The 57,671-nt window shown below is 60.0% G+C and carries 46 protein-coding genes and 1 pseudogene (2 of these 47 cut by a window edge); 31 read left to right on the top strand and 16 right to left on the bottom strand.

The genetic code is table 11. The features are described 5' to 3' along the window. Nucleotides 1–427, top strand: the 3' portion of a protein-coding gene (gene pgpB, locus ABTW55_RS24875) for a phosphatidylglycerophosphatase B (protein WP_049195440.1). It extends 335 nt beyond the left edge of the window; only the last 427 of its 762 coding nucleotides appear in the window; its start codon lies off the left edge, out of view; the stop codon is at nt 425–427. Nucleotides 428–449: 22 nt separating this feature from the next. Here pgpB and ABTW55_RS24870 read toward each other — a convergent pair whose 3' ends face one another. Further along, nucleotides 450–1,244: a DeoR/GlpR family DNA-binding transcription regulator gene (locus ABTW55_RS24870; protein ID WP_033647568.1), complete on the bottom strand. Its 795-nt coding sequence runs from the start codon at nt 1,242–1,244 to the stop codon at nt 450–452. Nucleotides 1,245–1,632: 388 nt separating this feature from the next. On the opposite strand from ABTW55_RS24870, the gene ABTW55_RS24865 reads away from it, so the two are divergent. The 11 genes from ABTW55_RS24865 (at nt 1,633) to lapB (ending at nt 12,500) form a co-directional block, all read left to right on the top strand. Continuing rightward, entirely contained in the window at nt 1,633–2,436 is an 804-nt protein-coding gene (locus ABTW55_RS24865) for a transketolase (protein WP_033634732.1), read from the top strand. A gap of 2 nt (nt 2,437–2,438) precedes the next feature. Beyond that, nucleotides 2,439–3,344: a transketolase family protein gene (locus tag ABTW55_RS24860; RefSeq protein ID WP_060418851.1), complete on the top strand. Its 906-nt coding sequence runs from the start codon at nt 2,439–2,441 to the stop codon at nt 3,342–3,344. Nucleotides 3,345–3,354: 10 nt separating this feature from the next. Beyond that, on the top strand, nt 3,355–4,155 hold the full coding sequence (locus tag ABTW55_RS24855; protein WP_043147552.1) for a GolD/DthD family dehydrogenase: 801 nt from the start codon (nt 3,355–3,357) through the stop codon (nt 4,153–4,155). 63 nt (nt 4,156–4,218) lie between these two features. After that, entirely contained in the window at nt 4,219–5,151 is a 933-nt protein-coding gene (locus ABTW55_RS24850; protein ID WP_060421308.1) for a D-ribose ABC transporter substrate-binding protein, read from the top strand. Nucleotides 5,152–5,215: 64 nt separating this feature from the next. Beyond that, entirely contained in the window at nt 5,216–5,833 is a 618-nt protein-coding gene (locus tag ABTW55_RS24845; RefSeq protein WP_043147550.1) for a DUF2291 family protein, read from the top strand. Between the two features lie 9 nt (nt 5,834–5,842). Beyond that, nucleotides 5,843–7,342, top strand: coding sequence for a sugar ABC transporter ATP-binding protein (locus tag ABTW55_RS24840; protein ID WP_060421305.1), 1,500 nt, complete (start codon nt 5,843–5,845; stop codon nt 7,340–7,342). Between the two features lie 10 nt (nt 7,343–7,352). After that, nucleotides 7,353–8,417, top strand: a complete 1,065-nt coding sequence (locus ABTW55_RS24835) for an ABC transporter permease (RefSeq protein ID WP_041035336.1) — start codon at nt 7,353–7,355, stop codon at nt 8,415–8,417. Next, nucleotides 8,410–9,933: an FGGY family carbohydrate kinase gene (locus ABTW55_RS24830; RefSeq protein ID WP_060387841.1), complete on the top strand. Its 1,524-nt coding sequence runs from the start codon at nt 8,410–8,412 to the stop codon at nt 9,931–9,933. Before ABTW55_RS24835 ends, ABTW55_RS24830 begins: the two co-directional genes overlap by 8 nt. Continuing rightward, the gene (locus ABTW55_RS24825; protein ID WP_060421303.1) at nt 9,930–10,727 is read left to right on the top strand and encodes an SDR family oxidoreductase; all 798 of its coding nucleotides are present in this window, start codon (nt 9,930–9,932) and stop codon (nt 10,725–10,727) included. Before ABTW55_RS24830 ends, ABTW55_RS24825 begins: the two co-directional genes overlap by 4 nt. A gap of 291 nt (nt 10,728–11,018) precedes the next feature. Continuing rightward, a complete protein-coding gene (locus ABTW55_RS24820) occupies nt 11,019–11,321 on the top strand; it encodes a LapA family protein (RefSeq protein WP_004930650.1) in 303 nt (100 codons plus the stop codon). A gap of 6 nt (nt 11,322–11,327) precedes the next feature. Beyond that, nucleotides 11,328–12,500, top strand: coding sequence for a lipopolysaccharide assembly protein LapB (gene lapB, locus ABTW55_RS24815; protein ID WP_033634721.1), 1,173 nt, complete (start codon nt 11,328–11,330; stop codon nt 12,498–12,500). 58 nt (nt 12,501–12,558) lie between these two features. Here the strand turns inward: lapB and ABTW55_RS24810 are convergent, their stop codons facing one another. Continuing rightward, nucleotides 12,559–12,858 (bottom strand): Arc family DNA-binding protein, encoded by a 300-nt coding sequence (locus ABTW55_RS24810; RefSeq protein WP_049232972.1) that lies wholly within the window; start codon nt 12,856–12,858, stop codon nt 12,559–12,561. A 172-nt stretch (nt 12,859–13,030) separates the two neighbouring features. Next, the gene (locus ABTW55_RS24805; protein WP_033634720.1) at nt 13,031–13,291 is read right to left on the bottom strand and encodes a YdgH/BhsA/McbA-like domain containing protein; all 261 of its coding nucleotides are present in this window, start codon (nt 13,289–13,291) and stop codon (nt 13,031–13,033) included. A gap of 329 nt (nt 13,292–13,620) precedes the next feature. On the opposite strand from ABTW55_RS24805, the gene pyrF reads away from it, so the two are divergent. Both pyrF and yciH read left to right on the top strand, forming a co-directional pair. Further along, a complete protein-coding gene (gene pyrF / locus ABTW55_RS24800) occupies nt 13,621–14,349 on the top strand; it encodes an orotidine-5'-phosphate decarboxylase (RefSeq protein ID WP_060422315.1) in 729 nt (242 codons plus the stop codon). Nucleotides 14,350–14,359: 10 nt separating this feature from the next. Continuing rightward, on the top strand, nt 14,360–14,686 hold the full coding sequence (gene yciH, locus ABTW55_RS24795) for a stress response translation initiation inhibitor YciH (RefSeq protein WP_033647552.1): 327 nt from the start codon (nt 14,360–14,362) through the stop codon (nt 14,684–14,686). 190 nt (nt 14,687–14,876) lie between these two features. Here the strand turns inward: yciH and osmB are convergent, their stop codons facing one another. The 4 genes from osmB to ABTW55_RS24775 form a co-directional block, all read right to left on the bottom strand. Beyond that, nucleotides 14,877–15,095, bottom strand: coding sequence for an osmotically-inducible lipoprotein OsmB (gene osmB, locus ABTW55_RS24790; RefSeq protein WP_004945176.1), 219 nt, complete (start codon nt 15,093–15,095; stop codon nt 14,877–14,879). 270 nt (nt 15,096–15,365) lie between these two features. Beyond that, entirely contained in the window at nt 15,366–16,112 is a 747-nt protein-coding gene (locus ABTW55_RS24785; protein ID WP_033647550.1) for a DNA-binding transcriptional regulator YciT, read from the bottom strand. 50 nt (nt 16,113–16,162) lie between these two features. Beyond that, complete coding sequence (locus tag ABTW55_RS24780; protein WP_060421300.1) at nt 16,163–18,595, bottom strand: formate C-acetyltransferase/glycerol dehydratase family glycyl radical enzyme; 2,433 nt, start codon at nt 18,593–18,595, stop codon at nt 16,163–16,165. Between the two features lie 4 nt (nt 18,596–18,599). Further along, nucleotides 18,600–19,499 (bottom strand): glycyl-radical enzyme activating protein, encoded by a 900-nt coding sequence (locus tag ABTW55_RS24775; protein WP_060421297.1) that lies wholly within the window; start codon nt 19,497–19,499, stop codon nt 18,600–18,602. A 149-nt stretch (nt 19,500–19,648) separates the two neighbouring features. On the opposite strand from ABTW55_RS24775, the gene fsa reads away from it, so the two are divergent. From fsa to ABTW55_RS24715, 12 genes and pseudogenes are all read left to right on the top strand, one after another. Next, on the top strand, nt 19,649–20,314 hold the full coding sequence (gene fsa / locus ABTW55_RS24770) for a fructose-6-phosphate aldolase (RefSeq protein WP_033647546.1): 666 nt from the start codon (nt 19,649–19,651) through the stop codon (nt 20,312–20,314). 268 nt (nt 20,315–20,582) lie between these two features. Continuing rightward, nucleotides 20,583–22,304, top strand: coding sequence for a ShlB/FhaC/HecB family hemolysin secretion/activation protein (locus ABTW55_RS24765; RefSeq protein WP_060421294.1), 1,722 nt, complete (start codon nt 20,583–20,585; stop codon nt 22,302–22,304). A gap of 67 nt (nt 22,305–22,371) precedes the next feature. Continuing rightward, a complete protein-coding gene (locus tag ABTW55_RS24760; protein WP_060421291.1) occupies nt 22,372–33,264 on the top strand; it encodes a hemagglutinin repeat-containing protein in 10,893 nt (3,630 codons plus the stop codon). Continuing rightward, nucleotides 33,251–33,553, top strand: a complete 303-nt coding sequence (locus tag ABTW55_RS24755) for a hypothetical protein (RefSeq protein WP_060427197.1) — start codon at nt 33,251–33,253, stop codon at nt 33,551–33,553. The genes ABTW55_RS24760 and ABTW55_RS24755 overlap by 14 nt, the downstream gene beginning before the upstream one ends. A 41-nt stretch (nt 33,554–33,594) precedes the next feature. Continuing rightward, a pseudogene (locus tag ABTW55_RS25195) lies at nt 33,595–33,675 on the top strand (recombinase XerC); the annotation flags it as partial. Further along, a complete protein-coding gene (locus ABTW55_RS24745) occupies nt 33,668–35,968 on the top strand; it encodes a glycohydrolase toxin TNT-related protein (RefSeq protein ID WP_319864464.1) in 2,301 nt (766 codons plus the stop codon). The pseudogene ABTW55_RS25195 and the gene ABTW55_RS24745, both read left to right, overlap by 8 nt. A 1-nt stretch (nt 35,969) precedes the next feature. Continuing rightward, on the top strand, nt 35,970–36,383 hold the full coding sequence (locus tag ABTW55_RS24740) for an Imm63 family immunity protein (protein WP_060421284.1): 414 nt from the start codon (nt 35,970–35,972) through the stop codon (nt 36,381–36,383). A gap of 175 nt (nt 36,384–36,558) precedes the next feature. Further along, on the top strand, nt 36,559–36,933 hold the full coding sequence (locus ABTW55_RS24735) for a hypothetical protein (protein WP_060421281.1): 375 nt from the start codon (nt 36,559–36,561) through the stop codon (nt 36,931–36,933). A gap of 87 nt (nt 36,934–37,020) precedes the next feature. Beyond that, entirely contained in the window at nt 37,021–37,266 is a 246-nt protein-coding gene (locus ABTW55_RS24730) for a hypothetical protein (RefSeq protein WP_060421278.1), read from the top strand. Beyond that, entirely contained in the window at nt 37,266–37,655 is a 390-nt protein-coding gene (locus tag ABTW55_RS24725) for a DUF6911 family protein (RefSeq protein ID WP_072265011.1), read from the top strand. Before ABTW55_RS24730 ends, ABTW55_RS24725 begins: the two co-directional genes overlap by 1 nt. Before the next feature lie 453 nt (nt 37,656–38,108). Continuing rightward, entirely contained in the window at nt 38,109–38,462 is a 354-nt protein-coding gene (locus ABTW55_RS24720) for an immunity 8 family protein (protein ID WP_072008382.1), read from the top strand. 174 nt (nt 38,463–38,636) lie between these two features. Further along, nucleotides 38,637–38,948, top strand: a complete 312-nt coding sequence (locus ABTW55_RS24715) for a hypothetical protein (protein WP_060421269.1) — start codon at nt 38,637–38,639, stop codon at nt 38,946–38,948. A gap of 62 nt (nt 38,949–39,010) precedes the next feature. Here ABTW55_RS24715 and ABTW55_RS24710 read toward each other — a convergent pair whose 3' ends face one another. Continuing rightward, nucleotides 39,011–41,077 carry a carbon starvation CstA family protein gene (locus ABTW55_RS24710; RefSeq protein WP_060421267.1) on the bottom strand — a complete coding sequence of 689 codons (2,067 nt, stop codon included), beginning with the start codon at nt 41,075–41,077 and terminating at the stop codon, nt 39,011–39,013. Nucleotides 41,078–41,462: 385 nt separating this feature from the next. On the opposite strand from ABTW55_RS24710, the gene ABTW55_RS24705 reads away from it, so the two are divergent. Together ABTW55_RS24705 and ABTW55_RS24700 are read left to right on the top strand one after the other, a co-directional pair. After that, a complete protein-coding gene (locus ABTW55_RS24705; protein WP_060421264.1) occupies nt 41,463–42,626 on the top strand; it encodes a M20 aminoacylase family protein in 1,164 nt (387 codons plus the stop codon). A gap of 30 nt (nt 42,627–42,656) precedes the next feature. Continuing rightward, on the top strand, nt 42,657–43,967 hold the full coding sequence (locus ABTW55_RS24700) for an MFS transporter (RefSeq protein ID WP_049212557.1): 1,311 nt from the start codon (nt 42,657–42,659) through the stop codon (nt 43,965–43,967). Between the two features lie 75 nt (nt 43,968–44,042). Here ABTW55_RS24700 and ABTW55_RS24695 read toward each other — a convergent pair whose 3' ends face one another. Further along, the gene (locus tag ABTW55_RS24695) at nt 44,043–45,977 is read right to left on the bottom strand and encodes an exoribonuclease II (protein WP_048321642.1); all 1,935 of its coding nucleotides are present in this window, start codon (nt 45,975–45,977) and stop codon (nt 44,043–44,045) included. 187 nt (nt 45,978–46,164) lie between these two features. Continuing rightward, entirely contained in the window at nt 46,165–46,692 is a 528-nt protein-coding gene (gloA, locus tag ABTW55_RS24690; protein WP_004930603.1) for a lactoylglutathione lyase, read from the bottom strand. 99 nt (nt 46,693–46,791) lie between these two features. On the opposite strand from gloA, the gene ABTW55_RS24685 reads away from it, so the two are divergent. Continuing rightward, nucleotides 46,792–47,646 (top strand): LysR family transcriptional regulator, encoded by an 855-nt coding sequence (locus tag ABTW55_RS24685; RefSeq protein ID WP_060421261.1) that lies wholly within the window; start codon nt 46,792–46,794, stop codon nt 47,644–47,646. Nucleotides 47,647–47,661: 15 nt separating this feature from the next. Here the strand turns inward: ABTW55_RS24685 and ABTW55_RS24680 are convergent, their stop codons facing one another. Next, the gene (locus tag ABTW55_RS24680; RefSeq protein ID WP_060421258.1) at nt 47,662–49,968 is read right to left on the bottom strand and encodes an FdhF/YdeP family oxidoreductase; all 2,307 of its coding nucleotides are present in this window, start codon (nt 49,966–49,968) and stop codon (nt 47,662–47,664) included. A gap of 282 nt (nt 49,969–50,250) precedes the next feature. Between ABTW55_RS24680 and dacD the strand changes: the two genes are divergently transcribed. After that, nucleotides 50,251–51,423: a serine-type D-Ala-D-Ala carboxypeptidase DacD gene (gene dacD, locus ABTW55_RS24675; protein WP_060421255.1), complete on the top strand. Its 1,173-nt coding sequence runs from the start codon at nt 50,251–50,253 to the stop codon at nt 51,421–51,423. 64 nt (nt 51,424–51,487) lie between these two features. After that, complete coding sequence (locus ABTW55_RS24670; protein ID WP_060421252.1) at nt 51,488–52,393, top strand: LysR family transcriptional regulator; 906 nt, start codon at nt 51,488–51,490, stop codon at nt 52,391–52,393. Between the two features lie 88 nt (nt 52,394–52,481). On the opposite strand, the gene ABTW55_RS24665 is transcribed toward ABTW55_RS24670, so the two are convergent. The 5 genes from ABTW55_RS24665 to sapC form a co-directional block, all read right to left on the bottom strand. After that, complete coding sequence (locus ABTW55_RS24665) at nt 52,482–53,030, bottom strand: inclusion body family protein (protein ID WP_033634697.1); 549 nt, start codon at nt 53,028–53,030, stop codon at nt 52,482–52,484. A 455-nt stretch (nt 53,031–53,485) separates the two neighbouring features. Then, complete coding sequence (locus ABTW55_RS24660) at nt 53,486–54,670, bottom strand: peroxidase (RefSeq protein ID WP_041035297.1); 1,185 nt, start codon at nt 54,668–54,670, stop codon at nt 53,486–53,488. Nucleotides 54,671–55,094: 424 nt separating this feature from the next. Next, complete coding sequence (gene sapF / locus ABTW55_RS24655) at nt 55,095–55,907, bottom strand: putrescine export ABC transporter ATP-binding protein SapF (RefSeq protein WP_033648455.1); 813 nt, start codon at nt 55,905–55,907, stop codon at nt 55,095–55,097. Between the two features lies 1 nt (nt 55,908). Beyond that, a complete protein-coding gene (gene sapD, locus ABTW55_RS24650) occupies nt 55,909–56,901 on the bottom strand; it encodes a putrescine export ABC transporter ATP-binding protein SapD (protein WP_004930587.1) in 993 nt (330 codons plus the stop codon). Beyond that, nucleotides 56,901–57,671, bottom strand: partial view of a putrescine export ABC transporter permease SapC gene (gene sapC / locus ABTW55_RS24645; RefSeq protein ID WP_004930580.1) — the 3' portion only. 120 nt of this gene lie beyond the right edge of the window; only the last 771 of its 891 coding nucleotides appear in the window; its start codon lies beyond the right edge, outside the window — the gene reads right to left on this strand; it ends in the stop codon at nt 56,901–56,903. The genes sapD and sapC overlap by 1 nt, the downstream gene beginning before the upstream one ends.

Raw genomic sequence — 57,671 nt, 5'->3', positions numbered from 1 at the left:
AAACCACGGCGTGGACGGCAAATACTTCTATTCGCTGCATCGCAAAGAGCGCAGCGCGCTGGTGCGCGAGCAATTGCAGGATCAGACCCTGGTGCCGAACTGGCTGCGCAAGCACTGGCAGTTTGAAACCGGCTTCGCTTTCCCGTCGGGGCATACGATGTTCGCCGCCACCTGGGCGCTGTTGGGCGTAGGGCTGCTGTGGCCGCGCCGCCATTATAAAACCGTCGCGCTGCTGATGGTGTGGGCAACGGGGGTGATGGGCAGCCGTTTGCTGCTGGGCATGCACTGGCCACGCGATCTGGCGATGGCCACGCTGATCAGTTGGCTGTTGGTGGTGGTCACCTGCTGGCTGGCGCAGCGCTGGTTTGGCCCGCTGACGCCGCCGCCGCAAGAGCAGCAGGAAATCGCGGCGCGCAAACCGGAATAAGCATTCTTCTCGCAGGCGCCCGTCAGGCGCCTGCCACCAACACCTTTACTCCCACCTTCTCAAAGGCCTGTATGGCGGTATTGCTGATACCGTCGTCGGTGATCAAATAGTCGATATGCTGCCAGTCACAGGGCAATGCGAACATCGACACCTTATCGATTTTGCTGGAGTCGGCAACCACATACACCGTGTTGGCTGCGTTGATCATCGCCGTTTTCAGTTTGATGTCGGTCTCGCTTGGGAAACTGAGGCCGTGGCGGGGTGAGATGCAGGCCGTTGCGAGGAACAGTTTCTGGGCCAGAACGTTCTCGAAGAAGCCGGCGGCTTTGTCCCCGGAAGTGGAAAGCGTCGGAAATTTGAACGAGCCGCCGGTCAGCAAAATGTTCACGCCCGGTTCGCCGCCCAGCTGCAGCGCGATATTGACGCCGGTGGTGATAACGGACAGTTTCTTGATGTGGCTCAGGTGATTGGCGATAGCCGTGGTGGTGGTGCCCGAATCAAGAATGATGGTGTCGCCCGGTTCGATAAAACCGGCGGCGAGCTTGCCGATGCGATCCTTGGCGGTCAGGTTGACCTGGCGTTCCAACAGCATGGCATGGGTGTTTTGCTTGCCATCGACCAGGGTTGCGCCGCCGTGGAAACGCTGCACATAACCTTGTTGCTGCAGGACCCGCAGGTCGGTGCGAATGGTCGCTTCGGTCAGCTTGAAGGTATCGGTCAGCATTTTGACCGTCGCCGAGCCGTCTTCGCGGATCATGTCGAGGATCTTTTCGCGCCGTTGCTGCATTTCCGCCAGCTGTTCGCTTTTGCTTTTCAATCGAAAGACTCCTGCACCTGTCAGTTCCCGCCGGGCGGTTTGCCACGGCAACTCCTTATTGATGCGCTGAATTTTAGCTCGCGATTATTGATAAAGCTATGGATAAACCCGGTCAACCCATATTGATTTTTATTCGAAAGTCTATGGTATCAGCGAAAGTCACCGGGTAAAACGAATTTTAAGTTATTTGAATGTTTGCATTTAATTGTTATTTATTGCTTTTTGTGAATTGTGATTCCGCCTGTTGCGTGCTTTTGCTTGAAATTTGATCTTGCCCACATTAATTATCGTTTTTGCTGCATATGATTTCCATTCGAAAATCAATGGCGGGTTAGCGGATCGTTTCAGAGGCGATAACGATAATCAACGTGCTCAAACAGAGGTGACGATGGACTTCCAGGCGATTAAAAACACGGCGCGCCAGGCGCGCCGATATGTGGTGACCATGAACCATAAGGCAGGCAAGGGCCATACCGGCGCCGATCTGTCGGAAATCGACATCATCTGCACCTTGTATATGGCGGTGATGGATCGCGGCAATGCCCGGCCCGATCAGGATCGGTTCATTTTGTCTAAAGGGCACGGCGCCGGCGGTTTTTACTGCAGCTGCGCGGCGATGGGCCTGCTCGATCCGGCGGTGCTCGATCAGTTCATGGGCGACGACACCTTGCTGGCCGGGCATCCGGTGCGGCAGAAGCTGCCGGAGCTGGTGGAGATCAACTCCGGCGGTTTGGGGCATGGCCTGCCTATCGCCGTGGGGCTGGCGCTGGGCAACAAACTGGCCGGGCGCGCACATCGCCGCGCTTTCGTGCTGCTGGGCGACGGCGAGCTGGCGGAGGGATCCAACTGGGAGGCGGCGATGGCGGCCAGCAAATTCAAGCTGGATAACCTGATTGCCATCGTCGATCGCAACCGGCTGCAGCTGGCGGGCAAGACAGAGGCCATCATGCCGCTGGAGCCGCTGGCGGAAAAATGGCGCGCTTTCGGTTTCGAAACCCTGGAGTGCGACGGGCACGATCCGGCGGCGCTGGTGGCGGCGATCCAACGCCCGAGCCAGGACAAGCCGCGGGTGATTTTGGCCAATACCGAAAAGGGGCACGGCGTGTCGTTTATGGCTAACGTTGCCGCCTGGCATCACGCGGTACCGGACGAACAACAGCTGGCGCAGGCGCTGGCGGAACTGGAGGGGTGAACATGCAGGACTTACGCGATGCCGTGGTGACGGCGTTGATCGAAGAGCAGCTGGCGGGGGCAGATCTGAGCGTGATGGTGGCGGACTCCACGTCCACGTCGAAAATCGCGCCCTTTGAGCAGGCTTATCCGGAGCGTGTGGTGAACGTCGGCATCGCCGAACAAAATATGGTGGGCATGGCCGCCGGCATGGCGCTCAGCGGCCGCACGGTCTTTACCGCCAACGCCGCGCCTTTCCTGTTCGCCCGTTCTAACGAGCAGATGAAAAACGATGTTTGCTACACGGAAACCAACGTGAAAATGCTCGGCCTGAATGCCGGATTCGGCTATGGGCCGCTGGGGGCGACGCACCATTGCATGAACGATATCGCCATCGCCCGCACGCTGGGTAATCTCAGCGTCTATGCGCCGGCGGATGCGCGACAAGCGGCAGAGATTGTCCGTTATGTCATCGCGCAACCCGGCCCGGCCTATATCCGTATGGACAGCGACAAGCTGCCGGTGCTGAACGCGAGCTATCACTTCCGCCCCGGAGAGCCGGAGGTGCTGCATCAAGGATCTGACAGCCTGGTGTTTTGCCTGGGGACGGTGGCGCACGAGGCGATGAAGGTGCTGGAATTGGGCGATAACCCGACCATCGTCTCGCTGCCTTCGCTCTGGCCACTCAATGAGGCGGCGGTAGTGGCGTTGATACGTTCGCACCGCCGGGTGCTGACCATGGAGGAGCACGCCCTCAGCGGTGGCCTGGGCACCATCATCGGTGAGCTGTTGCTGCGGCATCAGCTGCCGCGGCCGTTTACCGCGCTGGGCGTGCCGGCTTATGAATTTACCCACAGCAGCAGCCGGGCGGCGCTGCGGCGGCAATACGCCATCGACGCCGCAGGGTTGCATGCTCAGTTAACGCCATAGGGGGAATGCGATGGAGCAGAACGAATACGACGTTAATTTACGCTACGGTGTCGATAGCCGGATGTCGCTGGCAGGGAAGGTAGCGGTGATCACCGGCGGTCTGGGCGGCATCGCGATGGCCGCCAATCGCCTGCTGCTGGAAAAGGGCGCGCGCCTGGTATTGATGTATCCGGCCTTTGAACAGGACAAGGCCGCGGCGGCGCTGCGGGAGTTGGGTGAAGAACAGGTGTTCTGCCAGGTGTGCGACGTGACCGAACCCGGCTCGGTGGCTGCCGCCTTCAACGCGGCTCAGCGGCGCTTTGGCCGGCTCGATATCCTGGTCAACTGCGCCGGCTACGTCAATCTGCAACCGGCGACGGAAGTGACGCTCGAGGAGTGGCAGCGCCATCTGGCGGTCAACCTCACCGGGCCCTTCTTGTGTTCGCAGGAACTGGCGCGCCGTGCGATAGCCGCCGGCCACGGCGGGAAAATCATCAACATCGCGTCGCAGGCGGCCTCCATCGCCATTGACGATCACTGCGCTTACACCTCCGCCAAGGCGGGGTTGCTGGGCATGACCAAGGTGATGGCCAAAGAGTGGGCGCCGCACGGCATCACCGTCAACACGTTATCGCCCACCGTGGTGCTGACGCCTATGGGAGAGAAAGCCTGGCGCGGCGAGAAGGGCGAGGCAATGAAAAAACTGATACCGCTGGGGCGTTTTGCTTATACCGACGAAATTGCGGCGGCGATCCTGTTTTTTGCCAGCAACGGCAGCGACATGATCACCGGCGCGGACCTGATGATCGACGGCGGTTTTACCATTTGGTAAGCGGCAACCGCAGCGATCGCCAACACCAGACGATGTTCAACACAACGATAAGAGAACACCATCATGAGAAAAATAGCCACTTACCTTACCCTGCTCACCGGTTTTGCCTGCACCTCTGCCATGGCGGCGGAAAAAGGCACGATCGCCATTCTCGTCAACTCGCTGGACAACCCTTATTACGCCGCGGAAGCCAAGGGAGCCGAGAGCAAGGCCAAGTCGCTCGGCTACCAGACGCTGGTGCTGTCGCACGGTGAAGACGTTAAGCGCCAGGGGGAGCTGATCAGCCTGGTTATCGGCCGCAAGGTTCAGGGCATCATTTTGGATAACGCCGATTCCCAGGCCAGCGTCGCCGCTGTGCAGCAGGCGAAAAACGCCGGTATTCCGGTGGTGCTGATCAACCGCGAGATCCCGGTCGATGGCGTGGCGTTGGCGCAGATCACCCATAACAACTTCCAGGCCGGCTCGGACGTCGCCAACCAGTTTGTCGAAAAAATGGGGGAAACCGGCAAATACGCCGAGCTGACCTGCAACCTGGCGGACAATAACTGCGTCACGCGCTCGCAGTCGTTCCACAACGTGATCGACCAATACCCTGAGATGGTCAGCGTGGCGCGTCAGGATGCCAAGGGCAATCTGCTGGAGGGAAAACGCATCATGGACAGCATTCTGCAGGCGCATCCGGACATCAAAGGCGTGATCTGCGGCAACGGCCCGGTGGCGCTGGGCGCAGTGGCGGCGCTGAAGGCCGCCGGCCGGCAGGATGTCACCGTGGTGGGCATCGACGGCAGCAACGATGAACGCGACGCCATTCTCAACGGCAGCCTCTACGCCAGCGTGATGTTGCAGGCGCAGGCGATCGCCGCGCAGGGCGTTGAAATCCTCGACGGCTATTTCCAATCCGGCAGCTATACCGGCAAGGAGCGCGTGATGTTCCGCGGCATCCTGATCGGCAAAGACAATGCGCAACGGGTCAGTGACTTCAACTTCAAACCGTAATCCGCGCTGAGCGGCGTCTTTCACCACCCCGTCCCGGCGGCGGGGTGAGATCGGAGGTGTTGTTATGTCGATGCGCATTGCGCTGGCCGTCACCGTCGTCCTGGCGTTGAGCGGTTGCCGTATCGTTTCGGAGAAAAAGCTGGCGGAGCTTCGCTCCCCGGTGAATCCGCATGTGGCGCAGGCGGCGGAAATTTACCGCAGCCAAATCGCTCCGCAAGCGGTCAAAACGGCGCAGCCGCTGGGCGAGCTGCTCGCCCGGATCGCCCAGGCCAAGGATTTTGACAGCGCCTGCGATCTGCTGGGGTACCGCGCTCAACCGGAGTTCCCTTGTTATTTCAACGTTAAGGTCAGCGGTGAAGTCGTGGCGGTCAACACCCGTTCGCGCAGCGGAAAATTAACGCTCAAGCTGACCGATGCACCGCTCAGCAGCGTGGAGGTGCAGATCGGGCCGGTTTATCGCGGTACGGCATTGCGCGACAGCTATCGCGGGCTGAGCTACGGCGATTTCAATGACCAAGCGCTGTTCGGCGATTTTGCCAGGGCGATTAATCAGGCTTCGATCGACGAACTGGCCGGATCCCCGCCCAAGGTGGGTGACCACATTACCGTGTACGGCGTATTCAGCAGCTGGCAGGCGCCTGCCGAGCCGCTGTTGATCACGCCGGTACGCATTCAACCTTAAGGGGGCGTGATGAGCGATCCGGTCATTATTCAAACGCGCAACGTTTCGCGTCTCTATCCTGGCGTCACGGCATTGGATAGCGTGAGTTATCAAGTGTTTCGCAATCAGGTCAACGTGCTGATCGGCGAAAACGGCGCCGGCAAGTCGACCATGATGAAGCTGCTGGCGGGGGTGGAAACCCCGACCTCCGGTACCATCGAGCTGGAGGGTAAAGCGGTGACGCTAACTTCCACGCAGCAGGCGGAGCGGCTCGGGATCAGCATTATTTTCCAGGAGCTGAACCTGTTCCCCAACCTGTCGGTGATGGACAACATTTTTATGGCCAACGAGTTCTTCCAGCGTGGCCGCATCAATGTGGACTATCAATATCAGCTGGCCAAATCCTTGCTGCAGCGGCTGGAGTTGGACATCGACCCGCATACGCCGTTGGGCAGTCTCGGCATCGGACATCAGCAGCTGGTGGAAATTGCTCGCGCCTTGGCGAAGGACACCCGGGTGCTGATCATGGATGAGCCGACGTCGGCGCTGAGCCAGGCTGAAGTGCGCACGCTGTTTCGGGTGATCGCCGATCTGAAAAAACGCGGCGTCACCATCATCTACATTTCTCACCGTCTGGAAGAGCTGATGGAGATTGGCGATCGCATCACGGTGTTTCGCGATGGGCGTTTTGTTGCCGCCGAGCCGGTCTGCAACGTCAGCATCCCGTGGATTATCGAAAAGATGGTCGGGGAAAAGAGCAAGCACTTTGATTATTGCGCGGCAGAGCAAGGGGATGAAGTGCTGAAGGTTGAGCAGTTGACGCTGCCGCGTGAAAACGGCGGCTATTGCCTTAACGACGTCAGTTTTTCACTGCGCAAAGGGGAAGTGATCGGCATTTATGGCCTGTTGGGCGCCGGCCGCACCGAACTGTTCAAGGTGATCAACGGCGTGATGCGCCAGACGGCAGGCCGCATTCTGCTCAACGGCAAAAGCGTGGAGCGGTTGGGGTTTCGTCAGCGCATGGCGTTGGGCATGGCGCTGGTGCCGGAAGACAGGCAGGCGGAGGGCTTGGTGCAGATGATGTCGATCAAGGCCAACATGACGCTGGCCAGCCTGGGGCGCAACGCGCTGCGGCCGTTGGCGTCGGCCGGGGAGTGCGCGCTGGTCGACGGCATGATCGAAAAACTGGCGATCAAGGTGAGTGACCGGGAGCTGCCAATCACCAGCCTGAGCGGCGGCAATCAGCAGAAAGTGGTGTTGGGCAAGGCGCTGCTGACCGGGCCGCAGGTAGTGTTTCTCGATGAGCCGACGCGCGGAATCGACGTCGGCGCCAAAACGGACGTTTATCACCTGATTGGCGCAATGGCACGCCAGGGGTTGGCGGTGATGTTCTCTTCGTCGGAGCTGGATGAGGTGGTCTCACTGGCCGACCGGGTGATGGTGATGGCGGACGGGAAACTGACGGCCGATCTGCCGCGCGAACGGGCCGATCGCGAAACGCTGATCCGCGCCTCAACCCCACACGCATAAGGATAAGGCAATGCAAACCAAGTATCGGTTGTATATGTATTTGCTGCAGGCGCGCACCTTCATCGCCCTGTTGCTGGTGGTGCTGTTCTTCAGCGGCATGGTGCCGAATTTTCTGACCGTCTCCAATCTGCTGATCATGACGCAGCACGTGGCGATTACCGGGCTGCTGGCGGTTGGCATGACGCTGGTGATCCTCACCGGCGGCATCGACTTGTCGGTCGGCGCGGTGGCGGGCCTGTGCGGGATGATCGCCGGTGCGCTGTTGACCGTCGGCATCCCGCTGTGGGATGGCAACCGGCTGTTTCTCAACGTCTTTGAAGTGATCGGCGCGGTGGCGCTGTTGGGCGTGTTGTTGGGTTTGATCAACGGCACGCTGATCACGCGGCTCGGCGTTGCGCCGTTCATCTGCACCCTGGGCGCAATGTACGTGGCGCGCGGAGCGGCGTTGTTGACGGCGGACGGCAAAACCTATCCCAATCTGGTGGGCATGGAAGCGCTGGGCAACACCGGTTTCGCGGCCCTGGGATCCGGCACCTTTCTCGGGATTTACAACCCGATTTGGCTGATGTTGGCCATCGTGTTGTTGGGGATCTATCTCACCAAGAAAACGCCGCTGGGCCGTTATATCTATGCGATTGGCGGCAATGAGCCGGCGGCGCGGCTGTCGGGAGTGCCGATCGTCAAAGTGAAAATGTTCGTCTATGCCTTCTCCGGGCTGTGTGCGGCGCTGGTGGGGCTGGTCATCGCTTCTCAGTTGCAAACCGCGCACCCGATGACCGGCAATATGTTCGAGATGGACGCCATCGGCGCGACGGTGCTGGGCGGTACGGCGCTCAGCGGTGGCCGCGGCAGGGTATTCGGTTCGATCATCGGCGCCTTTGTGATCGTTTTTCTGGCGGACGGTCTGGTGATGATGGGCGTCAGCGAGTTCTGGCAAATGGTGATTAAAGGGCTGGTGATCGTTACCGCCGTGGTGATTGACCAGTTCCAGCAGCGTTTGCAGAGCAAGGTCATTTTGATGCAGCGGCAGGATAAAAAAGCGGTGCAACCGCTGGCTGAGGTGAGCCATGGCTAAAGCGGATTGCATTGTCGCGTTGGACGAAGGCACCAGCAACGCCAAGGCCGTGGTGGTGGATGCGCAGGGGGCGATCGTCGCCAGAGCCAGCAGGCCGTTGACGCTGCAGACGCCGCAGCCCGGTTGGGTGGAACAGCGGGGCGAGGCCTTACTGGCAGCCTCTCTGGCGGTGCTGCGGGAAGCGATTGCGTTGGCCGGCGCATCCCGTATTGCCGGTATCGCCATCAGCAACCAGCGTGAAACCGCCATCGGTTGGCGGCGTTCCGACGGCCAGCCGATCGGGCCGGCCCTAACCTGGCAATGCGCGCGCGCCGCCGATTTCTGTGAACGGCTGCGGCACGATCGGCAGGCCGAAGTGGTGCGTCGCGCCACCGGCCTGCCGCTTTCACCGCTGTTCTCGGCGGCGAAAATGCGCTGGTTGCTCGATCGCTGCGAAGGGGGGCAACGGATGGCGGAGAACGGAGAAATCTGCCTTGGCACCATCGATGCCTGGCTGCTGTGGCAGTTGAGCGGAGGACAGGCATTCGGCTGCGATACCTCCAATGCCGCTCGCACCCAGCTGCTGAACCTTGCCTCCGGCGATTGGGACGAGCGGATGCTGGCGCTGTTCAACATTCCCCGCCAGGCGCTGCCGACGATCTCCCCCTCCAGCCATGTGTTCGGCGCGACGTTGGGATTGGAAGGCATTGCCGACGGCATTCCGATTGGCGCGATGGTCGGTGATTCGCATGCGGCGCTGTACGGCCATGCGCTCGGCCAGGCGGGGCAGGTTAAGGCCACCTATGGCACCGGTTCATCGGTGATGGCGCCGATCGCCGAAGCGCAATGCGACACGAGCGCTCTGGCAACGACCGTCGCCTGGCACGATGGCGAGCGTATGCAGTATGCGCTGGAGGGCAATATTCCCCACACCGGCGACGCCATTGCCTGGATGCTGGATATCACCGCCATGTCGGCGGGGGGCGAGACGCCGTTAAGTGAACTGCCTGTTTGCGTGGCCGACAGCGGTGGCGTCTATTTTGTGCCGGCACTGACCGGGGTCGGCGCACCCTGGTGGGATGAGCAGGCGCGCGGCGTGATCTGCGGCCTCAGCCGCGGCACGCGGCGGGAACATTTGGTGCGGGCCGCATTTGAGTCGGTGGCTTATCAAATCGCCGATGTGATCGGCGTATTGCGGCAACAGCCGGGTTTTGCATTGCAGGGGTTAATGGCCGATGGCGGCCCCAGCCGCAATGACTGGCTGATGCAGTTTCAGGCCGATCTGCTGGGTTGCCCGGTGTGGCGCAGCAACACGGCGGAACTCTCGGCGCTGGGGGCGGCGCTGATGGCGATGCGCAGCCTGTGGGGGACTACCGATCGGCAACTGGCGGCATTGTTGCCCCAACATGATGAATTTAAACCCGATATGCAGCGCCACCGGCAGCTGCAGGAAAACTACAGCGCCTGGCGGCAGGCGGTGCAACGCACCTTGTGGCGGCCGCAGGCGAGCTCATTGATGACAGGAGAACAACCATGAATCGTGATTTCACGGGGAAAACCGTGGTGATTACCGGCGCATGCCGCGGCATTGGGGCCGGCATCGCCGAGCGCTTCGCCCGTTTGGGTGCCAATCTGGTGATTGCATCGAATGCGGAACGCATTCTGACCACGGCGGAAACGCTGCGCCAGCGTTATGGTGTGGAGATTCTGCCGGTGATCCTCGACGTCACCGATGAGGCGCAGGTGGTTGATTTTTATCGTCAGGCTTGGGAGCGATTCGGCGCGATCGACGTTTCCATTCAAAACGCCGGGGTGATCACTATCGATCGTTTTGACCAGATGCCCAAAAGCGATTTTGAGAAAGTGTTGGCGGTAAATACCACTGCGGTGTGGCTCTGCTGCCGGGAAGCGGCTAAATATATGGTCGGCCAGCGCCAGGGGCGGCTGATCAACACCTCTTCCGGTCAGGGGCGTAACGGATTCATTTACACACCGCATTACGCCGCCAGCAAAATGGGCGTGATCGGCATTACGCAAAGTTTAGCGCTCGAGCTGGCACCGCATGGCATTACCGTCAATGCATTCTGCCCCGGCATCATTGAAAGCGAGATGTGGGAATATAACGACCGCGTTTGGGGCGAAATTCTCAGCGGGCCGGAAAAAACCTACGGCAAAGGGGAGTTGATGGCCGAGTGGGTGGCGGGCATTCCGCTCAAGCGCGCCGGTCAGCCCGAGGACGTGGCGGGTCTCGTGGCCTTTCTTGCCTCGGACGATGCCGACTACATCACCGGCCAAACCATCAATGTGGACGGCGGGTTAATCATGTCATGACGTGACTGTGTCACAAAAACGCGGCGTCGGAACGGCGCCGCATTAACCGCTTACATTTTCCCGCCATTGCAATCCGCGCCGTCGCCCCCATATCCTTATAAATTCGACGTTTTGAGAAGCTTTCTCATCAATTTGTTCGCTAAGGCCGTTTACTGCCGAATATGCCAGCAGATATGTGGTTTTATCGTGCCGCAGGGTTTCCCTGCCGCAGTGGGAAATGCTAACTTAAGGGTTAGGGACGCCACGTTTTGGCATCGTTCATCCGATTCACTCGGCATCGCGGGAAAGAATGTGAAATATTTGCTGATTTTTTTGTTGGTTCTGGTGATCTTCGTGATTTCCGTCACCTTGGGTGCGCATAACGATCAGGTGGTCAATTTCAACTATCTGGTTGCGCAGGGTGACTATCGCGTATCGACCCTGTTGGCCACGCTGTTTGGCGCCGGTTTTGTTCTCGGCTGGATCATTTGCGGCCTGTTTTACCTGCGCACGCGCATTGCGTTGGGCCGCGCCGAGCGCAAGATCAAAAGGCTGGAGCTGCAGCTTGAGCAGCCCGCTGAACCGGCGGCTCAGCCCGTTGTCAGCAAGGAATAATCCTCTATGTTAGAACTGCTGTTTCTGTTGCTGCCCGTGGCTGCCGCGTACGGTTGGTACATGGGGCGCAGAAGCGCTCAGCAGGATAAACAGCAAGAAGCCAACCGCCTGTCGCGTGAATACGTGGCAGGGGTGAACTTTCTGCTTTCCAACCAGCAGGACAAGGCGGTCGATCTGTTCCTCGACATGTTGAAAGAGGACAGCAACACCGTTGAAGCCCACCTGACGCTGGGTAACCTGTTCCGTTCGCGCGGCGAAGTCGACCGCGCCATCCGTATCCACCAGGCCTTGATGGAAAGCGCCTCCTTGACCTTTGAACAGCGCCTGCTGGCGGTACAGCAGCTGGGCCGCGACTATATGGCGGCCGGGCTGTACGATCGCGCGGAAGACATGTTCAGCCAGTTGACTGACGAAGCGGATTTTCGCGTATCGGCGCTGCAGCAACTGCTGGTGATCCATCAGGCCACCAGCGATTGGCAAAAAGCGATCGACGTGGCGGAAAAGCTGGTCAAGCTGGGTAAAGAGAAACAGCGCGTCGAGATCGCGCACTTCTATTGCGAACTGGCGCTGCAGGCGATGGGCAGCGACGATCTCGATCGGGCGATGAGCCTGCTCAAACGTGCGGACGCAGCCGATAAACAGTGTGCGCGCGTATCCATCATGTTCGGGCGCATCTATATGGCGCAAAACGACTACGCCAAAGCGGCAGAGTCGCTGCAACGCGTGCTGAGCCAGGATAAAGAGTTGGTCAGCGAAACGCTGCCGATGCTGCAGGAATGCTACACGCATCTGCCGGAACAACAGCACAGCTGGGTTGAATTCCTGAAACGCTGCGTGGAAGAGAACACCGGCGCCACCGCCGATCTGATGCTGGCCGAGATCATCGAACAGCACGAAGGGCGCGACGTGGTGCAGGTCTATATCAACCGCCAGCTGCAGCGCCATCCGACCATGCGCGTGTTTTACCGGCTGATGGATTATCACCTGGCGGACGCCGAAGACGGCCGGGCGAAAGAGAGCCTGCTGCTGTTGCGCGATATGGTCGGCGAGCAAATTCGCACCAAGCCGCGTTACCGCTGCCACAAATGCGGCTTCACCGCGCACTCGCTCTATTGGCATTGCCCGTCGTGCCGAGCCTGGTCATCGGTCAAACCGATCCGCGGTCTGGACGGGCAATAACGCGGCGGCGGGGCAAAACAAAACGGGGCGATTATCGCCCCGTTTTTTCGTTTGCCGCTTACTTTTTCTTGCCGCCTTTGGCGCCGGTTTTCAACAGCTGGCGCAGTTTCTTCAGTTCTTTCTGGCTCAGCGGCTGTTCAACCTCTTCTTCGGTGCTTTGATTGTCGATCTCGCCGTGGTGCAGTTCATCCGCCTTTTTGGCCGGTTTTTCTGACTTGGTGGCGGGCGCACTGAAGCTGCTTTCCAGGCGCTGGCACACTTCCACGCTCAACGAAAATTCGTTTTCAGCGGCGGCGGCGCGGATTTTTTCCTTCAGTTCCAGAGGAATTTTGATGGTAAGTGTCGATATCTCGCTCATTTTGAAAGCCTTTCTGCAGGAAGATGCCTTCAAGCTAAGCCACTGGCGATCGGGTGTCTAGTGTGTAATAAAAATTTAATATTTATGTAACAAAGAAGGGTGAGGCAAACGCGGGTTTTTTAGGCGAGAAACAGAGGCAGGGCCCGAGCGTGCGGGCCCTGTACCGGAAACATTATTTATAGATGATCGCGGTGCCGCTCAGCATGTTGTTACCGCCGGCGGAGATGATGCGGTAGCTGCCGGCGCCTTGGGCATCGGCTTTAGCGGCCAGTTTTTTCTCCAGGCTGCTGAGGGTGGTCGCATGGCCCGCGGAAACGATGCCGGTGGCGGTCAGGCTGTCAGCCTGTTGGCTGTTGACCGGCTCAGCGGCGAAAGTAGCGAAAGAGGTCAGTGCGATAGCGGTAGCGGCTGCAAAATATTTGATGGTTTTCATAGGTGACTCCAGTCTGTTTATTTAGGAAGGAAGCCATTCGCTTCCGATGTGGTGAATAATAAAGCATCTGGGCCGTTTGAAAATCTGATAATGCTGAGCAAGTTGTTCAAAATGTTTGATTGAGAATTTACGCATCTTTACGACGTTTTACGCTGCGTGGTTTATCGCTGACGCGCTTTAGTTGACGCGCCATGACAAAGGTGAGAGGTAACATGACAGAGCGGCGGTACGCGCTGCGGCTGGGATTTCTGGCCCCCGGCATGTAGAATGCGGCGGTCAGTTTCGCGGGTGAGTACCTGATTATGTCCATTTTACAGAAGGTAGAAGAAATGAAGTCTGAAAATAACACTAATAACAATGACTTAAAATCATCTCCAATCGTTGTGGCGTTAGATTACGCCGATAAGAACGCTGCGCTGGCGTTCGCCGACCGTATCGATCCGCAAGACTGCCGGCTGAAAGTGGGCAAAGAAATGTTCACGCTGTTTGGGCCGCAGCTGGTGCGCGATCTGCACGGGCGCGGTTTCGACGTGTTTCTCGACCTGAAATTCCACGATATTCCCAATACCACCGCGCATGCGGTTGCGGCGGCGGCCGAGCTGGGCGTTTGGATGGTCAACGTCCATGCCAGCGGCGGCGCGCGCATGATGACCGCCGCTAAAGAAGCGCTGCTGCCTTACGGAGCGGATGCGCCGCTGCTGATCGCCGTGACGGTGCTCACCAGCATGGAAGCGGAAGACCTGCGCGGCATTGGCATCGAGGCCAGCCCGGCGGAACACGCCGAGCGCCTGGCGCGCCTGGCCCGCGACTGCGGGCTGGACGGCGTGGTCTGTTCGGCACACGAAGCGCAGCGCCTGAAGGCCGCCTGCGGGCAGGCTTTCCAGCTGGTTACGCCGGGGATCCGCCCTGAAGGCAGCGCGGCGGGCGATCAGCGCCGTATCATGACCCCGGTGCAGGCCCAGACCGCCGGCGTGGAATACATGGTGATTGGGCGTCCGATCACCCAATCTGCGGATCCGGCCGCGACGCTGCGCGCGATCCGCGCCTCTTTGGCCTGAGGAGGCAATGATGAATGACGATAACAGCCGCCTGGTGTATTCCACGGACACCGGCCGCATCAAGCAGGAAGACGTTAAACCGCAACGCGCCAAGGGCGACGGCATCGTGCGCATCCAGCGTCAGACCAGCGGCCGCAAGGGGAAGGGGGTATGCCTGATCGCCGGCGTCGATCTGGATGATGCCGCGCTCGACAAACTGGCGGCCGAGCTGAAAAAGAAATGCGGTTGCGGCGGTTCGGTGAAAGACGGGATTATCGAGATCCAGGGCGATAAACGCGATCTGCTCAAACAGCTGCTGGAAGCCAAAGGCATGAAGGTCAAACTGGCGGGCGGTTGAGATGAATCGCCATGCCGCGGTGCAATACTGCGGCATGGCTTGAGGTTGTTGCTGCCGGGGGTTAGCCCGTTAACGGCAAAAGAACCATAGACTTAAAGTAAAACAGACCTGAAATCATCGTTATTCTGGTTAATACGTCAAAGCGCCGAGGCGCTTTTGCCAGCCTGTCGGCCGAGGTCTCTCGGTCAGGTTATTTGCCAACCTGGTGACCGATGATGCCCCCTACCGCAGCCCCACCCAGCGTGCCCAACGCGCTGCCGTCTGTCAGCACTGCGCCGCCGACTGCACCGGCGCCGGCGCCGATAGCGGTGTTGCGATCGCGTTTGGACATGTTGGAACAGGCGCTGAGTGAAAACGCCAGAGTCAGTGCCAGCGCGGCGGTGGCGAAACGTTTATTGATAATCATCATAATGACTTCTCCTTAGCATTGGCTATATGGAAGTGCCCTATAAGTATAGGCGTTAACCATAAATCAGGCCTGCCGTTGATTCCCGTACAGTATCGATATAAAAAATGGCATTTTTTGTTAACGGCCGAATAATTAGCAAGTTACGGCCCAAAAGGCGCCGAAACTGAGTATAGGTTTCTCGGGAAGGATAAACAGGTAAATAGTCTTAAAATCCCGCTGCGCAAGGGGAAGGCGCGCGGTGTAGCCCGCGCGGTGCGGCAGTGACCTGCGTTATTCGTTAACCAGCTCCACCTGTACGCCCTGGCGTTTCAGCTGATGCTGATACTCCAGCGCCAAGCGCGAATCGGTGATCACCCGGCTGATCTGGCCGGTCTGCGCCAGCGGGTTGGGCTGGATCTGGCCGAACTTGCTCGAGTCCGTCAGCACGATATTCTCCACGCCCTTGGCCAGCACCGCGCTGACCACGTCGGCGCGCATCATGTCGCGGCCGGTAAAGCCGGTTTCGGCCTGAAAGCCGTCAATGCCGATAAACGCCTTGTTGAAATGCACCTGCTGAATGCACAGCCGCGTAAGCGGGCCGACCACGGTCTCGCTTTTCTTCTGGTACATGCCGCCCAGCACAATCACGTCGCAGTCGGTTTCTTTCAGCAGGTTGGCGATATAGTGGCTGACGGTGATCAGCGTAATGCGCTTGCGTTCGGCAATGTAGCGCGCCAGCAGGGCATTGGCGCTGCCGCTCTCGATGAAGATCGTCTCGCCGTCGTTGACCTGCGCGGCGGCATATTGCGCCAACCGTTGTTTGAGGGTGAAATTGGACATCATGCGGGCGTCGACGTCGTCGCTCTCCAACGCCACGGCGGAACCGTGTACCCGCTTCAGATAACTGCGCTTTTCCAGCAGGTTGAGATCCTGCCGGATGGTGACTTCCGAGACGCCCGAGGCGCGCGCCAGCTCATTGACGCTGATCCGCCGGCGATCGTTAACCAACTGCAATATGGTCTGTTGTCGTAAATTCATATCGGCCTGATGATGCGGCCGCCAAGGTGCGGCCGCTAAGAGTCAAAGGTTTAAAGAGTATGTTCTGTGCGCGCAATAATATCATCCTGCGCCTCAGGGGATAATGCGGTAAAGAAGGCGGAATAGCCAGCTACGCGAACCACTAAATCACGATATTGGTCAGGGTGTTGCTTCGCCGCCAGCAGCGTTTCGCGCGACACGATATTGTACTGCACATGCCAGCCGCGATAGCTCTCGAAGAAGGTGCGCAACATCAGCATCAGCTTTTCCCGATCGCGCGGGTTGTCCAGCGTCGCCGGGTTCAGCTTTTGGTTGAGCAGCACGCCGCCGAGGATTGCCTCGGTAGGCAACTTGGCGAGCGAATTGAACACCGCGGTCGGCCCCAGGTGGTCGGTGCCGGACGCCGGGCTGGCGCCTTCCGCCAGCGGCTGGTGCGCCTTGCGCCCATCCGGGGTGGCGAGGGTGGCGGCGCCGAAGGGCACGTTGGCCGAGATAGACGAGGTGCCGGCGTAGTAGCCGCCGCCTATCGGCCCGCGGCCGAAGCGGGTGTTGCGATACTGCTTCAGTTCCTCGATGTAGGTTTGGTAGGCGCGCACCAGCAGCCGATCGACCTCGTCCACGTCGTTGCCGTATTTGGGCGCGGCGTTGAGCAGCCGCTGGCGCAGCTGTTCGCCATCCAGCCCGGCGAAGTCGTCGGCCAGCGCCGCCGCCAGCCGCTGCTGGCCGATCGCCCCCTGGTCAAACACCAGTTTGCGCACCGCCGCCAGGCTGTTGCCGAGGTTGGCGATGCCGACCTGCAGGCCGGAAACCCAGTCGTACTTGGCGCCGCCCTGCTTGATGCTTTTGCCGCGTTCGATGCAGTCATCCACCAGTGCGGAACAGAGAATATCGTGGGCGTTCTCCTCCAGCACGCTGTCCACCACGCATTCGATCTCAATTGACTTGCGCGTGTAGTAGCGGATTTGTCGGTCCCAGGCGGCCATCACCTGCTCGAAATCGGCGAAGTTTCCTTTGGACAGCGCCTGTTCCTGCGGCAGGAAAATCTGCCCGGAGGTGGCGTCGCGGCCCTGTTCCAGCGCCGCCAGCAGCACGCGGGCAAAGTTGATGAAGCTCATGCCGGTGCAGCGATAGCCCCATTTGCCGCCGACGGCGGTCTCGATGCAGCCGATGGCGGCATAGTCGTAGGCGTCCTGCGGTTCAACCCCCAGCTTGATGAACTCGGGAATGACGATTTCGTCGTTGTTGAACGCCGGCATGCCGAAGCCGCAGCGGATCACCTGTACGCAGGCGTCGAGGAAATCGGCGCTCATTCCTGCGTGGTAACGCACGCTGAGGTTGGGTTGGGTGGAGCGCAGGCGGCCGCAAGATTCGAGAATGGCGTAGGACAGCGGGTTGACCGCGTCGCACGGCCGGCCGTCGAGCAGTTTTTGGCCGCCGATGGTGACGTTCTGGTACAGCGGGCTGCCGGCGGAGGCCTTGGAGTGCGAGCCGGAGCGGATCTTGTTGACCTCCAGCAGCTTAAGCCAGCAGCTGTGCAGCAGCTCGATGGCGTCTTCCCGCGCCAGGTTCTGCTCCAGCTCGACGTCGCGCCGATACCAGGGATAGAGATATTGGTCGAGGCGGCCGAAGGAAACCGAATGGCCGTTGGATTCGATCTGCAACGTCAGCTGGATGAAATAGCACAGCTGCAGCGCCTGCCAGAAGGTGTGCGGTGGGCGATGGGCGATCAGATCGCAGTTGTCTGCGATGGCCAGCAGCTCGGTGCGCCGCCAGTCGCGGGTTTCGCGCTGCGCCATATCGCGCGCCAGGTGAGCGAAACGCAGGATGTGTTCGCTCAGCGCCGCCAGCACGATGTCGATGGCGTTGAGAAACTGCGCTTTATGCAGATCTTCCCACTCGGTCAGGCGCAGGCGGCTGCGGCGCGCGTTCACCTTTTCACGCAGGCCGTCGAGGCCTAGTTCCAGCAGCAGCGGGAAGTTGACCGCCAGGTGGGCGTCGCCGGAGGTCATGTTGCCCTCGGCTTTGATGATGCCGGTGGCGAGCAGCGCCTTCTGTTCGTCGGTAAACATGCCATAGCAGCGATCCTGCACCGTTTGGCCGCGCCACCAGGGGCAAAGACGGTGCAAAATCGCCTTGTTCTCTTCGCTGACCGAGAAGCCGGCGCCCGGCCGGTCGGCCAACTGGTCGATCTCGTTTTCTATCCAGCCGACGGTGTATTCGGGGAAGATCGGCGCGGCGCGCAGCTCGCTGGCCTGGTTGCCGACGATCAGCTCGTCGTTGGCGATCCAGATGCTGCGCTTCGCCAGGTGGTTGGCCAGCGCCAGCGCGCGGCGCACCGGCAGCGGCCGATCCTGATGCTGTTGATAGGCCTCGGTATAGTGCTGAGCGCGTTCGGTGCACACCGGCGGTTTGACGATGTGAATCAGCGCGTTCTTATGCGCCTGGATGCGGGCGCTGAGGGTGGTCAAATCCAACGTAGTCATGGCGTTATCCTCGCAAAATGGCGCTCAGGCCTTTGGCGCCGGCGTACGCTTCGGCGAAGGCCAGCAGATCGGGCGCGTCCAGCGGCGTGCGGGCGGCGCGGTAAGGTTCGCCGAGCAGGTGATACTTGTTGATGCCCAGCGTGTGGTACGGCAAAAAATGGATCTCCGACACGCCGAGCTCGTCGGCGGCGAAGTCGACAATCGCGCGGACAGAGCGGCGATCGGCGTTGAAATCGGGGATCAGCGGCACGCGCACGGTCATTGGCACGCCGTGCGCCGCCAGCCGGCGGAAATTGTTCATCACCCGACGGGCGGAGCCGCCGGTCCAGGTTTTGAAACGCGCTTCATCGGTGTGTTTGAGATCGGCCAACAGCAGATCCAGCCAGGGCAACGAAGGGGCGATGTAACGCCACGGAACGTGCAGACAGGATTCGACGGCGGTGTGGATGCCGGCTTCGCGGCCGCGCCGCAGCAGCTCCGCCGCGACCTCCGGCTGCATAAAGGGTTCGCCGCCGGACAGCGTTACACCACCGCCGCTGCGCAGGTAGAAAGGCTTATCCCGCATCACCTCGGCCATGATATCGTCGGGGTTGACCGCGCTGCCGCACAGGCTGAGCGCGCCGGTCGGGCAGGCGGCGGCCAGCGCCGCATAGTCGTCTGCGCTGATGACGTCGCGCCGCAGCGTCAATGCTCCCTCGTCACGCCGCAGGCCTTGCGGGCAGCGCTCGGCGCACAGCGTACAGCCGCTCAGGCACAGGCGCTCGTCAAACAGCAGATCCGCGTGGCGCGAGCGGCTTTCGGGGTTCTGGCACCAGCGGCAGCTCAGCGGGCACCCTTTTAAAAAGACCACGCTGCGGATACCGGGGCCGTCATGGGTCGAGTAGCGCTGCAGATTGAAGAACATGAGTCACCCGTTTGGCGTTGCTGAATCTTTCGCCATTAAAGATGTTTCGAATGAAAGTTGGATTGATTTTGGTCAAAGGTTGACGGGGTTTTTGCCCTATGATGATCAGAGTTTGAATCCGCCCACAGAACATGACACAGGAGTCCGTGATGGAGCTTTATCTCGATACCGCCGATGTGACGGCGGTAAAACGCCTGGCGCGCATTCTGCCGCTGCACGGCGTCACCACCAATCCAAGCATCGTGGCGAAGGAAGGCAAGCCGATCTGGGAAGTGCTGCCCGCGCTGCGCGACGCCCTCGGCGGCACCGGCAAGCTGTTCGCGCAGGTGATGGCGGCCGATGCGGAGCGCATGGTGGCGGAGGCCGCGCTGCTCAGCCAGCGCGTACCGGGGCTGGTGGTCAAGATCCCAGCAACCGCCGAGGGGCTGGCGGCGATCAAGAAGCTTAAAACGATGTCCATCCCAACGCTGGGCACGGCGGTATACGGCGCCGGGCAGGGGCTGCTGGCGGCCCTGGCCGGGGCGGAATACGTGGCGCCTTACGTCAATCGGGTGGACGCGCAGGGCGGCGACGGCATCGAAATGGTGCACGAGCTGCAGCAGCTGCTGAGCCTGCACGCGCCGTCGGCGCAGGTGCTGGCCGCCAGCTTCAAGACGCCGCGCCAGGCGCTGGAATGCCTGTTGGCGGGCTGCCAGGCGATCACGCTGCCGGTGGATGTGGCGGAGCAGTTCCTGAGCGCGCCGGCGGTGCAGGCCGCGGTCGAGAAATTCGAACAGGATTGGCAGGGGGCGTTCGGCAGCAATTTGCTGGGCTGATAGCTGTCTGTCTCGTTTACTGATTCTCCTCCCGATCGACAATTAATGTTAAAGGATGGCGCATCATGGCGCCATCCTCCCGCCGTTTCGCCATTCTTCGCATGCCCGCCGCCTCCCTTATGGTTTTGTGAACCGCAGTGCCATAAAGCTGTTGATTTTTCCCTCTCGAAGCTCATAATTCGCCCCAGAGTAAGTTTATTTACATTAATTTACTTAACTTATGATTTTGACCAAATAAATAACTATAAGTAACGGTGAGGAGCCAAGGATGCGCTCAGATTCAGATACTGCTCGTGCTTTACTTTATTCTATCCGCTGCGGGCTGTCGGGATTATTGATCGGCGTCGTACCCCTGTTTTCCGCTTCGGCGTCTACCAGCGATGGAATGGCGTCCATTGATGCCCGCGAACAGCAGCGCCAGCAGGAGCGCGAGCGCGCCCTGCAACAGCAAAATGCCCCGCAGGCCGATGCGCGCCTTTCCCGTCCCGACGTTGTGCTGCCCGATTACTCAACCAATGAACGCCCTTGCTTCATCATCAATCGGCTAACGTTGGTCGGCGAGTCTGCCGATCGCTTTCAATGGGCGTTGAACGCCGCGGCGGATGCCAGGGGCCGCTGTCTGGGCAGCCAGGGCATTGTGCTTGCCATCAACAAGGTACAAAACGCCATACTGGCCAAGGGCTATGTCACCACACGCGTGATGGCGCAGGAGCAGGACTTGACCACGGGCGTGTTGGCGCTGACGCTGCAGCCGGGGCGTATCGGTGAGATCCGCTTTGAGGAGCCGGTCTCCTGGCGTGGGCGGCTGTGGAACGCTATTCCGGCCTCACGCGGCGATATTCTCAGCCTGCGCGATATCGAACAGGGGCTGGAGAACTTCAGGCGGGTGCCCAGCGCCAATGCCGATATTAAAATCGTACCCGGCGCCGAGGACGGAACCAGTGACCTGCAGGTCAACTGGCACGAAGGGCGCCCGGTGCGGCTCAGCCTGGGGCTGGACGACAGCGGCTCCAAAAGTACCGGGCGTTATCTCGGTTCGGCCACTCTGGCTATCGATGCGCCGTTTGCACAGAATGACCTGTTTTACGCCAACATCGGCAAGGATGTGTTTCAGCACGGGCCGTTCGGCAACCGTTCACATACGCTGAACTACTTTTTCCCGGTGGGATATTGGGCTTTCTCGGCCAATTACAACGACTACACCTATCACCAGAACATCCCCAACGCCAATGAGGTGCTGCGCTACAGCGGCAAGAGCGACAACATTCAGTTGACCGTCTCCCGGTTGCTGTACCGCGACCAGTCGCACAAGTTAACGCTCAACCTGCGCGGCTACCGCAAGCACTCGACTAACGCCGTGGACAACGTTGATATTGTGTCGCAAAAACGTCGGACCGCCGGCTGGGAGCTGGGGCTGAATCAGCGCAGCTACTTCGGTACCACTACGCTGGACGCCAATATCAACTGGCGCCGCGGCACCGGCGCATTCAATGCCCTGCCTGCCCCGGAAGAGTCGCGTCATGAAGGCAGCGCACGTACCGGCATTTTGCTCGGCGACCTGGGTATCAATCAGCCGTTCTCCTGGGGCGATCAGCCCTGGCGGGTGTATACCAGCGTAAGGGGGCAGTGGAGCCCGAACGCGCTGACGCCGCAGGAGCGGATGGCCATTGCCGGGCGTTACACGGTGCGTGGCTTTGATGGCGAACAGATGCTGTCCGGCGAAAAGGGCCTGCTATGGCGCAATGAAATCGCCTGGAACGTGTTTTCTCGCGGGCATGAATTGTATCTGGCCGCCGACTACGGCCGGGTGGACGGCCCAAACACTCGCCACTTGGTTGGCCATCAATTGGCGGGCAGCGCGCTCGGCGTGCGCGGCGCGCTGTGGGGGCGATTCAGCTATGACCTGTTTGCCGGCGTTCCGCTCTACAAGCCTGCGGGGTTCCATACCTCCGGCGCGACCGCGGGTTTTAGCGTAAATCTGGAAATCTGAACATCGCGATACCGGCAGCGTTACTGCACTGACCTGAACGGACTGACTTTTCTCACGGATGTGATCTATGAACAAACATTGCTATCGCCTTATCTTCAGCCGCACCCACGGGGAGTTGCGGGTGGTGTCCGAACTGGCCCGCAGCTGCAGCAGCGAGCCGGGGCAGCGCATCGGTTCAGGAATAACAGGTGGAAGTCGTCTGTGGGTCACCGTGCGTCGGTCAGTGTGGCTGCTTGGGCTGTTGATGTTCGCCGGCCCCGTCATGGCAGACGGCATTGTCGCGGACGGCGGTGCCAATCCTTCCCAGCGGCCGGAGGTCATCACTACCCAGAACGGCTTGCCGCAGGTCAACATCACCGCCCCCAACCAGGCTGGGGTTTCACATAATCAGTATCAGCAGTTCGACGTCGACGCCAAAGGCGCCATCCTCAACAACTCGGCGGTGATGACCGCGACCCAGATGGCCGGGATGATCCAGGGTAACCCTAATCTCAATCCCAATTCCGCGCCGGCTCGCGTCATCCTCAACGAAGTCAACAGCAACAATCCCAGCCAGCTGCGCGGTTTTATGGAAGTGGCCGGTGGCAAGGCGCAGGTGATTGTGGCCAACCCCGCCGGCATTATCTGCAACGGCTGCGGCACCATCAACGCTGGGCGCATGACGCTGACCACCGGCAAACCGCAACTGAACGCCGATGGCAGCGTGGCGGGCTACCAGGTCGAGCGCGGCGTGGTGCGCATCGAGGGCGGTGGGCTCAACGGCGATACCCGTCATGATACCGAGTACGTCGACATTCTGGCGCGCGCGGTGGAGGTCAACGCCGGCGTCTGGGCTAAAGAAGGCGTGACGCTGGTGGCCGGTCGTAACCGCGTGAGCGCGGACGGCAAAACCGCCGCGCCGCTTTCGGACGACGGCAGCGCCAGGCCTGAGCTTGTCATCGACATGGGGCAGATGGGTGGCATGTACAGCGGCAGTATCCGCATGATCGGCACCGAAGCCGGCGTCGGCGTGCGTAACCAGGGCGGACAGGTCCGGGCGGGCAAAACGCTCACGGTGAGCAGCGAAGGCAAGCTCAGTTGGCGCTCTGATGCGCCCACGCAGGCCGGCGGCGATATTCAGCTGGCGGCAAAAGGCGACATCGAGACGCACGGGAAAGTGTATAGCGGTGGCCAACTGGCCGTGCAGAGTCGCGAGGGAATGTTAACGCAATCCGGTACGTTGGCGGCGGCCGGGAATGTGCACCTGAACGCCGCGCGCGGCATCCAAAGCAGCGGCCACCTGCTGGCGGGCAGTAATGCCGAAAGCACGCTGGTCCATGATGCCAATCTGCAGCTTGATAGCCAGGGCGATATCCGCGCCAGTGGCAGTCTGCTCGGTAAAAAGAACGTCAACGCATCCGGGCGCCGGGTGGATATCAGCGGCGCGCAGGTTGCGGCCGGCCGCACCGCGCTGGCGGCCCGCGAGGGCGGCGTGGCCTTGCGCCAGTCCACCGTAGACAGCGGTGAGCTGGCCGTGAGCACGAAGGGAAATGTGGATGCGCAGCAGGCCAGGGTCAAGGCCGGGCGCTGGGCGGTCGATGCTGACAGCCTGTTCAACCAACAGGCTACCTGGTCTCAGACCGGTGACGGTGAGAGCCGTTTCACCCTGGCAGGCGCGCTGGATAACAGTGACGGCACCATCGAGACGCAGAGCCTCCGGCTTTCGGCCGGCCGGCTGATCAATCAGCGCGGTCGCCTGGTGGCGTTGGGGGAAACGGCGCAGCACTGGCGAGTGGGTGGCCTGCTCGACAATGGCGGTGGCACGATGGGCAGCAACGGAGCTCTTCGCCTCGACGCCGGCCGCCTCGATAACCAGCGCGGCACGATAAAAACCCAGGCGGGGCTCACGCTCCATGCTGATGGCGCGGTGAATAATGCCGGGGGCAATCTGCTGGCGGGGAACGGCCTGGCGCTTGAGGCAGGTAGCGCTCTGAATAACCAGTCCGGCACCCTGAGCGGCGATGACGTGCGTCTGGCGGTACAACGGCTGGATAACGCGCAGGGGCAGGTCATTGGCCAGGGAAATCTCGAAATGACGGCCGGCCGCCTGGATAACCAACGCGGCCTGATGGGCGCCGGCAAGGCGCTGAATGTGCACGCCGGCGACTGGGACAACCGTGGCGGCACGGCGCAAGGCGGAACGGCCGTCACGGCAACGGCGAGCAATCTCAACAACGACGGCGGTAAGCTGCTTTCAGGTCATGCATCAACCCTGCAGACCTCGGGCAACGCCACCAACCGCGGCGGCGAAATCAGTGCCACGGTGCTGACGGTGCAGTCTGACCGTCTCGACAACACGCAGGGCAAGGTGATTGGCCGACAACGGCTTAACCTGCATGCCCGTCAGGGGCTGGACAACACGCAGGGGCTGCTGGGCGCCGGTGAGATGCTGACGGTGAGCAGTGAGGGCGAGCTGAGCAATCATCACGGTAGGGTGCAGGGAAATGGGCAAACCACGGTGTCAGCGCGAGACATCCGCAACGAGGCCGGCAAGCTGCTGGGCGGGCAGAGACTCTCTCTCACTGCGTCGGGCGTGCTTGGCAACCGCGAGGGGGAAATCAGCGGCGAGTCGCTCACGCTAACGGCGCAGCGTCTCGATAACGCTCAGGGCAAGGTGGTCGCCAGGCAGGATGCGAACCTGACGGCGAAGCAAGGGTTGAGCAACGCCGCCGGCTGGCTTGAAGGCGGCAGCGCACTCGCCGTCAACACTGATGGCGATTGGGACAATCAGGGCGGCACCGCACAAGGTGGCCGGCAGGTCACCGCCAACGCGCAGTCGCTCGACAATACCGGCGGGCGGCTGCAGTCCGGCGGAGGCCTGACGCTTGACGCCGCAGGCAATATCCTCAACCGTTCCGGCAAACTGACCGCGCAGCAGGCCCTTGCCGTTAACGGCGGAGCAGCCAGCCTGTTCGATAATGACGGCGGCTCCCTGCAGAGCGGCGGCGACCTGTCTCTTCAGGGGGGCGAGTTGACCAACCGCACCGCCGGTGTGGTGCTCGGTGGGCAGGCGCTTTCCCTGAACCTGACCGGCGGCTGGGACAACCAGGGCGGCACGTTTACCGGCAATGGGCGCACCGAGGTGCGCGCTGCCAGTCTGCTCAATGCCCAGGGCACCATCAACGCACTTGGCAGCCTGAACATGCAGTTCACCGGCAAGCTGGATAACGGCCAGGGGCGGATTTTTAGTCAATCGTCTCAGGTACTGCAGGCGCAGGACATTTTCAACGCCCGTGGCTGGATGGGCAGTCAGGGCGGCTGGCAGGCGATCAGCGGCGGTTTTGACAATACGGAAGGCAGTGTGCAGAGCTTGCAGGGAGCACAACTTGCGGCGAACTGGCTGGGCAACGCTAAAGGTGTACTGCAGTCGGCACACGACTTGGCGCTGCGCATCAAGCAGGATATCGATAATCGCAACGGCAAGGTTTCGGCGCAGGGGCAGCTTGCTGTTACGGGTACCAAAGACGGCGAACACGCCGGCGGCATCAATAACGCTGGCGGTCAGTGGCTGGCCGGCGAGGGGCTGACTATCGCCGCCCGCGCACTCGACAATGCGCAGGGCGGGCTGCTCTACAGCCAGAAACAACAACGCCTTGCGCTGAGCGATGCGCTGAATAACCGCGATGGGAAAGTGCAAAGTGGCGAGGCGCTTCAACTTGACGCACAAACGCTGAACAATGCCGGCGGGACGATAGACGGCCAGCAACGCGTGGCGCTGCGCATTCTTGGTTTGCTGGAAAATACCGGCGGTGCAGTGCGCAGCAATGGCGGGCAAGAGGTGTCGGCCGCCGGTATCAATAATACACGCGGCGTATTCAGCAGCCGCGGCGGCATCACGGTGGCATCAAAGCAACTGGACAATACCGGTGGTACGCTCATCAGTCAGGGGGCGGGCACCTACCGACTCGACCGGCTTAACAATCAGCATGGCAAGGTGCACAGCGGCGACGCGCTCACGCTTGAGGGGGCGCAGGTCAACAACCGGGGTGGGCAATTGGTGTCAACCCACGGGCTGGCGCTCAAGGCCGGGACGCTCGATAACAGCGGTCAGGGCACGCTCAGCAGCCAGGCGGAACTGGATGTGCAGGCCGAGCGCCTGAACAATCGCGATGGCGGGTTGATACTGGGCACCACACGCACCGATATCACCTCTCGTGATATCGACAATACCGCAGGCCGCCTGCAGAGTAGCGGCCAGATGACCCTCTCGGGGGTCACGCAGCTGGACAACCGCCAGGGGCGGATCCTGGCCAACGGCAACCTCAATATCAATACTGACCGGTCACGGACCGACTCGCCGCTGGCGCTGCTCAACCAGGGCGGGCGAGTGGAGAGCGCCGGGCAACTTACCTTGCATGCGCGTACCTTGGATAATCAGAACGGTACCCTGCTGGGGCTGCAGGCGCTGACGCTGTCCGCGCAGCAGGACTACACCCATCAGGCCGGCGAAACGATCAGCAGTAACGGTACGGTGACGTTCTCCCTGAGCGGCGCCTTTACCAACCTGGCGGATTGGTTGCTGCCCGGCAAGCTGGCGCTCCATGCGGCCAGCATCACCAATCCGGCGGCGCTGGTGGGCAAAACGCTGCAGCTGACGACCGGAGCCTTCCAAAACACCGGGCGCCTTGAGGCGGACAGCATGACGCTGAACGTCGATACCCTGGACAACGCCGCGGCGCTGATGGGCGACGACATCACCGTGAACGGGCGCATTATCGACAACCACGGTGCGCCTGCGGTGATGGCGGCGACCCACAGCCTGACGGTGCAGGCCGGTGAGCGGCTGACCAACCGGGAGGGAGCGCTGATTTACAGCGCCGACCGTCTGCACCTGCACAGCGATGACCTGATTGAAAACCGGGCCAGCTTTATCGAAGCGGACGGTGACGCCACCGTGGAAGCGCGTCGCCTGAACAACCTGCGCGAAGGGCTGGTGATTGAGCGTAACGCCGAGAAGAGTGACTACAAATGGCACCGCTACAACTACTACTGGCGCTCCTACGGTTCAAAGGTCAATCCCGATAAAAGCACCCTGGCGCCGACCACCCAGCAGCTGACCTATCAGGATGACGCGGCGGCGCAAACCAACCGCTACGGCACACTGCTGGCCATTGATGCGGCGGGCAAGCGCGCACAGGTGCGGGTCAAGGACAATAAGGGCCAATTGACCGACCTGTGGGTCAACTACCTGGCGCTCAAGCCGAATGCCGATGGCAGCTATGCGATGACGTTCTATGAAACGCGTGGGGGCAATCAGCTGGCGACCATCCCGACGCCTTATCAAAACGGCTTCCATTGGGAGCACGACTGGACGCAGGTGATGACCTGGGATCCCGAAAAGCATGTCGATATCGACAGCGCGCCGTTCATCACCGATTACAACAACTTCCGCGAACGTACCGAGAGCGGCACGGTGACGCGCGACAAGCTGGTGAGTGAGGGGATCGGCGCGCGTATTCTGGCCGGCGGCAACATGGTGCTGCGCATCACGGGAACGTTGCTCAATGACGCCAGCGTCATTACGGCCAACGGCAACCTGACGCAGGACGGCGGCGGCAGCGTGGACAACCGCGGTTACTCGGTTAACGAGCGGCGTCAGGTGGCTATCGTTGACCATTATGACAAGGACACGCATCACTGGTACCCCACGTTCAACCGGGACGAAACCACGGCGCTGGCGACCGTTGACGGGGTGATCACCGGCAATGGCACGGTCACCATCAACGGAACCCGCATCACCAACACCACGGTCAATCAGGCGCAAATCAGTCAACTTGATGCGGCGTTAAAGGCGGTAGATGCCGAACGCGCCGAGCTTGAGCGCAATCCGCTGGCCTTCACGGTAGACGGCGCTGCCCGACCTGACGGCGATACGACGCTGGCGCCGGGTGAGCAAATGACAAGACCGGGCGCCACGCCGTCCTCGCCGCTGGGGCGCCCACTGCTGCCGTCTGAGCTGGCGCTGACGCAGTTACAGCATCTGGGCAATGTGGCCACCGCCATCCCCAATAACGGCTTGTTTAGTCAACATACGGCGATCGGCAGCCCGTTCCTGGTGGTAACCGATGAACGCTTTACCCGCCGCGACAACTTTATCAGCAGCGACTACATGCTCGAGCGCGTAGGGTATGACCCCGCGCAGGCCCATAAGCGCCTGGGGGACGGCTTCTACGAGCAGCGTCTGGTGCGCGAGCAGGTGCTGGCGCTGACCGGCAAACCGTCTGTCAAGGGCTGGGATGCGATGGAGCAGTACCAGCAACTGATGAACAACGGCAGCAAAGTTGCCCAGGACTTCCATCTGGTGCCGGGCGTGGCGTTGACGCCGGAGCAGATTGCGGCGCTGCAACAGGATATCGTCTGGCTGGTGAGCGAGACGGTGCAAACGGAAGGCGGCCCGCAAACGGTGTGGGTGCCGAAGGTGTATCTGGCACAGACTACGCTGCGCCTGACCGGCGATGGCGCGCTAATTGGCGGCGGTGACCTGCAACTCTCGGCAAACAGCATCACCAATGCCGGCAACCTGTTTGCCGAAAAAGCCCTGACGGTTGACGCCGGGCAGTTCCTGCATCAGGGCGGCGACGTCAGGGCAGGCAGCATTGACGTGCAGGCAGACAGTCTGGCCATGAGCACTAACCTGCAGGACGCGCTGCGCCAGGCGACCATGAGCGCCGGCGACATTCGCCTGCGCGGCACCGATATCACGCTCACCGGAGCGAAACTGGATGCGACCGATACGCTCAGCCTGAGCGCGCGTCACGATCTGACCATCACCGCCGCGAAAAGCAGCCATACCGCCGATCTTGAGGTTATCTCCGGTTCAATGGGTAACCGCACCCGCGGCGGCACGGAAGCGGCAGGCTCCCGGATGGCGCACGTCAGCGGCGAATGGCAGCAGGCTCTGGGGAGTGAGCTTAACGCTGGCGGCAACCTCACGCTCGATGCCGGGCGAGACGTCACGTTCACGGGCAGCCAGGCCAGCGCCGCCGGCAGCACCCGCGTGCAGGCCGGCGGCGATATCAACATCAGGGCCGAAAGCACCACCAATACCACGCACCTGGACGCCAACAGCCGTACTTCATCAGTCAGCAACGACCGCCAGGAAGAGCGCCTGACAGTAAGCGCACTCGGCGGAGACCAGGGCGTCACCCTGGTGGCGGGCAACCGCCTGTTGGCCGAAGGCGCGCAGATTGACAGTAAAGAGGGGCGTATTGGCGTCAGCGCACGGGACGTGAGCATTAAAGACGCGCGTACCCGCACGCAGGACCAGGACAGCGAAAACAAGCGCGAAGGCAAAACCAAGAGCCATCGCGAAGAGCAAACCGAGCGCGAAATCAGCACCGGCAGCACCTTCAGCGGGCGCGAGGGTGTGACCGTGATCGGGCGTGAAGGCGACGTCACGGTTACCGGCAGCACCCTGCACAGCGACCAAGGCGCTATCGCCCTGCAGGCGAAAAATGATGTGATCCTTAACCACACCACCGACAGCGAGCATCGCGTCTCCAACGAGGAAAGTCGCGGCCGGAAAACCAGAGGTGAGCGCGCCGAAGAAGTCCTGCGGGAAAACGTGGTGGGCAGCACCCTCAGCGGACAGGGCGGCGTCACGGTGGTAGCGCAGGACGGCAGCATCATCGCCACGGCAAGCGCCCTGCACAGCGAACAGGGCGCCATCGCCCTGCAGGCGAAGCAGGATGTGACCCTCAATACCGCCACCGAACGCGAGTCGGCCCTCAGTGAAGAGCGGTCACAGAAAAAAGGTTTCCTGAAAAAAAGCAGTAGCCACAGCATGGCGCATGACGCCACCACACGCGAGAAAGGCAGTCTGCTCAGCGGCAACAGCGTCAGCGTCAGCGCCGGCAACGATCTGACGGTCACCGGCTCGGCCATTGCTGCCGACCAGGACGTGAACCTGCAGGCCGGCCGTAACGTCGACATCGGCGCGGCCACCGAGACCGACACGCATTACCGGCTGGAAGAGAAGAAAAAAAGCGGCCTGCTGGGCAGCGGCGGCATCGGCTTCACCATTGGCAAACAGTCGAGCAAACACGAAATCGACGAGAAAGGCCGGACCCAAAGCCAAAGCGTCAGCACCGTCGGCAGCAGTCAGGGCAGCGTCAACGTCACGGCGGGCAACCAACTGCACATCGGCGGCGCCGATCTGGTGGCGGCCAAGGATCTGGCTCTTACCGGCGACAGCGTGACTATCGATCCCGGCGTTGATGCGCGCACGCGTAAAGAGACCTACGAGCAGAAGCAGAGCGGCCTAAGCGTGGCGCTGTCGGGCACCGTGGGCGGCGCACTCAACACCGCCGTCAGCTCGGCGCAGCAGGCGCGAAAAGAAGGCGATGGGCGCCTGAACGCGCTGCAAAACACCAAGGCGGCGCTGTCCGGCGTGCAGGCTGCACAGGCCTGGGAGCGGGATAATGCGCTGACCGCCTCGGCGGAGGCGAAAAACGCCGCTGCCGGCTTGCAGCCGGGGGACGAAGGTGCGGCGCAGGGCGCCACCAATACGGTGGGTATCAGCGCCTCCTACGGCAGCCAATCGTCGAAGAGCGAAACCCGCACCGACAGCCGCCAGTCGCAGGGCAGCACGCTCACCGCCGGGCAAAACCTGTCGATAACGGCGAGCGGCAAGAACCACAACGCGCAAAGTGGCGATATCGTCGTCACCGGCAGCCAGCTGAAAGCGGGCAAAGATCTGTCGCTCGATGCGGCGCGGGACATTACCCTGCAGTCGGCGCAGAACCGCGAAAGCACCGTCGGCAAAAACAGCAGCAAAGGCGGCAACGTCGGTGTCGGCATCGGCGCAGGTTCGGGCGGGTACGGCATCAGCGTTTCGGCAGGCGTCAATGCCGGCAAGGGGCATGAGAACGGCAACGGCCTGACGCATGCCGAAACCACCCTGGATGCCGGCAGTAATCTCAAGGTGACCAGCGGCCGCGACACCCGGCTTACCGGCGCGCAGGCCAGCGGAGAAAAAGTCACCGTCGACGTGGGCCGTAACCTGGCGCTGGAAAGCCAGCAGGACAGCGACCGCTATGACGCCAGGCAGACCCAGATGAGCGGCGGGATCAGCGTGCCGATCGGCGCCGGCAGCGGCTCGGCGAATTTTAGCGCCAGTAAGGACAAACTGCACAGCAACTTCGACTCGGTAAAAGAGCAGACCGGGCTGTTTGCCGGCCAAGGCGGGTATGACGTCAAGGTCAAAGAACATACCCAGCTCGACGGCGCTGTGATTGCAAGCCAAGCGGACAAAGAGAAGAACCGTCTCGATACCGGCACGCTGGGCTGGACGGACATCCACAACCAGGCGGACTACAGCGCGACGCACAGCGGCGGGTCATTCAGCACCGGCGGGCCGGTGGGCAAGGATCTGCTGACCAACATGGCCGGCGGCATGCTGTCGGGCGCCAACCACAGCGGGCACGCCGAGGGCACGACAAAGGCCGGGGTTAGCGAAGGTACGCTGATAGTTCGCGACACCGGCAAACAGCAGCAGGATGTGGCGCAGCTGAACCGGGATACCGAGCATGCCAACGCCGGCAGCATCAGCCCGATATTCAACAAGGAGAAGGAGCAAAACCGGCTCAAGCAGGCGCAGTTGATTGGGGAGATTGGCGGCCAGGCGATGGACGTCATCCGCACGCAGGGCGATATCGCCGGGCTGAAGGCGCAGAAAGACCCGGCGGCGCTGTCACAGGCCAGGGAGCAGCTTGAGAAGAGCGGCAAACCAACGAACGATGCGGCGGTGATGCAGCGGGCGTACGACAACGCGATGCGGCAATACGGCACCGGCAGCGACCTGCAGAAGGCGGCGCAGGCGGTGACGGGGGCGCTGACGGCACTGGCGGGCAATAACCTGGCGGGCGCGCTGGCGAGCGGTGCCTCGCCGTATCTGGCGACGGAAATCAAGAAACTGACCACCAATCCGCTGACCGGTGAAGTCGACGTTGCTGCCAACACAATGGCGCACGCTGTACTGGGGGCTGTGACCGCGCAGCTGAATAACCAGTCAGCCGCAGCAGGGGGACTGGGTGCAGGTGGTGGCGAACTGGCGGCGCGCTACATTGCCGGGCAGCTGTTCCCGGGCAAGACGGCGCAGCAGCTGAGCGAAAGCGAGAAACAGCAGGTGAGCGCGCTGAGCCAGCTGGCCGCAGGGCTTGCAGGCGGGCTGGCGACGGGGGATACTGCGGGAGCGGTGACCGGCGGGCAGGCTGGGAAGAATGCGGTGGAGAATAACGCGCTGAGTGATCTTGTTGACGCTGTATCTCAGGGTAAGACACCTCAGCAGGTAGCCGAAGAACGTGTCGACGCAGAGAACGAACGTTATAAGCAGCAAAACTGTGCCGGAATGAGCGCGGAAGCGTGCTCGGTGAAGATGTATACTGAGCGCCGGGAAGAACTGAAAGATATCCTGTCGACAGGTGCAGATTTTGTGCCGGTGGTTGGGGATATCAAGAGCTTTGCGGAAGCGCAGAGTGCGCTAGATTACTTGGTAGCGGCGATAGGGATTATACCGGGTGCGGGTGATGCCGCGGGCAAAGCGATCAAGGCGGCAGAGACAGCGCTGAAGAAAGGGGATGTTGCTGAAGCGTCCAGGCTGATTAACAAGGCCAGTGATGAAGTATCTGCCACTCTCCCAATGGGAAGTAAGCGCAATCCGATGAATCAGCCAAGTAACCCATCTTATCAACCTGTAAGGAATCAGCCGGGTACGATCAGAAATCGAGAATATTCAGGGCACGCCTTAGACAGAATGCAGGATCGAGGAATAACGCCTTCTGTTGTTGAGAATACCATTAAAAATGGAAAATCGACTCCTAGCCGAGGCGGAACAACAGTACACTTTGATCCTGAGAGTAAAGTATCCGTAGTTACGAACGAATCTGGTAGAGTGGTCACGGTTAAATATGGCGATAAATGAGAAGAATGATATCTGTGAGTATGCGCTTCATTCATTAAGTGATGTCATTAGCTTTGCGAGGTTCGTCAGTTACGCAGAAGATTTGCCTCAGCTAAATGAGCTATTTGAAAATGAGCACAATAGAGATAATTATCAGAAAATATGGTTTGAACTAGAAATTATCAATGCACTTGCTCTGTCTGAATGGGAGAGTGAAGGCCGTCCCGCAGACTGGCAAACACGTTGGGAATCAGAATATAAACACGATGCTTCTGAACTACTGGATGAGTTATTAAAGACATTGAAGTAAGGTAGCGGGGCTCACGGCATCCCAATGCGGTGGTGCCGTGAGCGTCAGGCATCGACAAAGGGAGCTGCCATTTGTTCCGTCACGCGATGGCGACGCAGATACTGGAGAACGGACCTGCACTGGCATGAGAACGGCAACGGCCTGACCCATACCGAAACTACCCTGGATACCGGCAGTAATCTCAAGGTGACCAGCGGCCGCGACACCCGGCTGACCGGCGCGCAGGCCAGCGGAGAAAAGGTTACCGTCGACGTGGGCCGTGACCTGACGCTGCAAAGCCAACAAGACAGCGACCGCTATGACGCCAAACAGCAAAACGCCAGTGCGGGCGGCAGCTTCACCTTCGGCTCGATGACCGGCTCAGCCAACGTGAGCGCCAGTAAGGACAAACTGCACAGCAACTTCGACTCGGTAAAAGAGCAGACCGGGCTGTTTGCCGGCCAAGGCGGGTATGACGTCAAGGTCAAAGAACATACCCAGCTCGACGGCGCTGTGATTGCAAGCCAAGCTGACAAGGAGAAAAACCGCCTCGATACCGGCACGCTGGGCTGGACGGACATCCACAACCAGGCGGACTACAGCGCAACGCACAGCGGCGGCAGCTTCAGCACCGGCGGGCCGGTGGGCAAGGATCTGCTGACCAACACGGCCGGCGGCATGCTGTCGGGCGCCAACCACAGCGGGCACGCCGAGGGGACGACAAAGGCCGGGGTCAGCGAAGGTACGCTGATAGTTCGCGACAAAGACAAACAGCAGCAGGATGTGGCGCAGCTTAACCGGGATACCGAGCATGCCAACGACGGCAGCATCAGCCCGATATTCAACAAGGAGAAGGAGCAAAACCGGCTCAAACAGGCGCAGCTTATCGGCGAGATTGGCGGCCAGGCGATGGACGTCATCCGCACGCAGGGGGATATCGCCGGGCTGAAGGCACAGAAAGACCCGGCGGCGCTGGCGCAGGCCAGGGAACAGCTTGAGAAGAGCGGCAAACCGACGAACGATGCGGCGGTGATGCAGCGGGCATACGACAACGCGATGCGGCAATACGGCACCGGCAGCGACCTGCAGAAGGCGGCGCAGGCGGTAACGGGCGCGCTGACGGCACTGGCGGGCAATAACCTGGCGGGCGCGCTGGCAAGCGGTGTATCGCCGTACCTGGCGACGGAAATCAAGAAACTGACCACCAATCCGCTGACCGGTGAAGTCGACGTTGCTGCCAACACAATGGCGCACGCTGTACTGGGGGCGGTGACGGCGCAGTTGAATAACCAGTCAGCCGCAGCAGGGGGACTGGGCGCGGGTGGCGGTGAACTGGCGGCGCGCTACATTGCCCGGCAGCTGTTCCCGGGCAAAACGGCGCAGCAGCTGAGCGAAAGCGAGAAACAGCAGGTGAGCGCGCTGAGCCAGTTGGCCGCAGGGCTTGCAGGCGGGCTGGCGACGGGCGATACTGCGGGGGCTGTGACCGGCGGGCAGGCCGGGAAGAATGCGGTGGAGAATAACTATCTGAGCAATCAACAGCGCTCAGATAGAGATAAAGAGTTTGATGCTTGTAAAGGCAATGTGTCCTGTCAATTGCAAGTGGGTGCCAAATGGGATGCTATCAGTCTGGGGCAAGATACCGCTTACAGTGCAGGCATGTTAGTTGGTGTTCCTCAAGGGCTCTACGACTCTGTCGAGAGTTTATCGAAATCCATCAGTGATCCTGCTGCGGCTTATGATGCAATCAAGCAACTGATATCGAGCGATGACATCTTTAGCACAATGTCGGATGCCGTTAAGCAAAACTACATTGATCGCATCAACTTGATGGAGTCGGAGTACCAGAAAGCTGGCGCAAGTGGTGCGTATAACGCGGGTGTTGAAGCCGGTAAACTAGTGTCTGATCTGATTGGTGCTGTTGCAGGTGGCGTTGGTGTTGCAAAAGTGGGGACAGCTCTCACAGAGAAAATTGCAGCAAAAGTGGTTGGCAAAATTGACTCACCAAATCTTAAAACACCATCTGGTAACCCTAATAGTTCAAGTGCTATTACTGATGTTGAGGCAGGCGGGTATTCTTACTATGACCAATTCAAGAATGCTAATGGGGGATGGGATTGGCCTAAGAATTTGGGATTTGAAGGTGATCCTGTCAAAACTACAATCCCAGTAGGTACTCGTTTGGATAGATATGGAGAGCCCAATGGTTCTTTCCTTGCACCGAAAGGGACACCTTACGAACAACGGGCCCTTGCGCCTGGTGCTAAAGCTGAAAAATATTATGAGTATGAGGTAATAAAACCTTTGCCTGCAATACAGGGAGAAATTGCTCCTGCTTTTGGTCAGCCAGGTGGAGGTGTCCAAATATTACCCAACATGCAAGAACGAGTAAATGTTGACTGGCTGGTGAAAAATGGATATCTACGGGAGATAAAGTAATATGCTGCTCTCTTTTTCTGAAATACAAAGAAAAATTAATGACCTAGGGGCGAGTGTCGGGATTCCTGCAAGTGATTTGCACATTTTTTCATCATCACCTGGTGATGGTAGGCCACATATTTCCTATGATGGTGGTTTGTACAATTATGTATATGCAGAGAGAGGGGTAGAGTTTTTTAGAAAAACAACGAGTTCAAAAGATGAGCTGTTTTATTGGATTATGTCTGACTTCATTTATAAAGTAGCCTTTCAATATGAACTGGAAAATCGTGTTGAGAACAGAGATGGGCGGCGAATTGCGTTCAATAAAGTACTTGATCTTATGGGGATTATTAGTGATGAGTGGAGATTAAAGGCTCAGCATGAAATTGATGATATCCTCACTAAAAATCCGTATATAGATACTTTAAATTAAAGTAACAAAATCCCGGCCAATTCCGCCGACTAAAGTCGGCGGTAGTTGAGCCCGCGACTCCGCTTTTAGTTGACTAACAGTGCTGGTAGATAGACCGGCATTGACTTCGTCTAGCAAAGCAGCGAGCGCTTCGTGGAGGTCACCAGCAATGTCAGTCAGTTACAGTGGTAGAGAAATGACTCTATTTGATGAATGTAAAGAAGCTCTCAGTGCTGATTTCGAAGTGCTTGAAGGTCAGAGAGAGAAGGATGCTCTTAATGTTTTGTATAAATATCCCTTTGCTAATGGGAACTTACTATGGTCTGAATTTAAGTATTCCGATTATGAAGATATAAATGATCTTGTATCTGATAATTATAATAAAAGTTATGATGTGTTCGTTTTTGTGGATGATATTAACATTCCTATTTTTAGAGCTAACCTAATGTTGGTTGCTGAAAATATTTATGATGTTACAGCTTTGTCTCCTAAAATGTTCATTTTTAATAACGAATTGATATTGCAGCCTCTATTTCCAACGGAGATAATCCGTCTAGGTATAAAGGATTAGCAGTATATTATAGCCCGGCCTTGGTGCAGGGCTCTTTTTACTCGTCAGTACCTGAAGCGGCCTGATAAAAATTACCCTAATGGAAATATGGGCACCGCTCATGCAGAAATAGGTGTGATTCAGCAAGCCTTTGATAAAGGAATGACTCAAGGGCGTGAAATGGCGATGAGTGTAACTGGTAAGGAAGTATGTAACTACTGTCTGAGTGATGTAAGAACTATGGCAGAAAAGGCCGGATTAAAGTCACTGACGATATACGAAGAAGCAACTGGTAACGTTCTTTTTTGGCTGCAAGGGATGAAAAAAATAGAGAACCGAGGGCCGGAAAAATGATGAATTATGAACTTTCTTGTCTATGGACTGGTGAGCAATATGCCAGGAATGAGTCCCCTTTATGGCCCGATGTGCTCGATTTTTTAAATATTTTGAAGAATAGTAGTGGTAGTGTAAATATTAGGATCATTAATGCTCCAGAAGTTGGGCCTGACAGACTCAGTGTTGAGGCAGAGAATGGCTTTTATCTGGTGACTTTGCTTGAATATGATGAGTCTGGGAGCGATGTAAGGTCTATATGGGATCAAACCTCTTCTTCTGGGGAAAATGTCATGATTCTTGGTAATTACTGGCCGAAGCGGCAGCTTACTAAGGACTTTGATCTTGTTGTCAGGATCTTTAAAGAGTTCTTTGATACAGGCAATGTTTCAATGGATCTTCTGAATTAAAACAGTAACCCCGGTTTTGACCGGGGTTGTGCTTCTAATCTCTAAATCCTCCCACTTCTCGCCGCCGCGACCGGATCACACCGGGCGCAGCAGAGATCTCCAGGTGTTCCGCCTCGGTGATCCCGGGCTGACTTAGCCAGTCGCCAGCGATAACCTGCTCGCCGTTCTCTCGCGCCTGGTCGGCCCCCAAATCTTGCCGCTGTTGGCTGGCCTGGCAGAGTTCGCGCCAGGTGGTCTTATCGGTGACGGTGGTGATCCAGAGTATGTGATGCTGAAACGTCAGTTGTCATGAGGACCGGGGTAAACTCGAGTGTAGTGATCGCGTCTGCTGAGGCGAAAAACGCCGCCGCCGGCTTGCTGCTGGGAGACAGAGGTGCAGCACAAGGCGCCACCAACATTTGAAACATTAAAAGATGGTCAAAAAACAGGCAGTGCGCACATGGTGATAACTCAATGAAAGGTGAGCTTAAATCTTTAGGTGTTTACTCAGCAGAATTCACTCCAGAAACTTATCAACCTGATGAGATTGATTGTTTTGGATTATGGGTCAACTTATGTATCGGTCCTGAAAATGAGGTCGGAGGGCATGATTATCAAGTGTTAATTTGCACTCCTGAATGGCTTTGTAAGAATCGCTGGGTGCCTGAGCTGATACGTCATACTCTGTTGGTTCGAAAGTACGATCTTGATGAGATCACCAAAACCATCACGGATTATATTGACCAGTGTGAAGGTAGTGACTGGATGGAGATTGCTCAGAAACTCTCTCGTGTTTTTGCTTGGGAATATGAGGATTACCAACCATAAGCAAAATCCGATGTTAGTGAGGGAGCGCTGATAGTCCGCGACACCGGCAAACAGCAGCTGAACCGGGATACCGAGCATGCCAACGACGGCAGCATCAGCCCGATATTCAACAAGGAGAAGGAGCAAAACCGGCTCAAGCAGGCGCAGCTTATCGGCGAGATTGGCGGCCAGGCGATGGACGTGATTCGCACGCAGGGCGATATCGCCGGGCTGAAGGCGCAGGCCAGGGAGCAGCTTGAGAAGAGCGGTAAACCGACGAACGATGCGGCGGTGATGCAGCGGGCATACGACAACACGATGCGGCAATACGGCACCGGCAGCGACCTGCAGAAGGCGGCGCAGGCGGTGACGGGGGCGCTGACGGCGCTGGCGGGCAATAACCTGGCAAGCGGCGCCTCGCCGTACCTGGCGACGGAAATCAAGAAGCGGGTCGGTGAAGACAATATTCCTGGGGGCGACATCTTCAGACAAACTGTCGTCCGTTAACGGCCCAACCCCTTAAGCAGTGCTCTGCTCAAGAGGCCGGCCGTCTATCTCAACCCCGGGACTCAGCCACGGCTGGTTTCCTCCCGCAGTGCGGCGCTGACCTCGTGCGCCGTCGGTTGTTCGGTGCGCAACGCTCGGCGGATGGCGAAGAAGGCGGCGATCAGCATGGTCACCGCCACCAGCATAAAGAACCCGCACAGCGCGGCGTTGATTTGGTTGCTGAATACGATGGTTTCCATGTCTTTCAGCGATTTGGCCGGCGCAATGATCGTGCCTTGCTCGATGCCGGTGGAGAACTTCTTCGCCTGCGCCAGGAAGCCGATGCTCGGTTTCTCATGGAAGATCTTCTGCCAGCCGGCGGTCATGGAGGTGACGAACAGCCAGGCGGTCGGCAGAATGGTGACCCAGGCGTAGCGCTGTTTTTTCATTTTGAACAGCACTACGGTGCCGAGGATCAGCGCCATTGACGCCAGCATCTGGTTGCCGATGCCGAACAGCGGCCACAGGGTATTGATGCCGCCAAGCGGATCGACCACGCCCTGATACACGAAGAAGCCCCAGCCGGCCACCGCCACCGTGGTGCCCGCCAGGTTGCCGAACCACGAACGGTTGTTGGCCAGTTGCGGCACCGCCACGCCCACCAGATCCTGCACCATAAAGCGGCAGGCGCGGGTGCCGGCGTCGACGGCGGTCAGAATGAACAGCGCTTCGAACAGAATGGCGAAGTGGTACCAGAAGGCCATCATCGCCCGGCTGTTGAACACCTCGCTGATGATGTGTGCCATGCCCACGGCGAAGGTCGGGGCGCCGCCGGCGCGCGACAGGATGGAGTTCTCACCCACCTCTTTGGCGATCAGCGCCAGCGTTTCCGGCGTGACGATAAAGCCCCAGCTGTTGATGACCTGCGAAGCATTTTCCACCGTGGTGCCGATCAGCGCCGCCGGCGAGTTCATGGCGAAGTAAACGCCCGGATCCAGCACCGAGGCGCAGATCAGCGCCATGATGGCGACGAAAGACTCCATCAGCATGGCGCCGTAACCGATAAAACGGATGTGGCTTTCGCGCTCCACCAGCTTGGGCGTAGTGCCGCTGGAGACCAGCGCGTGGAAGCCGGAAATGGCGCCGCAGGCGATGGTGATGAACAGGAACGGGAACAGGGCGCCGGCGAACACCGGGCCGCTGCCGTCGATGAAGCGCGAAACCGCCGGCATTTTCATCTCCGGCATGGCGAAGACGATGCCGATGGCCAGGCCGATGATGACGCCGATTTTCATAAAGGTGGAAAGGTAGTCGCGCGGCGCCAGCAGCAGCCACACCGGCAGCACCGAAGCGACGAAGCCGTAGATCACCAGCACCCAGGTCAGGGTGGTGCCGTGCAGCGTGAAGAACGGCCCCCAGTAGGGATCTTGCGCCACGTTGCCGCCGTAAATGATCGCCAGCAGCATCAGCACGAAGCCAATCACCGAAATTTCAGCGATCTTGCCCGGCCGGATAAAACGCATGTAGATGCCCATGAACAGCGCGATCGGGATGGTGGCGGCGATGGTGAACAGCCCCCACGGGCTGTCGGCCAGCGCTTTTACCACCACCAGCGCCAGCGCTGACAGGATGATGATCATCACCCCCAGCGCGCCGAGCATGGTGATCACCCCGGCGAAGGCGCCCAACTCTTGCTTGGCCATTTCCCCCAGCGAACGCCCGTCGCGGCGCGTGGAAATGAACAGCACCAGGAAATCCTGCACCGCGCCGGCCAGCATGACGCCGACCAGGATCCAGATGGTCCCCGGCAGGAAGCCCATCTGCGCGGCCAGAATCGGCCCCACCAGCGGCCCGGCGCCGGCGATGGCGGCGAAGTGGTGGCCGAACAGCACCCATTTGTTGGTGGGCACATAGTCCAGGCCGTCGTTGCGGCGTTCGGCCGGGGTCAGACGGCGGTCGTCCAGCTCAAAGACCTTGTCGGCAATGAACCGGCTGTAGAAGCGGTAGGCGATGCTGTAGCAGGCGACGGCGGCGACCACCAGCCAGACGGCGTTGACGTGTTCGCCGCGGCTGAGCGCCAGCATGGCGAAGGCGAAGGCGCCGACCAACGCCACCAGCAGCCAGATAAGTCCGGACCTGATGTTTTTCATGAAACAACTCCTTGGCGTACAGAGGTAAAAATCGACGTTGTTATTTGGAATGACGTTTTAACAGTAGAAGTTTTGCCGCTGAACCGCGGCAGGTCGGATGAGAAATGTGAAGCAGGTGGGGTTTTAGTGTAAAAACAAAGTGATGAAACAGCGTTGGCGCAGGCTGCCGCCCACAGAATCCCGGGCAGTTATTCATTCTGCATTTTCGCGGTGCGTACAGCGAATCATTGTCGTTTTTTATCTGGATACGGCGTCTGGCGGATTATTATTTTATCTGTCGAGGCGAGCCGAAATAAAATTATTCATGCCGTGTTATACCTTTATTTTCACCCTCAGGTTTATTCATTCACCAAATAAATAATAAAATCACGAAAGGAATGTAATTATGATAAATAAAATCATCGAAGGGTATTTACCGCAGCTCACGGCTATTCGGCACGATATTCATCAGCACCCCGAATTGGGTTTCGAAGAGTTTCGCACCAGCGATCTGGTCGCGGATTATCTGAGTTCGTGGGGTTATGAGGTGCACCGCGGATTGGCGGGCACTGGCGTGGTGGGCACGCTGCGGGCGGGCGACGGCGTGAAAAGCCTCGGGCTGCGCGCCGATATGGATGCCTTGCCGATCGAGGAGAACACCGGCAAACCCTGGAGCAGCAGCGTGGCCAACCGCATGCACGCCTGCGGCCATGACGGCCATACCACCATGCTGCTCGGCGCCGCCCGTTACCTGGCGCATACGCGCAACTTCAACGGCACGCTGCACCTGATTTTCCAACCGGCGGAAGAGATGCTGAACGGCGGCGCGCGCATGGTGGAACAGGGGCTGTTCGAGCGCTTCCCCTGCGACGCCATCTTCGCCATGCACAACATGCCGGGCATGCCGCTCGGTGAGTTCTTTTTCCAGCATGGCCCGTTTATGGCCTCGATGGATCAGTTCAACGTGCGGGTGCAGGGGCGTGGCGGCCACGGCGCCATCCCGCAGCTGACGATCGATCCGGTGCTGGTGGCCTCGCATATCACCGTTTCCGTGCAGAGCATCGTCTCGCGCAATATCGATCCGCTGGAAGCGGCGGTGATCACCGTCGGCAGCATCAAGGCCGGTGAGGCGGCCAACGTGATCCCGGACAGCGCGGAGATGAAGCTCAGCGTGCGCTCGCTGGATCGCCAGGCGCGCGCAACCTTGCTGGCGCGCATTCCGGCGCTGATCGAGGCGCAGGCGGCAAGCTTCGGCGCTCACGCGGTGGTGGAACACGTTAACGGCACGCCGGTGCTGGTCAACGACGAAGGGATGACCCGTTTCGCCCACCGCGTGGCACAGCAGCAGTTCGGCGCCGCCCGCGCGCACTATGGCGCCCGGCCGCTGATGGGCAGCGAAGATTTCGCCTTCATGCTCGATGCGCACCCGCAGGGCTGTTACCTGGTCATCGGCAACGGCGATGGCGAAGGCAGCTGCATGGTGCATAACCCGGGATATGACTTTAACGACGGCTGTCTGGCGGCCGGCAGCCATTATTGGGCAGCGTTGGCGGAAGCGTATTTAAAATAAACGCGAAAAATAATAACAGGGAAGATAATGATGAGTGAAAATACGGCTGAAACTCAAACGGCAATAATATCGGCTCCGAACGCCAGCGGCAAAAAGATCATATTCGCCGCCTCTTTCGGTAATGCGCTGGAGTTTTTTGACTTCGGTATTTATAACTTCTTCGTTATTTACATCAGCGTATTGTTCTTTCCACCGTCCAGCGATCCGCATTTGGCATTGCTGTTGGCGTTCGCGACGTTTGGCGTCAGCTTCTTCATGCGGCCGCTGGGCGGCATTCTGATTGGCGCCTATGCCGATCGCTGCGGCCGCAAACCGGCGATGATCCTGACGATTTCCTTGATGAGCCTGGGCACGGCGATGATCGGCTTTGCGCCGACCTACGCCAGCGCCGGCTACTGGGGAACCGTCACCTTGGTAGCGGCGCGCCTGATCCAGGGCGTGGCGGCGGGCGGCGAGGTAGGGGCGTCGATGTCGTTGCTGGTGGAGTCCGCGCCGCCCAACCGGCGCGGCTTCTATTCCAGCTGGTCGTTGGCGACGCAGGGCATCGCCACCGTGGTTGGCGGCGTCACCGCGCTGGCGCTCAGCGCGGCCTTGCCGGTGCTTTCCGGCGAGCCGAACGCCATGGCCGAGTGGGGATGGCGTATTCCTTTCTTTATCGGCGTGGCGTTGGCGCCGCTCGGTTGCTGGCTGCGTCTCGGGCTGGAGAGCGATCGGCCGTCGGTGCCGCGGGCGCACGAGCCGCCTGCGCAGTTGCGCAAGCACTCGCGGGCGGTGGTGCTCGGGGTGATGCTGACCATCGGCGCCACCGTCGCCACTTACATCTCGATGTATTATCTCGGCACCTACGCGGTGAAATACTTGGGGATGGCGCAGGCCTACGGCTATGCCGCGATGCTGCTGGCGGGGCTTGTCACCTTCGGCGGCAGCCTGCTGGTCGGGCACTGGTGCGATCGTTACGGCCGCCTGCCGCTGATCCGTTGGTCGCGGATCGCAATTCTGATCGTGGCCCTGCCGGCGTTTTGGTGGCTGAGCGCGGTGCCGCATCCGGCGGTGCTGTTGCTGATAGTCGCGCTGCTGGTCGGGTTGACCACGCTCGGTTCGGTGCCGACCATGCTGATGATTTCGGAGCTGTTCCCGCAGCGCATTCGCGCTTTGGGGTTTGCGTTGGTCTACAGCCTCGGGGTGGCGATCTTCGGCGGTTTTGCCCAGTACATCGCCTCGCAGTCGATCGCGCTGAGCGGCTCGCTGCTGGCGCCCGCCGTCTATTTGATGCTGGCGACGCTGGCTTCGCTGGCGGTGCTGCCGCTGCTGCGCGAAACCGGCGGCGAGCCGCTGCGCTAGCCGGAATGAGGCGAAAAAAAACGCCGGCGGTTTTCACCGTCGGCGTTTGGCGCTGCTACCGTTTCTGGTTGGCGTTCAGGCCGCAGGGCGGGCGATCACGCTGCGGGTTTCCATGCGCACTTCGGCGATGGTGACCTGCAAGGTGTCGCTCTGGCGGTAAACCACTTCACCCTTGATCTGTACAGTGCCGGTTTCCTGGCTGCACTGCATCTCGTCGCGCACCGCGTGAATAAACGGTGCCGGGATGAAGGCAACGGCGCCGTTGTCCAGCAGGCGCACGCGCAGGCCGCCGCGGGTCACGTCGATGATCTCGGCGTTGAAGCGGGTATCGGTACCGGCCTTGTCCTGCAGGAAGCGAGCGTACAGCCAGTCGCCGACGTCGCGCTCCGCCATGCGGTTGAGGCGGCGGCGCTCCGCCAGCTGTACCGTCACGTCATCCTGCGGTTTTTCCGCCGGCTGCTGGTTGATGATCGCCTTCAGCAGGCGATGGTTGACCATATCGCCGTATTTACGGATCGGCGATGTCCAGGTGGCGTAAGCCTCCAGCCCCAGACCGAAGTGTGGCCCCGGCGTGGTGCTGATCTCCGCGAAGGTCTGGAAGCGGCGGATGCGGCTGTCGAGGAACTGGGTCGGCTGCGCGTCCAGGTGGCGGCGCAGTTCGCAGAAACCGTCGAGGGTCAGCAGCTTGTCGGCTTCGGCTTCCACGCCGTTGGCCTGCAATACGGTGACCGCTTGCTCGACCAGCGCAGGATCGAAACCGGTGTGCACGTTGTACACGCCGAAGCCCAGGCGATCGCGCAGCACGATGGCGGCGCAGACGTTGGCGGCGATCATGCACTCTTCAACGATGCGGTTAGCGCTGCGGCGCTGCTCGGTAACGATCTCCAGCACGTCGCCTTTTTCACCCAGCACGAAGCGGTAGTCCGGGCGATCTTTAAACACCAGCGCATGCTGGTGGCGCCAGGCGTTGCGCGCGTCGCAAACGCGTTTCAGCAGGGCTACCTGCTGTGCGATGGCGTCGCTCGGCGGCTGCCAGCCGGCAATGCCTTCCAGCCAGTCGGACACTTCGTCGTATACCAGCTTGGCTTTGGATTCGATCTCGGCGGCGAAGAACTGAATATCTTCGCCCAGCGCGCCGTCGGCGGCGATGGTCACGCGGCAAGCCAGCACCTGGCGGCGCTCGTTAGGGCGCAGCGAGCACAGGTTGTCCGACAGATCGCGCGGCAACATCGGGATGTTGAAGCCAGGCAGGTAGTTGGTGAAGGCGCGCACGCGGGCGATATCGTCCAGCTTGCTGCCTTGTTCGACGTAGGCGGTCGGATCGGCGATGGCGATGGTCAACTGCAACGAACCGTCGCCGTTGTCGGTCACGTACAGCGCATCGTCCATGTCTTCGGTGCTGGCGCTGTCGATGGTGACGAATTCGAGCGCGGTCAGATCTTCACGCGCCGACGCGGCGGCCGGTTCGCTGAGAGCCAGCATCTCCGGCGCCTCTTTTTCCAGGTTGTGACGCGCCAGCGTCACCCACCACGGGGCGAAATGGTCTTCACCGTTGGTGATAAACTGGGTCAGATCGGCGTTGAAGCCGCGATCGCCTTTCAGCGGATGACGGCGCATTTCCGCCACCGCCCAGTCGCCGGCCTGGAAGTTGTGGGTCAATTCACGCACCGGGCGGCACGGAATCGCCTCTTTCAGCAATGGATGATCGGGCACGATGGACAGACGGTCGTCGCGCTTTTGCACGCGGCCGACAAAGCGCGACAGGAACGGCTCGACCAGGGTTTCCGGCTCGGCGATTTCGCGCTCTTTCTCGGTGTGCAGGGTGGCGATAATGCGATCCCCGTGCATGACTTTCTTCATGTACGGCGGCGGAATGAAGTAACTTTTTTGACCGTCTACTTCAAGAAAGCCAAAGCCTTTCTCAGTCCCTTTCACGACGCCTTCAACGCGCGGGGTTTGAGAGTGAAGTTGCTGTTTAAGCTGCGCCAGCAGCGGGTTATCTTGAAACATATCGTCCAGTGAATGGGTTGTGAGTGGCAAGATTTGCGGCTGACAGTTTTACGCGAATCACCCGCTGCGAGCAAGCCTAACGTCACTGAACCCCGCGTTGCCGCGCGATTTTGCGCAAGATTGGTCAATCGAAACGCTATCGATGAAAAACCCCGGCGCGAGGGCCGGGGTGGAGGGCGGGTGACCGTCAGTCTTGCAGCGGCGTCGGCTGCAGGATTTCAATCCAGTAATCGTCCGGATCGCGAATGAACGCCACGTAGTTCATGCGGCCTTCATGCAGGCGTTTCTGGAAGGTGACGCCGAGGCGCTCAAACCGCTCGCAGGCGGCGCGCACGTCCGGCACCGTGACGCACAGGTGGCCAAAGCCGCGCGGCTCGCCGTTGCCGTTGTGATAGTGGAAATCCGCCTGATTTTCGGTGCCGTGGTTATGGGTCAGCTCGAGAATGCCCGGCTGGCTCAGCGCCCAGCGCTTGCGTTCGTCGTCGTCCTGCGGGATCTGTTCACGCGGGCTGCGCGTCAGGTAGCAGATGGTGAAGGCGGCTTCTTCGAACGTTTCCAGATAAACCGGGGTAAAGCCCAGCACGCGGGTGTAGAAATCCAGCGCCTTGGTCAGATCCTTCACGCGGATCATGGTGTGGTTGAACACGTAACCGTCGGTTACCGCATCCGGTTGGGCCGCCACGCCGGGCAGCGTCAGTAGGTCATTCAGTGGCATCAGAGATCCTCCTCAGGGTGTCGGCAGACTGTAGGTGAAATCGATGCTAATCTAAAGTGATTGTTTTTAACTAAAACGCTAACTAAAAGTGAGTGATAGATGAAGCTGAGCCAGCTGAAGTTTTTCTGCACCGTGGTGGAACATAAAACCATCGCCGCCGCCGCGCGCGAGCTGCACTGCGTGCCTTCCAACGTCACGCTGCGGCTGCGCGAGCTGGAGGAGTCGCTGGGCGGCGAGCTGTTTTTCCGCGACAAGAACCGGCTGTACGTCAATCCCAAAGGGCGGCTGTTCTACCAGCAGGCGCGCGACATTGTGGCGCAGGCGGAGCGCAGCAAGCAGCTGTTCGCCGGCGAGCACCAACATGGGCTGCTGAACCTCGGGGCGCTGGATTTCTCGCTGGTCAGCCATTTGCCGGCGCGCATTGCCCGGCTGCGCCGTTTACAGCCTCATCTGCACATCAACGTGCTGAGCCGCGACTCGCTGGTGCTGGAACGCATGTTGATCGACAGCGATCTCGATCTGGCGATCACCGACGGCCCGATAGAACATCCGCTGCTGGCCAGCCAAAGGGCATTCGACGAACGGCTGGTATTGCTGATGCCGGCCGATGCCGGGGAACCCGACGCCGCCACGCTGGCGCCGCTGGAGTTTTACACCTTCAGCCGCGAATGTTCGTTTCGCTTGAAGGTCGATCACTGGCTGGCCTCGCGCGGGCTGAAACCGCGCATGACGCTGGAAATGGAGTCTTATGCCGCGATGGCGGCCTGCGTGCAGGCCGGTTGTGGCGTCGCCTGCGTACCCGGTTCGTTGCTGCCGCTGATCTTGCCGGCGCCGGGGCTGAAGGTGGTGGAAATGGGTGAGGAGGGGGTGAGCGACCTGTATTTCGTCTGGCGACGGCATCAGCTGTCCGACGAGTTGCAGACCATCCTGGCGATATTGGCGCGCCCGGGGTGAACCGGGCGCGCGTTTTCAGGCGATGCGCCGCGAAGGTTGCTGTTCGCTGCGGCGGATCACCACCGGAATCGACTTCGAAGTCGGCGTGCCGGTACCGTCGCCGAAGCTGGCCAGCGGCACCAGCGGGTTGGTTTCCGGGTAGTAGGCCGCCAGGTTGCCACGCGGAATGTCGTAACTCACCAGCTTGAACCCGTCTACTTTACGCACCACGCCATCGTTCCACAGGGTTTCAATCTCTACCCGTTCGCCATCCTGCAGGCCCAGCGCAGCCAGATCCTCCGGATGGATGAACAACACTTCGCGTTGGCCGTAAACGCCGCGATAACGGTCATCCAGACCATAGATGGTGGTGTTGTACTGATCGTGCGAGCGCAGCGTCTGCAGGGTAAACGGCGCTTGCTCGCCGCCCAGTTGCGGGAACAGGGTGGTCGGCAGCGCGGCGGCGCTGAATTCTGCCTTGCCGCTTGGCGTGGCGAAGCGCAGTTCGGCGGCGGCATTGCCCAGGTAGAAACCGCCGGGCTGGTCGCAGCGCCGGTTGAAATCCTCAAAGCCGGGAATGGTGGCGGCGATATGATCGCGGATCAGCGAGTAGTCGTCGGCCAGTTCCAGCCAGTCCAACTGCCGGGTGCCCAGCACCGCGTCGGCGATGCCGCAGACGATCGCCGTCTCCGAACGTTGGGTCTCCGCCAGCGGTTTGCCGATGCCTTCCGAGGCGTGCACCATGCTGAACGAATCCTCGACCGTAATGTACTGCGAGCCGCTGGCCTGCATGTCCAGTTCGGTGCGGCCGAGCGTCGGCAGGATCAGCGCGTCTTTGCCGGTCACCAGATGGCTGCGGTTAAGCTTGGTGCTGATATGCACTGTCAAATCGCAGTTGCGCAGGGCGCGGGCGGTGCGCTCGGTGTCCGGCGCCGCGGCGGCCAGGTTGCCGCCCAGCGCGATCAGCACTTTCACTTCGCCGCGTAGCATCGCTTCGATCGCTTCCACCGTGTTGTGGCCCAGCGCGCGATTGGCGGTGAAGTTAAAGTGGCGCTCCAGGCTGTCGAGCAGCGCTTTGGGCGACTTCTCGTCGATCCCCATGGTGCGGTTACCCTGGACGTTGCTGTGGCCGCGTACCGGGCACAGGCCGGCGCCCGGTTTGCCCAGTTGCCCGAACAGCAGCTGCAGGTTGGTGATTTCGCGCACCGTCGCAATGGAGTGTTTATGCTGCGTCACGCCCATCGCCCAGGTGCAGATCACCCGTTCGGCGCCCTGATAGGTGGCCGCCGCCTGGCGCAGCTGCGCCTCGCTCAGGCCCGACTGCGCGGTAATGGTTTGCCACTCGGTGGCGTCCACCTGCGCCAGGTAAGCCTCTACGCCAACGCTGTGCCGTTCGATAAACGCCAGGTCGAACAGGGCGGGCTCGCCGGCGGCCAGACGCTGGCGGTGGGTTTCCAGCAGGGCTTTTACCATGCCGCGCACCGCCGCCATATCACCGCCCAGATTCGGTTGGTAATAGGAAGAGCTGATCGGCGAGGATTTTGGCGTCAGCATCTGTACCGGATCCTGCGGATCGGCGAACCTTTCCAGCCCACGTTCGCGCAGGGTGTTGAAGCTGACGATGCGCGCGCCGCGTCGGGCGGCGTTTTTCAGGCTGTGCAGCATGCGCGGGTGGTTGGTGCCGGGGTTTTGACCGAACACGAAGATGGCATCGGCCTTTTCGAAGTCATCGATGCGGATGGTGCCTTTGCCGACCCCGATGCTCTGTTTCAGCCCAACGCCGCTCGCCTCGTGGCACATATTGGAACAGTCGGGGAAATTGCTGGTGCCGAGCATGCGGCCGAACAGCTGATAAAGGTACGACGCTTCGTTGCTGGCGCGGCCCGAAGTATACAGCTCGATCTGGTTCGGGTTGTCCATGCCGTTGATGTGCTTGGCGATCAGCGCCAGCGCGTCCGGCCAATGGATAGGCTCATAGTGGTCGGTTTCGGCGTTGTAGCGCATCGGATGGGTGAGGCGCCCCTGATACTCGAGGAAATAGTCGCTTTGCTGCTGCAAGGTGCTGACGCTGTGGGCGGCGAAGAACTCTGGCTCGACGGCGCTGCGCGTCGCTTCCCAACTGACCGCTTTGGCGCCGTTTTCGCAGAAGCTGAAGGTGCTGTGGTTGTCGTCGCCCCAGGCGCAGCCTGGGCAGTCGAAGCCGCGAGCCTTGTTGACGCGCATCAGGTTGCGCATGTTTTTGAGCGTTTGTTTACTGTCGAGGACAAAGCGGGTGGTGGCTTCAAGCGAACCCCAGCCGCCCGCCGGGCCGGTGTAAGGCTTGATTGACGGTTTAAATTTCATGATGACACTTCGCAGGTGGTTGTAGCTAAAAAGTAAACGCTTTTTTATGCGTCTTGCGTATTTATGTCACAAGTTTAGGGGGGCTGCCGGGTGGCGTCTAATCGAATGGGGCAATGGCGGCATAGAGCTTATCTATCGCCGGCGGGCGATGACGTAAACAAATGGTTGCATAAAGACACCCGCTGCAAAAGAGTAATGGTTTCGTCTGAAAGTGAATTAATGCAGTCTATCTTGCGGATTATATTGGCATTTTATTCAGCCTGCGGGCCTGAGGAACACAGCGTGAAGCGTTCAGTATCAGTGGTGATCGGCGGTATATTACTGCCTTTAGTAGCGGCGCAGGCGGCGGGAACGACGCCCCATTTTCCCACCATGACCCCGCCGGCGATAGACGCCGCCTCTTACGTTTTGATGGATTACACCACCGGCCAGGTGTTGGCTGCCGGCAATGCCGATGAACGGCGCAACCCGGCCAGCCTGACCAAACTCATGACCGGGTTGGTGATCGACCACGCGCTTGACCAGCACAAGATTGGTCTTGACGATGTCGTCACCGTGGGGAAAGACGCATGGGCGCAGGGCAACCCGGTGTTCAAGGGGTCTTCGTTGATGTTCCTGAAGCCCGGTGACAGGGTCACGGTACGCGATCTCAGCCGCGGCATTATCATCGATTCCGGCAACGACGCCTGCGTGGCGATGGCGGACTATGTGGCGGGCAGCCAGGCCAACTTCGTCAAGCTGATGAACGAGAAGAGCGCGCAGCTGGGCCTGCAGAACACCCATTTCGAAACGGTACACGGGCTGGATGCGCCGGGGCAGTTCACCACCGCCGGCGATCTGGCGGTGATTGCGCGTGCCATTATCATGAGTGAACCGGCGGAATATCATATGTACAGTGAGAAGTCGCTGACCTGGAACGGTATCACGCAGCAGAACCGCAATGGCCTGCTGTGGGATAAGACGCTGCACGTCGATGGGCTGAAAACCGGGCACACCGCCTCGGCCGGCTTCAACATCATCGCCTCCGCCACCGAAGGGGATCGCCGCCTGATCGCCGTGGTGATGGGCGGCAAAAGCGCTAAGGGGCGTGAGGAGCAGGCGCGTAAGCTGTTGACCTGGGGGCTGCGCGACTTTACCACCGTACACCTGTTCAGCGCCGGGCAGAGCCTGGGGGAAGAGCCGGTCTGGTACGGCGAGGATCACCGCTTGCCGGTCGGCAGCGCGCAGAACCAGTCGCTCAGCCTGCCAAAAAACGAAGCGGACAAGCTGAAGGCGCAGTACGTAATCAATACCGCACGGCTGGAAGCGCCGATTGGCAAAGGGCAGACCGTCGGCGAGATCCGCATCAGCGACAATGGCCAGGTGGTGAAAACCCTGCCGCTGGTGGCGCTGCAGGCGGTGCCGCAGGGCGGCGTGTTCTCGCGCCTGGCGGATTACGTGAAGCTGAAGCTCTGACTCGCCGGGCGGGCGACGGCGCCCGGTGGTATACTGATGCGAATGCCGATCATTGAGCCGCGCTATGGATATTAAACAACTGATTTATTTGTGTAATTTAGAACGGGAACGCCACTTCGGCCGGGCGGCGGAAGCCAGCTTCGTTAGCCAGCCGACGCTATCCATGCGATTGAAAAATCTGGAGAAAGAGCTGGGCGTTTCGCTGATTAACCGCGGCAACCATTTCGGCGGTTTTACCGCCGAAGGCGAGCGGGTGCTGGCGTGGGCGCGTGAGATCGTCTCGGTCTACCAGGGGCTGAAGCTGGAGGTGGAGTCGCTCAAGCACGGCTTGCACGGCACGCTGCGCCTTGGCGTGGTACCGCAGTGCAGTATCTCGGTATCGGAAATGCTCAAGGCGGTCAGCGCGCGTTACCCGCATCTCGATTACCGGCTGGCGGTGCTGAGCGCCGATCAGCTGCTGGAGGCGCTGACGGCGCATACCGTTGACATCGGCATCGGCTTTTTCGAGCTGTCGACCTTAAAGGAACTGCATTTCCAATCGCAACCGCTGGTGGAAAACGGCGTCGAGCTGGTATTTCATCCGCAACACTTCCCTAAGCTGGTGGGTGACACGCCGTTGCCGCTGGAGGCGGTGGCCGCCTTGCCGCTGTGCCTGGCCGAGCCGACGCGTTATTTCCGCCGCTATCTCGATCAACACTTCCGCGACGCCGGGTTGACGCTGCACACGCGGCTGGAAACTGCCTCGATCTTCCAACTGCTGGAGGGAATTTTCGTCGGCCTGGGCTGCGGGCTGTTCCCGCGCGGGCAGCTGCAATCGCCGCTGATGCCGGCGTTGCAGCGGCGCCCGGTGGCCATCGGCGCCATGCCGCGTCATGCGGCGGTGGTGGTCGATATGGCGGAGCGCGCCACGCCGTTGGCGCAAAAATTCTTCGACGCCGCCAGCGAGTGGCTGCGTCGGCAAAATGAATAGAGACGTTTAAGTTTACCCGATGTTTCCGCAACGATTATGGCCCCGTGGGGCCATAATCATGTGGTGCCTAACGGTCGACGGAATAAGGTTAATTGCTGATGGTAATGGTCGGATCCCAATAGAAATAACCCAGTAATTTCTGATCGCCGCCGTTTGGCCGATAATAAAGGCCAAATTGGATGCAATAATTTTCCGTGCCGGTATTGCTGATGTCCGCCTGGATGAACCAATAGGTTTGGTTGGTGAAGGTGACGGGGAACACGGTATTTTGCGCCGGCATCATCGAGCTGCGGGTGTACATTTTGAAGGTCGGGTTGGAAAAGACCTGGGTGCCGCTGCCGAACTGCGGCAGCCCGTAGATCAGCACGCCGGCGTCGAAATTGGCGGATTCTGAGGTGCCGGTCCAGCGAATGACGTCGCCGACATTGGCTTTAAAGTTCAAGTCCGCCGTGCCGGAACCGCCGATCACCTGCTCGGAGGTGACGACCATATAAGCGTATTGATGGCCGATACCTGTTGGGTTGCCGGAGTCCTGACTGGGGTTGTTATTCTCGAATGCTTCTATCAGAGCATCGGTATCGATGACGACAATCACGTTAACGATACTGTTGCTGGATTTAAGTTCTTGCTCAGACATGGGGTTACCTCACAATATTTTTTTGCTGTGATGGAAAATCAAAAAATAATGGGGTTGACGGCGAGCGTTTATTTTTAGTGAATATTTGAAATGGAAATCACAACGTCGCTATCGGCTTAATCATAGAAACTAAACAGCAAGGCCACCACTGCTGAAAAGTTAGAGGCGTTAATGTGTTCCTCTATTAATTAGCAGGGTTAAAACCTTGTTTTACTGCTTCTGCGATGAGAACGGTTACATAATTGAGCGAGGGCGCAATCTTTCTATTGCTTTGTTTGCAGACATAATTTTGACGAGTCGTTATTTTCGCGAACGGCAGGAAAAAACGAATCATAATTCTGACAAATATTATTTTTTCGGATTTATACTTTATCAGTTCATCTTTTGCTGAAGTTTTTAGCCAAAATAGACCAAAGAGAGTTAACGGCGAAATTAGCCGTCAACTCAGTGATAGGTCATTGCGCCGGCTGTGCCGGCTCCGCATCGCCCAGCGTTTGGCGCAGGCGGTTTTCCCAGGCGTAGAGCGCGGCGGTGAGGATCACTTCCAGCGCCTGCGCCTGATTCAGGCCGCTGTTGAACAACGGCTGCACGCTCTGCGGGGTGAATTTCTCCGGAGCGCGCGTCAGCTCGGCGGCGGTGTGGATCACTGCGCGTTTGACGGCATCCTCGGTAAAAGCCAGCCCCTGAGGCAGCCCGGCGAACAGCGCCTGGGCCAGCCCGTCGTCCTGTAGCTCTTGCGCCACCGTAGCCGCGCAGTAGCGGCTGCCGTTGATGCGCGAGACCACCAGAGTCGCCAGCGCTTTCAATCGGCTCGATAACCCATATCCTTCGGCATTGATGCCGTTAAACACGCCGTTACGCTCGCGCAGCGCGGCGGCATCATGCGCCAACAGCAAATAATAAGATTCGGCGCGCGCCTGAGGGTGGCTCTGATCCAGCACGTCAAGCTGTTCGGCGGCGGCGGCTTCCGTGTCGATTGTCGGCAGACGCGCAGTCCAGCTCAACTCGTCGGCGCTGAAAGCGACGCCATCGGCGTCTTCGACGTTCGGGAAGCCGGGCACCACCACCGCCGGGCGGCCGGCTAACGCCGCCACACCCGCTACTACGCGCGCCTGATAGCTGACAAAACCGATCGTCTGAGAGAAGGTTACGATATCCGCCGGGCTCAGCCCGACGTCGCCAAGCTGTTGCAGCGCCCTGCGGCAAATCAGCGTGGGCTGGCTGGCGAGCTGGCGGGCATATTGGGTGATCTGGGCGAGACGGATATTGCTTTCCCGGGAGGCGTCCGGGCTGTGCAGCGGGGCGAGGCGGGCGGCGTAGTGGCTACAAAGCGATTGCACGCCCGTCACCTGAGCGACGGTCAACGCGGTGCTGAGGCGATCGTAGGGTGACAATGTCACGTATCGTGACAGCGACACCTGATCGGGAAACAGCGCGTGGTAACCGGCCAGCGAGGCGTTGAATACCCCGGCGCGGGCGCTGAGCGCAGCATTTAGCGCTTCGTCGGCGAAGGCGCCCAGCCCCAGCAGAAAACGATCGCGCAGGGTGGCCGCCTGCGGCTCCAGCGGCGCATCGCCCCGTACGCTGCTTTGGGTTTCGTGATACCACTGGGCATTATGTTGTCGACGGAGTCGTTCCATAGGGTCAATCCTTAATCGTGATCAACAGCCAACGCTGCGTACGGCAGCGGCGGCTGGACAAAGAGGCAACATGCCCGCTGGCGGGGCGAAAGGCGGATTCAGCGCAGTTCATCGCAGCACAGCGCGTGGCCGTAAACAGAGAAACCGGCGGCCAGCGTAAGCAGAAACTGCGAGAGGCGGCGATGGCGAAGGCTGTTCATCAGTGCGATATCCTGTCGTATGAGAGGCTCAACGTAGGGGATATCCTCACCGATCGCCCTGGCGAGATAAAATAATGTTACGGACTAATCAATAACTGAAAGGAATAAAATATAAGGATATATAACAAGAATGTAATTTGTATGTGCGCTTTCTTGCTAAACGGCAGGCGCGTGCGGCAATAAAAAACCCGCCGCAGCGGGTTTGTTGCAGGCCAGGACGGGGCTCAAAAACGGCCGCCGTCGCGCCGCCAGGCGTCGGCGGTCAGCGCCTCGCCGAAATGGCTGGCGATAAGGCGCTTGGTCAATTCGTGCAGCGGCGCCGCCAACACCTCGGCGGTGCTGCCGCGTTCGACGATTTCCCCTTCGTGCATCACCAGCACCTGGTCGCTGATATGCTTCATCATGCCGAGGTGCTGAGTGACGTAGATATAGGAAATACCATGTTTTTCCTGCAGTTCCAGCATCAGGTTGATGATTTGCGAGCGCATCGACATGTCCAGCGAGGCCAGCGCCTCATCGGCGACGATCACCTTCGGCTGCAGGATCAGCGCGCGCGCCAATGCGACGCGCTGTTTCTGCCCGGAAGCCAGCATGTGCGGATAGTAGTAGGCGTGATCCGGCAACATGCCGACCTGGCGCAGCGTCTGGTTGATGCGCTGCTCGCGTTCGGCGGGTTCCAGACTGGTGTTCAGCCGCAGCGGCGCGTCCAGCAACTGGCCGATGCGCTGGCGTGGGTTGAGCGAGGTGCTCGGATCCTGAAAAATCATGCGAATGCGCTGGCTGCGGTAGCGATAATCGCCGAATTCCAGCGGATGATCGTCGATCAGCAGTTCGCCGGCGGTCGGTTCCACCATGCCGGAGAGCATCTTCGCCAACGTGGATTTGCCGGAGCCGTTCTCGCCGATCACCGCCAGCGTCTGGCCTTCGCGCAGGGTAAAGCTGACGGATTTCACCGCCTCGACGTGCTGACGGCGGAACAGCCCGGTGCGGTAGCGGTAGGTTTTGCTCAGGTTGCGCACTTCCAACAGCGTTTCCATGTTATTGCTCCTCCATGTTCAGCGGGAAGTGGCAGGCGAAGAAGTGGTTTTTGACCGGGCGCAGGCGCGGCGTTTCGATGCACTTCTTCTGCGCGTAAGGGCAGCGCGGCCCCAGACGGCAGCCGATCGGCAGGTGTTCCAGCGAAGGAATGGCGCCCGGCAGCGTGTTCAACCGGCTCTTGTGCGGCAGCGAGCGGCCAAAATCCGGCATGGCGCGGATCAGCGCCTGGGTGTAAGGGTGGTGCGGCGCCGCCAACAGCTCTTCGCACTGGGCGCTTTCCACCGTTTGCCCGCAGTACAGCACGTTCACCCGGTCGGCCCACTTGCTCATCATCTGCAAATCATGGCTGATCAGCAGGATGGTGGTGTTGTTGTTCTGATTGAGGCGCGCCAACAGGCGGAAAATCTGCGCCTGGGTGGTCGGCTCCATGGCGTTGGTTGGCTCATCGGCGATCAGCAGGCGCGGCTGGTTGGCCAGCGCGATGGCGATCATCACTTTCTGACACTCGCCTTCGGTCAGCTCGTACGGGAAGCTGCCCATGATGTCGTCGTGATCCTTGATGCCGACGCGGTGTAGCAATTCGATGGCGCGGCGTTTGCGCCAGTTGAAGCGCTGCCACCAGTGGCCTTTATAAGTCCAGCCCGGGATCGCCTGCGCCAGCTGGCGGCCGATGCTCTCGGAAGGATCGAGACAGGACTGCGGCTCCTGGAAAATCATCGAGACGTTGTGGCCCACCAGCCTGCGCCGCTCGCGCGGGCTCAGCTGCAGCAGATCGATGTCGTCGAAGCGGAAACGGTCGGCGGTGACGCGCCAGTTGTCTTTGGTTACGCCGCAGATGGCCTTGGCGATCAAGCTCTTGCCGGAGCCCGATTCACCCACCAGGCCGCGCACCTCGCCCTCGGTCAGCGTCATGCTGACGCGATCGACCGCCTTGACCGGCCCTTCGGCGGTCATAAATTCAATCGTCAGATTGCGGATATCGAGTAACGGCATTATTCCACCCCGGCATTGATTGCGCGGCGCATACCGTCGCCTAACAGGTTAACCAGCAGCACGCTGACGAGGATGGCCGCGCCGGGCAGCATCACCGTCCAGGGGGCGACGTACACCAGCTCGAGCGAGTCGCCGAGCATCGCTCCCCATTCCGGCGAAGGCAGCTGCGCGCCGAGATCGAGGAAGCCGAGCGCGGCGATGTCCAAAATGGCCATCGACAGCGCGCGGGTGAACTCGGTCACCAGCACCGCGGCGATGTTCGGCATGACGGCGTACCACAGGATCTGCAGCGTGGAAGCGCCGTCGAGCCGCGCCGCCACCACGTACTCTTTCTCCAGCTCGTCGTGCACCGCGCTGTAGATGGTGCGCACCATGCGCGGCAGCAAGGCGAGCCACACCGCCAGCATGGCGTGTTCAAGTTTGGGGCCGATAAACGCCACCACCACAATCGCCAGCAGCAGCGAGGGAATGGACAGCAGGGTATCGAGGATGTGGTTGAGCACCGCCGAGCGCAGCCCGTGGGTGACGCCGGCGAACACGCCGAGGATCACTCCGCAGAACGCCGCGGCCAGCGTTACCGCCAGCGCCGAGCCGAAGGTGGCGGCAGTGCCGGTCAACAGGCGGCTGAGGATGTCGCGCCCGAGATCGTCGGTGCCGAGAAAGAACGACACGTTGCCGTAGCGCGACCAGGACGGCGGCAGCAGCTGATAGCCGAGGAACTGCTGATCCAGCGCGTAGGGCGCCAGCAGGCTGCCGAACAGCGACAGCAG

Origin of the sequence: Serratia sp. SM04, assembly GCF_040280225.1 — a bacterium.
Taxonomy (GTDB): Bacteria; Pseudomonadota; Gammaproteobacteria; order Enterobacterales; family Enterobacteriaceae; genus Serratia; species Serratia sarumanii.
This window is presented reverse-complemented; position numbering and strand designations above follow the sequence as displayed.

What these genes read in the sequence shown, in the direction of transcription:
- ABTW55_RS24865 (WP_033634732.1), top strand. Translation starts at nt 1,633, where the DNA reads ATGGACTTCCAGGCGATTAAAAACACGGCGCGCCAGGCGCGCCGATAT.
- ABTW55_RS24860 (WP_060418851.1), top strand. Translation starts at nt 2,439, where the DNA reads ATGCAGGACTTACGCGATGCCGTGGTGACGGCGTTGATCGAAGAGCAG.
- ABTW55_RS24855 (WP_043147552.1), top strand. Translation starts at nt 3,355, where the DNA reads ATGGAGCAGAACGAATACGACGTTAATTTACGCTACGGTGTCGATAGC.
- ABTW55_RS24850 (WP_060421308.1), top strand. Translation starts at nt 4,219, where the DNA reads ATGAGAAAAATAGCCACTTACCTTACCCTGCTCACCGGTTTTGCCTGC.
- ABTW55_RS24845 (WP_043147550.1), top strand. Translation starts at nt 5,216, where the DNA reads ATGTCGATGCGCATTGCGCTGGCCGTCACCGTCGTCCTGGCGTTGAGC.
- ABTW55_RS24840 (WP_060421305.1), top strand. Translation starts at nt 5,843, where the DNA reads ATGAGCGATCCGGTCATTATTCAAACGCGCAACGTTTCGCGTCTCTAT.
- ABTW55_RS24835 (WP_041035336.1), top strand. Translation starts at nt 7,353, where the DNA reads ATGCAAACCAAGTATCGGTTGTATATGTATTTGCTGCAGGCGCGCACC.
- ABTW55_RS24830 (WP_060387841.1), top strand. Translation starts at nt 8,410, where the DNA reads ATGGCTAAAGCGGATTGCATTGTCGCGTTGGACGAAGGCACCAGCAAC.
- ABTW55_RS24825 (WP_060421303.1), top strand. Translation starts at nt 9,930, where the DNA reads ATGAATCGTGATTTCACGGGGAAAACCGTGGTGATTACCGGCGCATGC.
- lapB (WP_033634721.1), top strand. Translation starts at nt 11,328, where the DNA reads ATGTTAGAACTGCTGTTTCTGTTGCTGCCCGTGGCTGCCGCGTACGGT.
- ABTW55_RS24810 (WP_049232972.1), bottom strand. Translation starts at nt 12,858, where the DNA reads ATGAGCGAGATATCGACACTTACCATCAAAATTCCTCTGGAACTGAAG.
- ABTW55_RS24805 (WP_033634720.1), bottom strand. Translation starts at nt 13,291, where the DNA reads ATGAAAACCATCAAATATTTTGCAGCCGCTACCGCTATCGCACTGACC.
- pyrF (WP_060422315.1), top strand. Translation starts at nt 13,621, where the DNA reads ATGAAGTCTGAAAATAACACTAATAACAATGACTTAAAATCATCTCCA.
- yciH (WP_033647552.1), top strand. Translation starts at nt 14,360, where the DNA reads ATGAATGACGATAACAGCCGCCTGGTGTATTCCACGGACACCGGCCGC.
- osmB (WP_004945176.1), bottom strand. Translation starts at nt 15,095, where the DNA reads ATGATGATTATCAATAAACGTTTCGCCACCGCCGCGCTGGCACTGACT.
- ABTW55_RS24785 (WP_033647550.1), bottom strand. Translation starts at nt 16,112, where the DNA reads ATGAATTTACGACAACAGACCATATTGCAGTTGGTTAACGATCGCCGG.
- ABTW55_RS24780 (WP_060421300.1), bottom strand. Translation starts at nt 18,595, where the DNA reads ATGACTACGTTGGATTTGACCACCCTCAGCGCCCGCATCCAGGCGCAT.
- ABTW55_RS24775 (WP_060421297.1), bottom strand. Translation starts at nt 19,499, where the DNA reads ATGTTCTTCAATCTGCAGCGCTACTCGACCCATGACGGCCCCGGTATC.
- fsa (WP_033647546.1), top strand. Translation starts at nt 19,649, where the DNA reads ATGGAGCTTTATCTCGATACCGCCGATGTGACGGCGGTAAAACGCCTG.
- ABTW55_RS24765 (WP_060421294.1), top strand. Translation starts at nt 20,583, where the DNA reads ATGCGCTCAGATTCAGATACTGCTCGTGCTTTACTTTATTCTATCCGC.
- ABTW55_RS24760 (WP_060421291.1), top strand. Translation starts at nt 22,372, where the DNA reads ATGAACAAACATTGCTATCGCCTTATCTTCAGCCGCACCCACGGGGAG.
- ABTW55_RS24755 (WP_060427197.1), top strand. Translation starts at nt 33,251, where the DNA reads ATGGCGATAAATGAGAAGAATGATATCTGTGAGTATGCGCTTCATTCA.
- ABTW55_RS24740 (WP_060421284.1), top strand. Translation starts at nt 35,970, where the DNA reads ATGCTGCTCTCTTTTTCTGAAATACAAAGAAAAATTAATGACCTAGGG.
- ABTW55_RS24735 (WP_060421281.1), top strand. Translation starts at nt 36,559, where the DNA reads ATGACTCTATTTGATGAATGTAAAGAAGCTCTCAGTGCTGATTTCGAA.
- ABTW55_RS24730 (WP_060421278.1), top strand. Translation starts at nt 37,021, where the DNA reads ATGGGCACCGCTCATGCAGAAATAGGTGTGATTCAGCAAGCCTTTGAT.
- ABTW55_RS24725 (WP_072265011.1), top strand. Translation starts at nt 37,266, where the DNA reads ATGAATTATGAACTTTCTTGTCTATGGACTGGTGAGCAATATGCCAGG.
- ABTW55_RS24720 (WP_072008382.1), top strand. Translation starts at nt 38,109, where the DNA reads ATGAAAGGTGAGCTTAAATCTTTAGGTGTTTACTCAGCAGAATTCACT.
- ABTW55_RS24715 (WP_060421269.1), top strand. Translation starts at nt 38,637, where the DNA reads ATGGACGTGATTCGCACGCAGGGCGATATCGCCGGGCTGAAGGCGCAG.
- ABTW55_RS24710 (WP_060421267.1), bottom strand. Translation starts at nt 41,077, where the DNA reads ATGAAAAACATCAGGTCCGGACTTATCTGGCTGCTGGTGGCGTTGGTC.
- ABTW55_RS24705 (WP_060421264.1), top strand. Translation starts at nt 41,463, where the DNA reads ATGATAAATAAAATCATCGAAGGGTATTTACCGCAGCTCACGGCTATT.
- ABTW55_RS24700 (WP_049212557.1), top strand. Translation starts at nt 42,657, where the DNA reads ATGAGTGAAAATACGGCTGAAACTCAAACGGCAATAATATCGGCTCCG.
- ABTW55_RS24695 (WP_048321642.1), bottom strand. Translation starts at nt 45,977, where the DNA reads ATGTTTCAAGATAACCCGCTGCTGGCGCAGCTTAAACAGCAACTTCAC.
- gloA (WP_004930603.1), bottom strand. Translation starts at nt 46,692, where the DNA reads ATGCCACTGAATGACCTACTGACGCTGCCCGGCGTGGCGGCCCAACCG.
- ABTW55_RS24685 (WP_060421261.1), top strand. Translation starts at nt 46,792, where the DNA reads ATGAAGCTGAGCCAGCTGAAGTTTTTCTGCACCGTGGTGGAACATAAA.
- ABTW55_RS24680 (WP_060421258.1), bottom strand. Translation starts at nt 49,968, where the DNA reads ATGAAATTTAAACCGTCAATCAAGCCTTACACCGGCCCGGCGGGCGGC.
- ABTW55_RS24670 (WP_060421252.1), top strand. Translation starts at nt 51,488, where the DNA reads ATGGATATTAAACAACTGATTTATTTGTGTAATTTAGAACGGGAACGC.
- ABTW55_RS24665 (WP_033634697.1), bottom strand. Translation starts at nt 53,030, where the DNA reads ATGTCTGAGCAAGAACTTAAATCCAGCAACAGTATCGTTAACGTGATT.
- ABTW55_RS24660 (WP_041035297.1), bottom strand. Translation starts at nt 54,670, where the DNA reads ATGGAACGACTCCGTCGACAACATAATGCCCAGTGGTATCACGAAACC.
- sapF (WP_033648455.1), bottom strand. Translation starts at nt 55,907, where the DNA reads ATGGAAACGCTGTTGGAAGTGCGCAACCTGAGCAAAACCTACCGCTAC.
- sapD (WP_004930587.1), bottom strand. Translation starts at nt 56,901, where the DNA reads ATGCCGTTACTCGATATCCGCAATCTGACGATTGAATTTATGACCGCC.